This window comes from Bradyrhizobium tropiciagri (genome assembly GCF_001189845.1).
GTDB classification, from domain to species: domain Bacteria; phylum Pseudomonadota; class Alphaproteobacteria; order Rhizobiales; family Xanthobacteraceae; genus Bradyrhizobium; species Bradyrhizobium tropiciagri.
Genome location: NZ_LFLZ01000019.1, coordinates 1 through 57,671, shown reverse-complemented (window position 1 = coordinate 57,671; position 57,671 = coordinate 1). Strand labels below are relative to the sequence as shown.

46 protein-coding genes, 4 pseudogenes and 1 riboswitch (1 of these 51 running past the window's edge) are annotated in these 57,671 nt (G+C 65.2%); of the genes and pseudogenes, 16 read left to right on the top strand and 34 right to left on the bottom strand.

From position 1 onward, the window contains the following. The 3 genes in view from cobN to AKN84_RS17195 are tightly spaced (each overlapping or abutting the next) and all read right to left on the bottom strand, a layout consistent with a single transcriptional unit that may run on beyond the window. On the bottom strand, positions 1 to 2,809 hold the 5' portion of the coding sequence (gene cobN, locus AKN84_RS17205) for a cobaltochelatase subunit CobN (RefSeq protein WP_050421866.1). The gene continues 440 nt to the left of window position 1, outside the view; the window shows 2,809 of its 3,249 coding nt (coding positions 1–2,809); the start codon lies at positions 2,807 to 2,809; its stop codon lies off the left edge, out of view. Then, positions 2,809 to 3,843, bottom strand: a complete 1,035-nt coding sequence (gene cobW, locus AKN84_RS17200) for a cobalamin biosynthesis protein CobW (protein ID WP_050421865.1) — start codon at positions 3,841 to 3,843, stop codon at positions 2,809 to 2,811. Before cobW ends, cobN begins: the two co-directional genes overlap by 1 nt. Then, positions 3,840 to 4,214: a DUF1636 family protein gene (locus AKN84_RS17195; RefSeq protein ID WP_050421864.1), complete on the bottom strand. Its 375-nt coding sequence runs from the start codon at positions 4,212 to 4,214 to the stop codon at positions 3,840 to 3,842. Before AKN84_RS17195 ends, cobW begins: the two co-directional genes overlap by 4 nt. 93 nt (positions 4,215 to 4,307) lie before the next feature. Beyond that, a riboswitch (cobalamin riboswitch) is annotated at positions 4,308 to 4,518 on the bottom strand. Between the two features lie 36 nt (positions 4,519 to 4,554). On the opposite strand from AKN84_RS17195, the pseudogene cobO reads away from it, so the two are divergent. Together cobO and AKN84_RS17185 are read left to right on the top strand one after the other, a co-directional pair. Continuing rightward, positions 4,555 to 5,207 (top strand): annotated as a pseudogene (gene cobO, locus AKN84_RS17190) (cob(I)yrinic acid a,c-diamide adenosyltransferase). Positions 5,208 to 5,218: 11 nt separating this feature from the next. Beyond that, a complete protein-coding gene (locus tag AKN84_RS17185) occupies positions 5,219 to 6,667 on the top strand; it encodes a cobyric acid synthase (protein ID WP_050421863.1) in 1,449 nt (482 codons plus the stop codon). Positions 6,668 to 6,721: 54 nt separating this feature from the next. On the opposite strand, the gene cobD is transcribed toward AKN84_RS17185, so the two are convergent. Beyond that, the gene (cobD, locus tag AKN84_RS17180; RefSeq protein WP_050421924.1) at positions 6,722 to 7,687 is read right to left on the bottom strand and encodes a threonine-phosphate decarboxylase CobD; all 966 of its coding nucleotides are present in this window, start codon (positions 7,685 to 7,687) and stop codon (positions 6,722 to 6,724) included. 11 nt (positions 7,688 to 7,698) lie between these two features. Next, the gene (cbiB, locus tag AKN84_RS17175) at positions 7,699 to 8,640 is read right to left on the bottom strand and encodes an adenosylcobinamide-phosphate synthase CbiB (RefSeq protein WP_050421862.1); all 942 of its coding nucleotides are present in this window, start codon (positions 8,638 to 8,640) and stop codon (positions 7,699 to 7,701) included. A gap of 151 nt (positions 8,641 to 8,791) precedes the next feature. On the opposite strand from cbiB, the gene cobU reads away from it, so the two are divergent. The 6 genes from cobU (at position 8,792) to AKN84_RS17150 (ending at position 12,379) form a co-directional block, all read left to right on the top strand. Continuing rightward, positions 8,792 to 9,295, top strand: a complete 504-nt coding sequence (gene cobU / locus AKN84_RS17170; RefSeq protein ID WP_050421861.1) for a bifunctional adenosylcobinamide kinase/adenosylcobinamide-phosphate guanylyltransferase — start codon at positions 8,792 to 8,794, stop codon at positions 9,293 to 9,295. Between the two features lie 32 nt (positions 9,296 to 9,327). After that, positions 9,328 to 9,960, top strand: coding sequence for a 5,6-dimethylbenzimidazole synthase (gene bluB, locus AKN84_RS17165; RefSeq protein WP_050421923.1), 633 nt, complete (start codon positions 9,328 to 9,330; stop codon positions 9,958 to 9,960). Then, the gene (locus AKN84_RS45600) at positions 9,938 to 10,267 is read left to right on the top strand and encodes a hypothetical protein (RefSeq protein WP_128970927.1); all 330 of its coding nucleotides are present in this window, start codon (positions 9,938 to 9,940) and stop codon (positions 10,265 to 10,267) included. The genes bluB and AKN84_RS45600 overlap by 23 nt, the downstream gene beginning before the upstream one ends. Then, positions 10,264 to 10,455 (top strand): CbtB domain-containing protein, encoded by a 192-nt coding sequence (locus AKN84_RS17160; protein ID WP_021082128.1) that lies wholly within the window; start codon positions 10,264 to 10,266, stop codon positions 10,453 to 10,455. The genes AKN84_RS45600 and AKN84_RS17160 overlap by 4 nt, the downstream gene beginning before the upstream one ends. A 10-nt stretch (positions 10,456 to 10,465) precedes the next feature. After that, a complete protein-coding gene (locus tag AKN84_RS17155; RefSeq protein WP_050421860.1) occupies positions 10,466 to 11,203 on the top strand; it encodes a CbtA family protein in 738 nt (245 codons plus the stop codon). A 135-nt stretch (positions 11,204 to 11,338) separates the two neighbouring features. Next, positions 11,339 to 12,379 (top strand): LacI family DNA-binding transcriptional regulator, encoded by a 1,041-nt coding sequence (locus tag AKN84_RS17150; protein ID WP_050421859.1) that lies wholly within the window; start codon positions 11,339 to 11,341, stop codon positions 12,377 to 12,379. 6 nt (positions 12,380 to 12,385) lie between these two features. Here the strand turns inward: AKN84_RS17150 and AKN84_RS17145 are convergent, their stop codons facing one another. Then, positions 12,386 to 12,796 carry a (R)-mandelonitrile lyase gene (locus AKN84_RS17145; RefSeq protein WP_050421858.1) on the bottom strand — a complete coding sequence of 137 codons (411 nt, stop codon included), beginning with the start codon at positions 12,794 to 12,796 and terminating at the stop codon, positions 12,386 to 12,388. A 152-nt stretch (positions 12,797 to 12,948) separates the two neighbouring features. After that, positions 12,949 to 14,580, bottom strand: coding sequence for a flavin-containing monooxygenase (locus tag AKN84_RS17140; RefSeq protein WP_050421857.1), 1,632 nt, complete (start codon positions 14,578 to 14,580; stop codon positions 12,949 to 12,951). Positions 14,581 to 14,755: 175 nt separating this feature from the next. Between AKN84_RS17140 and AKN84_RS17135 the strand changes: the two genes are divergently transcribed. Then, positions 14,756 to 15,982, top strand: coding sequence for an ABC transporter substrate-binding protein (locus tag AKN84_RS17135; RefSeq protein ID WP_050421856.1), 1,227 nt, complete (start codon positions 14,756 to 14,758; stop codon positions 15,980 to 15,982). 327 nt (positions 15,983 to 16,309) lie between these two features. Here the strand turns inward: AKN84_RS17135 and AKN84_RS17130 are convergent, their stop codons facing one another. The 12 genes and pseudogenes from AKN84_RS17130 to AKN84_RS17075 form a co-directional block, all read right to left on the bottom strand. Beyond that, positions 16,310 to 17,143, bottom strand: a complete 834-nt coding sequence (locus AKN84_RS17130; protein WP_050421855.1) for an inositol monophosphatase family protein — start codon at positions 17,141 to 17,143, stop codon at positions 16,310 to 16,312. Positions 17,144 to 17,200: 57 nt separating this feature from the next. Next, a complete protein-coding gene (gene mmsB / locus AKN84_RS17125) occupies positions 17,201 to 18,391 on the bottom strand; it encodes a multiple monosaccharide ABC transporter permease (RefSeq protein WP_050421854.1) in 1,191 nt (396 codons plus the stop codon). Further along, positions 18,388 to 19,968, bottom strand: coding sequence for a multiple monosaccharide ABC transporter ATP-binding protein (mmsA, locus tag AKN84_RS17120; protein ID WP_050421853.1), 1,581 nt, complete (start codon positions 19,966 to 19,968; stop codon positions 18,388 to 18,390). Before mmsA ends, mmsB begins: the two co-directional genes overlap by 4 nt. 57 nt (positions 19,969 to 20,025) lie before the next feature. Further along, entirely contained in the window at positions 20,026 to 21,093 is a 1,068-nt protein-coding gene (chvE, locus tag AKN84_RS17115) for a multiple monosaccharide ABC transporter substrate-binding protein (RefSeq protein ID WP_050421852.1), read from the bottom strand. Between the two features lie 607 nt (positions 21,094 to 21,700). Then, complete coding sequence (locus AKN84_RS17110; protein ID WP_050421851.1) at positions 21,701 to 22,417, bottom strand: HAD family hydrolase; 717 nt, start codon at positions 22,415 to 22,417, stop codon at positions 21,701 to 21,703. Next, entirely contained in the window at positions 22,414 to 23,358 is a 945-nt protein-coding gene (cbbX, locus tag AKN84_RS17105; protein WP_430649912.1) for a CbbX protein, read from the bottom strand. Before cbbX ends, AKN84_RS17110 begins: the two co-directional genes overlap by 4 nt. Before the next feature lie 108 nt (positions 23,359 to 23,466). Then, a complete protein-coding gene (locus AKN84_RS17100; protein WP_050421850.1) occupies positions 23,467 to 23,892 on the bottom strand; it encodes a ribulose bisphosphate carboxylase small subunit in 426 nt (141 codons plus the stop codon). Between the two features lie 12 nt (positions 23,893 to 23,904). After that, a complete protein-coding gene (locus AKN84_RS17095; protein ID WP_050421921.1) occupies positions 23,905 to 25,368 on the bottom strand; it encodes a form I ribulose bisphosphate carboxylase large subunit in 1,464 nt (487 codons plus the stop codon). Positions 25,369 to 25,399: 31 nt separating this feature from the next. Next, complete coding sequence (gene fba, locus AKN84_RS17090; RefSeq protein WP_050421849.1) at positions 25,400 to 26,482, bottom strand: class II fructose-bisphosphate aldolase; 1,083 nt, start codon at positions 26,480 to 26,482, stop codon at positions 25,400 to 25,402. A gap of 15 nt (positions 26,483 to 26,497) precedes the next feature. Further along, on the bottom strand, positions 26,498 to 28,519 hold the full coding sequence (gene tkt / locus AKN84_RS17085; RefSeq protein WP_050421848.1) for a transketolase: 2,022 nt from the start codon (positions 28,517 to 28,519) through the stop codon (positions 26,498 to 26,500). After that, complete coding sequence (locus tag AKN84_RS17080; RefSeq protein ID WP_050421847.1) at positions 28,516 to 29,391, bottom strand: phosphoribulokinase; 876 nt, start codon at positions 29,389 to 29,391, stop codon at positions 28,516 to 28,518. Before AKN84_RS17080 ends, tkt begins: the two co-directional genes overlap by 4 nt. A gap of 11 nt (positions 29,392 to 29,402) precedes the next feature. Next, positions 29,403 to 30,421, bottom strand: a pseudogene (locus tag AKN84_RS17075) (class 1 fructose-bisphosphatase). Between the two features lie 167 nt (positions 30,422 to 30,588). Between AKN84_RS17075 and AKN84_RS17070 the strand changes: the two are divergent. Beyond that, positions 30,589 to 31,515 carry a LysR family transcriptional regulator gene (locus tag AKN84_RS17070; protein ID WP_050421920.1) on the top strand — a complete coding sequence of 309 codons (927 nt, stop codon included), beginning with the start codon at positions 30,589 to 30,591 and terminating at the stop codon, positions 31,513 to 31,515. A gap of 147 nt (positions 31,516 to 31,662) precedes the next feature. Next, a complete protein-coding gene (locus AKN84_RS17065) occupies positions 31,663 to 33,360 on the top strand; it encodes an ATP-binding protein (RefSeq protein ID WP_128970925.1) in 1,698 nt (565 codons plus the stop codon). Between the two features lie 242 nt (positions 33,361 to 33,602). Here the strand turns inward: AKN84_RS17065 and AKN84_RS17060 are convergent, their stop codons facing one another. Further along, on the bottom strand, positions 33,603 to 34,025 hold the full coding sequence (locus AKN84_RS17060) for a DUF6841 family protein (protein WP_128970924.1): 423 nt from the start codon (positions 34,023 to 34,025) through the stop codon (positions 33,603 to 33,605). Next, positions 34,025 to 34,735, bottom strand: coding sequence for a TetR/AcrR family transcriptional regulator (locus AKN84_RS17055; protein ID WP_050421845.1), 711 nt, complete (start codon positions 34,733 to 34,735; stop codon positions 34,025 to 34,027). The genes AKN84_RS17060 and AKN84_RS17055 overlap by 1 nt, the downstream gene beginning before the upstream one ends. 158 nt (positions 34,736 to 34,893) lie before the next feature. On the opposite strand from AKN84_RS17055, the gene AKN84_RS17050 reads away from it, so the two are divergent. Both AKN84_RS17050 and AKN84_RS17045 read left to right on the top strand, forming a co-directional pair. Next, entirely contained in the window at positions 34,894 to 36,084 is a 1,191-nt protein-coding gene (locus AKN84_RS17050; protein WP_050421844.1) for an HlyD family secretion protein, read from the top strand. Positions 36,085 to 36,167: 83 nt separating this feature from the next. After that, positions 36,168 to 37,703, top strand: a complete 1,536-nt coding sequence (locus AKN84_RS17045) for an MDR family MFS transporter (RefSeq protein WP_162240887.1) — start codon at positions 36,168 to 36,170, stop codon at positions 37,701 to 37,703. 56 nt (positions 37,704 to 37,759) lie between these two features. On the opposite strand, the pseudogene AKN84_RS17040 reads toward AKN84_RS17045, so the two are convergent. The 3 genes and pseudogenes from AKN84_RS17040 to AKN84_RS17030 all read right to left on the bottom strand — a co-directional run bounded on the left by AKN84_RS17040 (position 37,760) and on the right by AKN84_RS17030 (position 40,877). Further along, a pseudogene (locus AKN84_RS17040) lies at positions 37,760 to 39,402 on the bottom strand (benzoate-CoA ligase family protein). Positions 39,403 to 39,563: 161 nt separating this feature from the next. Beyond that, entirely contained in the window at positions 39,564 to 40,379 is an 816-nt protein-coding gene (locus AKN84_RS17035) for an alpha/beta hydrolase (RefSeq protein WP_050421842.1), read from the bottom strand. A 3-nt stretch (positions 40,380 to 40,382) separates the two neighbouring features. Then, entirely contained in the window at positions 40,383 to 40,877 is a 495-nt protein-coding gene (locus tag AKN84_RS17030) for a MarR family winged helix-turn-helix transcriptional regulator (protein WP_050421841.1), read from the bottom strand. A gap of 297 nt (positions 40,878 to 41,174) precedes the next feature. Here AKN84_RS17030 and AKN84_RS17025 point away from each other — a divergent pair, with 297 nt between their 5' ends. Together AKN84_RS17025 and AKN84_RS17020 are read left to right on the top strand one after the other, a co-directional pair. Beyond that, positions 41,175 to 42,341 carry an ABC transporter substrate-binding protein gene (locus tag AKN84_RS17025; RefSeq protein ID WP_050421840.1) on the top strand — a complete coding sequence of 389 codons (1,167 nt, stop codon included), beginning with the start codon at positions 41,175 to 41,177 and terminating at the stop codon, positions 42,339 to 42,341. Positions 42,342 to 42,421: 80 nt separating this feature from the next. Then, positions 42,422 to 42,874, top strand: a complete 453-nt coding sequence (locus AKN84_RS17020) for a cupin domain-containing protein (RefSeq protein ID WP_050421918.1) — start codon at positions 42,422 to 42,424, stop codon at positions 42,872 to 42,874. A gap of 158 nt (positions 42,875 to 43,032) precedes the next feature. Here the strand turns inward: AKN84_RS17020 and AKN84_RS17015 are convergent, their stop codons facing one another. The 10 genes and pseudogenes from AKN84_RS17015 to AKN84_RS16970 form a co-directional block, all read right to left on the bottom strand. Continuing rightward, a complete protein-coding gene (locus AKN84_RS17015; protein ID WP_050421839.1) occupies positions 43,033 to 44,274 on the bottom strand; it encodes a flavin-dependent oxidoreductase in 1,242 nt (413 codons plus the stop codon). Positions 44,275 to 44,556: 282 nt separating this feature from the next. Continuing rightward, positions 44,557 to 44,951: pseudogene (locus tag AKN84_RS17010) on the bottom strand (RidA family protein). Position 44,952: 1 nt separating this feature from the next. After that, a complete protein-coding gene (locus tag AKN84_RS17005) occupies positions 44,953 to 45,792 on the bottom strand; it encodes an enoyl-CoA hydratase family protein (RefSeq protein ID WP_050421917.1) in 840 nt (279 codons plus the stop codon). Positions 45,793 to 45,803: 11 nt separating this feature from the next. Further along, the gene (locus AKN84_RS17000; protein ID WP_050421838.1) at positions 45,804 to 46,583 is read right to left on the bottom strand and encodes an SDR family NAD(P)-dependent oxidoreductase; all 780 of its coding nucleotides are present in this window, start codon (positions 46,581 to 46,583) and stop codon (positions 45,804 to 45,806) included. Beyond that, positions 46,580 to 48,895, bottom strand: a complete 2,316-nt coding sequence (locus tag AKN84_RS16995; RefSeq protein ID WP_050421916.1) for a bifunctional salicylyl-CoA 5-hydroxylase/oxidoreductase — start codon at positions 48,893 to 48,895, stop codon at positions 46,580 to 46,582. The genes AKN84_RS17000 and AKN84_RS16995 overlap by 4 nt, the downstream gene beginning before the upstream one ends. 422 nt (positions 48,896 to 49,317) lie before the next feature. Next, entirely contained in the window at positions 49,318 to 50,856 is a 1,539-nt protein-coding gene (locus AKN84_RS16990; RefSeq protein ID WP_244485223.1) for a sugar ABC transporter ATP-binding protein, read from the bottom strand. Then, positions 50,853 to 51,974 (bottom strand): SMP-30/gluconolactonase/LRE family protein, encoded by a 1,122-nt coding sequence (locus AKN84_RS16985; protein ID WP_050421837.1) that lies wholly within the window; start codon positions 51,972 to 51,974, stop codon positions 50,853 to 50,855. The genes AKN84_RS16990 and AKN84_RS16985 overlap by 4 nt, the downstream gene beginning before the upstream one ends. After that, positions 51,974 to 54,112 (bottom strand): ABC transporter permease, encoded by a 2,139-nt coding sequence (locus AKN84_RS16980; protein WP_050421836.1) that lies wholly within the window; start codon positions 54,110 to 54,112, stop codon positions 51,974 to 51,976. The genes AKN84_RS16985 and AKN84_RS16980 overlap by 1 nt, the downstream gene beginning before the upstream one ends. A 160-nt stretch (positions 54,113 to 54,272) precedes the next feature. Next, positions 54,273 to 55,298 carry a sugar ABC transporter substrate-binding protein gene (locus tag AKN84_RS16975; RefSeq protein WP_157863313.1) on the bottom strand — a complete coding sequence of 342 codons (1,026 nt, stop codon included), beginning with the start codon at positions 55,296 to 55,298 and terminating at the stop codon, positions 54,273 to 54,275. An 88-nt stretch (positions 55,299 to 55,386) separates the two neighbouring features. Then, positions 55,387 to 56,412, bottom strand: a complete 1,026-nt coding sequence (locus tag AKN84_RS16970; protein WP_244485221.1) for an ABC transporter permease — start codon at positions 56,410 to 56,412, stop codon at positions 55,387 to 55,389. Between the two features lie 91 nt (positions 56,413 to 56,503). Here AKN84_RS16970 and AKN84_RS16965 point away from each other — a divergent pair, with 91 nt between their 5' ends. Then, positions 56,504 to 57,496: a LysR family transcriptional regulator gene (locus AKN84_RS16965; protein WP_050421833.1), complete on the top strand. Its 993-nt coding sequence runs from the start codon at positions 56,504 to 56,506 to the stop codon at positions 57,494 to 57,496. The last annotated feature ends 175 nt before the right edge of the window (positions 57,497 to 57,671 follow it).

Here is a 57,671-nt window from a genome sequence, read left to right as displayed (position 1 = left end):
CGGCGTAGTCCGCCGCCAGTAGCAGATCAGTCTCCGGTAAATCCTGGGTATGAACAAAACTGTCGGCCGAGGCGAGCCTGGCTTCGATACCGGCGCGATCGGACCGGATCTCGCCGTCGGACGCAATCGCCCAGGATGACGCCGACAGCCAGGCTTCGCCCGCCGCCTCGCGCGCCTCCGCCGTGAAGACATCCGGAATCGACGCGATGCCGGCGCCATAATGCCCGGGGCGCGGACCGAACACGCGCGCGATGCGCTGCCGATAGGGATTCTCGTCCGCCTCGTCGCTGCGTTCGGACAACGTCTCCGTCGCAGCTTCGAACAATTGAGCAAGTCCCGAAAAGACGTCGCGGAACAACCCCGACACGCGCAGCGTGACGTCGATGCGGTGACGGCCGAGTTCTGCCGGCGCGATGATGTCGTAGCCCGACACCCGGCCCGATCCATGATCCCAGCGCGGCGCGATGCCGGCAAGATGCAGGGCCATCGCAAAGTCCTCGCCGGCGGTGCGCATCGTCGAGGATCCCCAGAGGTCCACGACCAGCCCTTTCGGCCAGTCGCCGTGATCCTGCAGATGACGGCGCAGCAGCTCTTCGGCGAGCTTCACGCCCTGCGCATGCGCCGACGGCGTCGGCACCGCGCGCGGGTCGACCGCAAACAGATTGCGCCCGGTCGGCAGCACGTCGCTGCGCCCGCGATAGGGCGAGCCCGACGGCCCCGGCGCCACGCGCCGGCCGGCGAGTGCGTCCCGCAAGGCTGCCTTCTCCGCATCGCCGCAAGCGCCCTGCCCGAACACATGCAGGCCATCGCCGAACTGGCTTTCCTTGAGATCGCAGACGAAACGGTCGATCTGCGGAATGGCCTCCGCCGCCGAGACCGACGCCGCGAGACCGAGATCGTCCTCCAGCCCGGCAATGCGCGCTTCCTCACGGATCGCGGCAATCAGCCGCCGCCGCCGCGCCGGATCAAGACCATCCGCGGTCGAATATTCATCGAGCAAACGCTCGAGCGGGCGCAACCGCTCCGGCACCGCAGACTGCGCCAGCGGCGGCGGCAGATGGCCGATCGTCACGGCACCGATCCGGCGCTTGGCCTGCGCCGCCTCGCCGGGGTCGTTGACGATGAAGGGATAGACAACAGGCAGATCGCCGATCAGCGCTTCCGGCCAGCACGCCGATGACAGCGCAACCGACTTGCCGGGCAACCATTCCAGCGTGCCATGCGCGCCCATATGGACGACGGCGTCGACGCCCTGCTGCCGGAGCCACAGGTAGAACGCGACATAGGCATGGCGCGGCGTGCGCGACAGATCGTGATAATCGGCGTCGCGATGACCGGCCTCACCGCGCTCGGGCTGAACGGCGATCACCGACTTGCCGCATTGGATCGCCGCGAAATGAAATGCACCGTCGCGGCAATCTGGATCATGCTCTGGGCCGCCCCAGGTGCGCACGAGCTCGTCCTGCAGCTGCTGCGGAAGGCTCGACATTGCCGCGCGATATTCTGCGATGCTCCATGCCAACTTCCGGTGCAAGAGCACATCGCCAAGCGACTTCACCGGCTCGATATCAAATCCGGCATCCGCGAGGTCAGCCAGCAACGCCTCGACCGAGGCAAGTGCATCGAGGCCGACGGCATGCGCGATTTGATGCGGGCGGCCCGGATAGTTCGAGAGCACGAGCGCAAGCTGCTTGTCTTGCGCCGGCTTGTCGGCAAGCCGCTGCCAGGCTGCGACGCGCGCGGCAATCGCCGCGACGCGCTCGGCGTCCGGCCGATGCGCAAGGTGCGCGAACTGCAGGTCGGGATCGCGTTCGCCGGCCGACTTGAAGCTCACGACGCCAGTGAACAGACGGCCGTCGACTTCCGGCAGCACCACATGCATCGCGAGGTCGCCGGGCGACAGGCCGCGCAGCGACTCTACCCAATCCTCGCGCCGCGCCGTGGACAGCGCGACCTGGAAAACCGGACACGACACGGCATCGAACGGCGTCGTGCCGTCGTCGCTGGCCGCCGAGAACGCGGTCGCGTTGACGATGGCGGCCGGCTGGCATTGCTCGAACTGAACGCGCAACCAGTCGGCAACGCCCGCCGCCTTCAGCGAGGTGACGAAGACACCGTGGGCATCAAAGCCCTTCGCGCGCAACGCATCGATCAATGCATCGACCGGTGCGGTGTCGCCGGCTGCGAGATAGGAGCGATAGAACGTCACCAGCGCCCGCGGCCGGCCATCCGGCGCCGGCGGCGATGCGACGGCGCCGCGACGGGAATCGTAGGCGCCGATCTCGGGCAGATCGATCTCACCGACCACAGGCCCGGCATAGAGTCCGGACGCCAGCGCCAGTTGCGCGATCACGGCCTGCGCGGCAACGGGGCCGCCCTTGTCGCACAACACTTTCAGACGGCGCAGCGTCGAGACCGGCAAGGTCGAGAATTCATCCAGCCGCAGATCGTCGCGGCCATCCGCCGGCAGCACCACCAGGGCGATGCCGCGCTCCTTCGCCAGCCGATGCACCGCTGACAGCCCGTAGGACCAATAGGGTTCGCCGCCGATCAGCCGCACCAAAATGCCGCGCGCGTGCGACAGCGTCCGCTCGATATAGGTATCGACCGACAGCGGATGGCGCAGCTCTGCGAGATTGGCGAGCCGCAGCGACGGCAATGCGGCACGGCCGCGCCGCCAGCCGGCCGCGAAGGCCGCAAGATCGCTGTCGGAAAACGACAACACCACGAGATCGGCCGGATCCTGGCCGAGGTCTCTTGGTGCCGCGGTCTCCTCAAGACCGCGGCTCTCGCGGAAGATGACGTGCATCAGACACCAAGCCGTGCCCTGATGGCGGCTTCATCGATGTCGCCATGTTCGCCGATCACGACGAGCTTCGACTGCCGCGGCCGCACGCCCCAGGGCATGTCGAACTGATGCCGCACCCGTTCGCCGACCGATTGCACCAGCAGGCGCATCGGCTTGCCTTCGACCGCAATATAGCCCTTGGCGCGCAGCACGTTCTGCTCGCGCGCCAGGCCCTTGATCGAGGCGACCAGCGCATCGATGTCGACAATCTCGGGAAGATCGATCACCACCGAATTGAAATCGTCGTGCTCGTGCTCTTCTTCGCCGTCGTGATGCGACGGCCGCGACGCGAGGTCATCCTCTGCCGCGGCGCCGAGGCCCAGGATCACGCGCGCGTCGATGGTGCCGTCGACGATGGGCAACATCGGCACCTCACGCGGCATTTCGGCCGCGATCACCTCCTTGGCCGCCTTGATCCCTTCCGCGCCGGCGAGATCGGCCTTGGTCAGCAGCACGATGTCGGCGCAGGCGATCTGGTCCTCGAACACTTCGGACAGCGGCGTCTCGTGATCGAGATTGTCGTCCGCGGCGCGCTGCGCGTCGACCGCGACCGGATCGGGCGCGAAGCGCCCGGCAGCGACGGCTTCCGCATCGGCCAGCGCGATCACGCCGTCGACGGTGATCCGCGAGCGAATCTCCGGCCAGTCGAACGCCTTGAGCAGCGGCTTCGGCAAAGCGAGGCCGGAGGTCTCGATCACGATGTGATCGGGCTTCACCGGGCGCGCGAGCAACTGCTCCATCGCCGGGATGAAATCGTCGGCGACGGTGCAGCAGATGCAGCCATTGGCGAGCTCGACGATGTTCTCGGTCGGGCAATTGGCGTCGGCGCAGGATTTCAGGATGTCGCCGTCGACACCTTCGCTGCCGAATTCGTTCACCAGCACCGCGAGCTTCTTGCCGTTGGCATTGCGGATCAGGTGCTGAATCAGCGTCGTCTTGCCGGACCCGAGAAAGCCGGTCACGACGGTAACCGGAACCTTGGCGAGTGTGGTCATTCTGCGGCCTCCGGCACGACGGGAAGAGGTGGGATGCGGGCAAGCGATTGCTTGCGGAAGATTTCGGGACGGCTGCGCCACGGCACGATGCCGTCAGGTGCCGCCGCATAAGCGGAGGCGCCGGCGATCACATCCCCGGCATTGGCTTCGGACAGGCGCCCATAGACATAGGACCACCGGCCGGGCGCGCTGAGCGCGACCGAGCAGCCCTGGCTGCAAGCCGACAGGCATTCGACAGGAACCAGATTGACATCGTCGGGCACGCCGGCCTCGACAAGCGCGGCATGCAGGCGCGCACCGGGCGCGGTCTCGCCTTCGCCCAGCGTCTGGCCGGCACGGCAAGTGATACAGACATGAAGTGTAACGCTCATCGTCCTTCCTGGATTAACAGCGGGAAGCGATGAGGCACACGAGCCTGATGTGGACAGGCTCGTTCCCCGTCGCGGAACACCCCGTCCGCCGGTCTCAACTTTGCTGCGTTGGCAGGTCTCCCGGCTTGCGGAGCAGGATTTCTCCCTTCGATCCCCGCCTTCCCGATCCCCTTGGGGAATCAGTGGCTTTGGGCATCTCTCCGGTCACGGTCGCGGGGGCGGCTGCTTTTCAGGCCCAACTTGAGCCCTATCGCATTCCCTCTTCGCCTGTCATAGGACAGGAACCAACGCGGGCCCACCATTCGTCCGCGGCTCGAACTTGTCAAGCCGAAGGAACGTGATGATTTCTGATGGAAACGAGGCCGACGACGAGGTCGTCAGCAGCGAGGCTTCGCTGGATGCGCGCCACGCGACCAAGATGGCGAAAAAGAAGGTCGCCCGCGACAAGATCATGGCGACCAAGAGCGGCGAAAAGGGTCTGGTCATCGTTCATACCGGCGCCGGCAAGGGAAAATCCTCCTCCGCCTTCGGCATGATCGTCCGCTGCGTGGCGCACGGCTTTCCCTGCGCGTGGTGCAGTTCATCAAGGGCGCCTGGGATACCGGCGAACGCCGCCTGCTCACCGGGCATTTCGGCGATCTCTGCCAATTCCACGCGATGGGCGAAGGCTTTACCTGGGAGACCCAGGACCGCGCCCGCGATATCGCGGCAGCGCAAGCCGGCTGGGAAAAGGCCAAGCAGCTGATATCAGACCCGAGCCTGCGCATGGTGGTGCTCGACGAGATCAACATCGCGCTGCGCTACGACTATCTCGCGGTCGCCGATGTCGTCGACTTCCTGACGACGTCGAAGCCGCCGATGACGCACGTCGTGCTCACCGGTCGCAACGCCAAGGAGGAGCTGATCGAGATCGCCGATCTCGTCACCGAAATGACATTGGTGAAGCATCCGTTCCGCTCCGGCATCAAGGCCCAGCCGGGCGTCGAATTCTGACAGACATCGCCATGGCGCGCGCATTGATGATCCAGGGTGCAGGCTCGGACGTGGGCAAGTCGCTCATCGTCGCGGGGCTTGCGCGCGCCGCCAGGCGACGCGGCCTGCGCGTGCTGCCGTTCAAGCCGCAGAACATGTCGAACAATGCGGCCGTGACCGTCGATGACGGCGAGATCGGGCGCGCGCAGGCGTTGCAGGCGCTCGCCGCCGGCGTCGAGCCGCACACCGACATGAACCCGGTGCTGCTGAAACCCGAAACCGATGTCGGCGCCCAGATCATCGTGCACGGCAAGCGGATCGCGACCGCCCGCGCGCGAGAATATGCCACCATGAAGCCACAGCTGATGGGCGCGGTGCTGGAGAGTTTTGGGCGGCTGAAAGAGCGCGCCGACCTGGTGTTGGTTGAAGGCGCCGGCAGCCCTGCCGAAGTCAACCTGCGCAAGGCCGATATCGCCAATATGGGCTTTGCGCGCCGGGCCGACGTGCCCGTGGTGCTGGTCGGCGACATCGACCGCGGCGGCGTGATCGCACAGCTCGTCGGCATCAAGACCGTGATCGATCCCGACGATGCCGCGATGATCCAGGGTTTTGTCATCAACAAATTCCGCGGTGATCCCTCGCTGTTCGATGATGGCTACAGGTTGATCGAAGACCGCACCGCCTGGCGCGGCTTTGGCGTGCTGCCCTGGTTCGCTCGCGCCGGCGAGTTACCTGCCGAAGACGCGCTCGGGGTCGGCGAGGCGCGCAAGCCCGGCCAATGCAAGATCGCGTTTCTGGCGCTGTCGCGGATCGCCAATTTCGACGATCTCGATCCGCTCAAACTCGAACCCGGCGTCGATCTGGTGATGGTGCGTCCGGGCGAAGCCATCCCCGGTGATGCCAGGCTCGTCATCCTGCCCGGCTCGAAATCGACCCGCGGCGATCTCGCCTTCCTGCGCGCGCAAGGCTGGGACATCGATCTGCTGGCGCATCATCGCCGCGGCGGCCATGTCCTCGGCCTGTGCGGCGGATACCAGATGCTCGGCGAGAGCGTGGCGGATCCCGATGGGATCGAGGGCCCCGCGGGCGAAACGCGCGGCCTCGGACTGCTCGATGTCACCACCACCATGACCGAGCAGAAGACGCTGACCCGCGTTAGCGCGATTCATGCCGCGACCCATCAGCCAATCAGCGCCTACGAAATCCATATCGGGCGCACCGACGGCCCGGATCGCGCCCGGCCGTTTTCAATGCTTGACGGCTTGCCGGAAGGTGCCATGTCGCGCGACGGGCATGTCCACGGCAGCTATCTGCACGGCCTGTTCAGCTCGGATGATTTCCGCAAGGCCTTCCTTGCGCAGCTCGATATCCCTGCGGCGGATCAGCCTTACGGCGCCAGGGTCGAGAGCGCGCTCGACGCACTTGCCGAGCACATCGAAGCCCATCTCGATGTCGACGGCCTGCTCGCGCTGGCGCGCTAAAGCGTTTTCGAGTGGAGTGGACACCGGTTCGCGTGAAGAAAATGCGTCAAAAAATCAACGCGACAACGCGGCGGAAAGGCGGGACCATTCGGCCTCTTTGCCCGGCAGACCGAGGCGCAGCCATCCCGGTTTTTGCTGGAAGACGCGCGACCAGATCCGTCCGCCGGCAAGCGTCTCCTGCGCGGCGAGCGCATCGCCGGTCTCGTAGAGCCGGAACAGCGGCGTGCCACCGACCAGCGTCCAGCCGCGCGATTGCGCCGCGACGTCGAGCTTGACGCAGTCGTCCGCCAACCGTGCGGTCGTTGCCCTCGCCCAATCGCGATCGAGCAAGGCCCGTCGCCCGATCGCGATCGCGGCCCCCGAAACCGGCCACGGGCCTACCGTCGCCGCAAGCGCGGCGATATCAGCTTCGCTGCCAATAGCGAAGCCGAGCCGCAAGCCGGCAAGCCCGTAAAACTTGCCGAATGAGCGCAGGATCACGAGCCCCGCGCGTCCTGCGTCTGCTGCAAGCGAGATGCCGGGTACGGCGTCCGCAAAACTCTCGTCGATGACGAGCCGGCCAACGCGCGGCAACAGCGCCAGCAGCTCGTCCCGATCATGGCGTCTTCCGTCGGGGTTGTTCGGATTGACGACGACGGCAACATCAGCTCCCGCAAGCGCCGCAAGCTCGGACACCTCGGCAACGTCCCAGCCCGCAGCCGACAACACGCCGGCATACTCATTATATGTGGGCGCCAGGATGCGCGCCTGCCCGCGCGACGCCAGACCAGGCAGCAACTGAATGGCGGTCTGCGCACCGCCCATCGCCACGATCGGCGCACTGGTAGCGTAAGCTCGCCGCGCCGCGTCGTGCAGGGATTCGATTTCGGATCGCGACGGCAACGCGCTCCATTGCCGCGGCTCCACGGCGACATCAGGATAGGGCACGCGATTGATCCCGGTCGACAGGTCGATCCAATCTTCCGCAGTGCCGCCGAAGCGTTGCTGGGCGACATCGAGATTCCCGCCGTGCTCACGCATCCGCCGCTCCTTCACACCAGCGCCAGGGCCACGAAGGCGGCGGCCAGCAGGATCATGGCGTAACGATAGAGTTTCAGCCCGATGAGGACGTCAGCGGCGGCCGGATCGCGCGCGCCCTCGTTCAGCCAGGGCTCGTCCGCGATGCTTCCGTGATAGAAGCGCGGCCCGCTGAGCCGGACGCCAAGCGCGCCGGCCATCGCCGCTTCCGGCCATCCGGCATTGGGCGAGCGATGCCGTCGCGCATCGCGCAGCATGCATGACCATGCCTGCGAGTGGTTTGGCGCGAGCAGCACGAACAAGACACCGGTCAGCCGCGCCGGAATGAGATTGGCAACATCGTCGATCCGCGCCGCGGCCCAGCCAAAGGCTTCGTGCCGCTCGGTGCGATGGCCGATCATGGAGTCCAGCGTATTGACCGCCTTGTAGCCGAGGATTCCCGGCAGCCCGAACAGCGCACCCCAGAACACCGGCGCCACGATGCCGTCGGATGCATTCTCGGCAAGGCTCTCGATGGTTGCGCGCGCGATGCCGGCGTCGTCGAGCGTGGCCGGATCGCGTCCGACAATCTGCGCGACCGCCGATCGCGCGGCCGCGATGTCGCCGGATACGAGCGGATGGGCCACCGCGGCGACATGGTCATGCAGCGACCGCAGCGCCACCAGCGGCCACGCCAGGACACCTACAACAACGACATGCAGCCATCCGGGTGCGAGCGCGGACTGAACGCCCCACCCCAGCGCCGTCGCCAGCGCGATCACCAGCACGGCCGCCGCAACACCCGCGGCGCGACGCAGCGCCGGCGGATCGGAGGCCCGGTTCCAGCCGGTATCGAGCAGATGGATCAAGCGGCCGAGCCAGGTCACGGGATGGCCGATGCGGGCAAACAGCCACGCCGGCCAGCCGATCAAGGCATCCACAGCCATCGCCACCGCCATCGCTCCCGCAAAGCCCACTTAACCCTCTCCTCGCCGCGATCCCCCTGATGCGCAAGACATCGAGCGAGCGCAAGCCCTCCGCGGGCGGATTTCGGCTTTGTGTTTTACCGCGATTGGTGGTTAGAGCGTTTTCGAGCGAAGCGGGTCCCACTTCGCCGCAGGAGACCATATGACCGTCATTCTGATCACCGGCGGAGCCCGGTCCGGAAAGAGCCGGCGCGCCGAACTTCGCGCGCGCAGCTTTCCAGGTCAGCCGGTCTATGTTGCGACCGCCGAAGCGCTCGATGCTGAAATGGACGAACGCATCGCCAGGCATCGCGCACGGCGCGGCGGCGACTGGATCGAGCGCGAGGTGCCGCTCGATCTGGTTGACGTGCTGTCCGAGACCGATCGCGGCGGCGCACGGCTGGTCGATTGCCTAACGCTGTGGCTGTCCAACCTGCTGCATGCGGAGCGCGACTGGTCGCAGGAGGTGACGCGCCTTGCAGAGGCGCTGCCGCGCCAGCACAGCCCGGTCATCCTGGTCACCAACGAGGTCGGCCTCGGCATCGTGCCCGACAATGCACTGGCGCGGACCTTCCGCGACGCCGCAGGTCTGATGAACCAGACCATCGCCGCAGCAGCAGACGAGGTCGAGTTCGTCGTTGCAGGCCTGCCGATGAAGCTTAAATGAACTCCGAGATCGATCCTGCCCAGGGCTCCGCGATGATCTCATTCGACGATGCGTTTCGCCGGCAACTGCACGAGCTGTTCGTGTGGCGGCGCGACGTGCGGCGCTTCCGGACCGATCCGCTGCCGGACGGGTCAATCGAGCGGCTGATCGAGATCGCCTGCCTGTCGCCTTCGGTGGGCCTAAGCCAGCCCTGGCGGTTCGTCATTGTCGACGATGCGGCCCGGCGCCGCGCCGTGATCGACGACTTCAAGGCCTGCAACGCCGATGCGCTGCGCTCCTATTCGGGCGAACGTGCCGCAAAATATGCCGCGTTGAAATTATCGGGCCTCGAGGAGGCGCCGGGCCACCTCGCCGTATTCGCCGAGAAGAGCGACCAGATCGGCTCCGGTCTCGGCCGCGCGACGATGCCGGAGACGTCTGAATATTCCGTGGTGGCCGCGATCTGTTCGATGTGGCTTGCCGCGCGGGCCGAAGGCATTGGGCTCGGCTGGGTATCGATCCTCAATCCGGGCCGCGTTCACGAGATCCTGGAAATACCGGACGGCTGGAAATTTATCGGCTACCTCTGCATCGGTTACCCCCAGGCAGAATGCGACCGTCCCGAGCTCGAGCAGGCCAAGTGGGAATCGCGGCGAGGTCCCGGTGAATTCACCATCCGGCGTTGATGGCACGCCCGCAGACGGCGCCGCCCACTGGCGTGCCGACATCGCCTCCCTGGCGTTTCCCGTCCCGGAGCACGGTGCGATCTGCGCGGTGCATCGGGGCGCGTTTCGGACTCTGCTTGGCACGGAGCCGGTACCGGAGGCCTGCATCGGCTATTACGAGCGCCATACAGACGCATTCAGGGCGGCGGCCCACGCCAAGATCCTGCGCAAGCGCATCCCCCCTGGCACAAATCTGCATCTTACCAGTCGCGACATCGCCCGAAAGCTGCTAGAAGCCGACCAAATCGAACGTGGAGAACGACCATGAGCCAGTCCCAGACCGCGCAAGCCCAGCATCTGCCGGTTGCCACCCGACAGGTCGGCCGGCTGGCCCAGTCCCTGATGGCGATGACGCTCGGCCTGTTCATCGTCGGCGTGGTCGGCTTCTCGCACATCGACGTGATTCACAATGCCGCGCACGATGTGCGCCACTCCAACGCATTCCCCTGCCACTAACCTCGTCGGCATGAATACGTTTCGCTCGATCGTCTTCTCGTCGGTCATCGCCGGTTTCATCGTCGGACTGATCGTCACGGCGGTCCAGCAGTTCGGCACCGTTCCCCTGATCCTCAGGGCCGAGGTCTATGAGAAGGCGGCCGAGCACAAGCACGAAGCCTCAGCGCAGCCGCAGGCCATCCTCGTCCACGATCACGCGGATCATGATCATGGCGCCGAGGCCTGGGAGCCGAAAGACGGGCTGGAGCGCAATCTCTATACGGCGGGCGCGAACATCCTGACCGCGATCGGCTTTGCGCTTCTGCTCTGCGGCTTCCTCGCGGTCCGCAGCGGAGCGACCGGCGAGCCGATCTCGTGGCACGAGGGCCTGATGTGGGGCCTCGCAGGCTTTGCCGTCTTCACCATCGCTCCCGGCCTTGGGCTGCCGCCTGAATTGCCGGGCGTGCCCACCGCCCCACTGCTCTCGCGTCAGATCTGGTGGACGATCGCGGTGCTGGCGACAGCAGCCGGCCTCGGGCTGATCGTGTTCCGGCGCTCGGCACCGGCCGCGATCGCCGGGGTGGTCCTGATCATGCTGCCGCATCTGATCGGCGCGCCGGAGCTCGAGCATGTCGAGACCAACGTGCCGTCGTCATTGTCGCATCAGTTCGTGGTCGCCGTCACGCTGACCAGCCTGGTGTTCTGGTCGCTGCTGGGCAGCCTGACCAGCGCGGCGTTCGCCTATTTCGACCGGCCCGCGTCAGCGTAGCGCCACCGGCCGCAGCGACAGGAATCATTTGAGATTCGTGACGGAGCCTGATTAGATTCGGTCATGCCGTCCGCTCCGCGCCGCAAGAGGCGCACCTGACGACGGCAACGCCGAACCGACAGGACCCGACCACGCATGGCAAAGGCGCGACGGACACGACCGACGATTCGTGACGTCGCGGCCGAAGCCGGCGTGTCCGTCTCGAGCGTCAGCCGCACGCTCAACGGCGGCAACTATACCAGCGCGGAACTGCATGCCCGCATCATGCGCGCGGTGAAGCGGCTCGGCTTCGAGCCGGACCAGGCGGCGCAGGCGCTGCGCTCGCGGGCCTCCAACACGATCGGCTGCATGGTCGCCGATTTCTCCAATCCGCACTACACCGGCATGGTGAGCGCGGCGGAGGAGGAATTCCAGCGCGCCGGCTTCCTGTTGATGCTGGCCGCGACCAAGCATGAGGAGGCGCGCGAGGCCGCATTCCTGTCGGCGGTACGGCGGCGCCAGATGGATGGCTTGCTGCTGTTCGCCGGCGACAATTCCCACAAGGATTTCATGAAGGGGCTCGCGACGCTCGACCTGCCCTGCGTCACCGTCGACCGCGACGTGCCTGATAGCATCCCGGTTCGCGTCGATCACCGCGGCGGCGCGCTGGAGGCGACGCGCTATCTGATCGGCCTCGGTCACCGCCGCATCGCGCTGCTCACCGGAAGCGCCGCGGTGCTGCCGAGCTCGGAGCGGCTCGCGGGCTATCGGCAGGCGCATCAGGAGGCCAAGATCGAGGTCGATCCCGGCCTGATCCGCCCGCATATGCAGGGCGCCAACACCGCGTTCAGCTCGGTGTGCCAGCTCTTGCAAATGGCAAAACCGCCGACCGCGATCATCTCGCTCGGCACCAGCATGCTGGCCGAGGTGCTGCAGGCGATCACCAGCAACGGCCTGCGCTATCCGCAGGACGTCTCGATCGTGTGCAGCGGCGACACCGACCTCGCCCGCCATGCGACGCCCGCGATCTCGGCCTTGAGCTGGGACATGAACGAGGTCGGCCGCACCGCCGCGCGGCTGCTGCTGGAGCGGATCCGCGACAGCGACAAGGCCGGCAGCAGCCCGCCGGTGTTCCTGCCGACGCGCCTCATCCTGCGTCACTCCTGCGCCGCGCCGGCGACGCGCGGGCGGAAGTAACGCCGGTCAATCGGCCTGCGGCGCCGCCGCATATTGCGCGTCGGAAACGTGCTCCATCCAGGTCGCGTAGTCGCCATCGAGCGCTTCGTGGATTGCGATGTGGCTCATGCCGGTGGTTGGCGCGGCACCGTGCCAATGTTTCTCGCCCGGCGGAATCCACACCACATCGCCCGGACGGATCACGCGGATCGGGCCGTCCCAGCTCTGCACATATCCCGCGCCGGCAGTGACGTAGAGCGTCTGGCCGAGCGGATGGGTGTGCCAGGCCGTGCGCGCCCCCGGTTCGAACGTGACCCGGGCGGCCTGCACCCGCGCCGGCGCGGGTGCGTTGACGATCGAGTCAGCCCATACGGTGCCGCTGAACCATTCGGCGTTGCCGCGCCGGCTCGGGACCGTTCCTGATCGCTTGATTTCCATCGTCTGTCCTCCAACTCTTCTCAAATCTGGAAACGGTTCCAACCTTATCGTCATTGCGAGCGAAGCGAAGCAATCCATCCCTCCGCCCACGCGGAGCGATGGATTGCTTCGTCGCTTCGCTCCTCGCAATGACGGAGAGCAAAGCGCCTGCCTCAGCGCAACTCAAACCCCTCATAACCACGTTGCGCGATCTGCGCGATGCGGTGGCGATAGCCCTGGCCGACATAGGGCATGAACACCCGCGGCTTGCCCGCGATGTTGGCTCCCTGGTACCAGGAATTGGCCTTCGGATAGAGCGTGCGGCTGGCAGCATCCGCGACATGCGCCATCCAGGCCCGCTCGGCATCGCGATCCGGCTCGATCCGCGTCTGCCCCTTGGCGCGCATGCTGTCGAGGCACGCCGCGATCCACTCGACATGGTTCTCGCAGGCGTGGATCACGTTGCCGATGACGGACGGGCTCCCCGGCCCGGTCACGACGAACAGGTTCGGGAAGCCTGACACCATCAGGCCGAGATAGGCGCTGGGTCCGTCGGCCCAGGCCTCGTTCAAGGTCGCACCGTCGCGGCCGCGGATCTGCATCGCGGCGAGCGCGCCGGTCATCGCGTCATAGCCGGTCGCCAGCACCAGCGCATCGAGCACGAACGAGCGCGTCGCCGTCTCGAGGCCGGTCGCGGTGACCGCCGTCAGCGGCTCCGCGCGCAGATCGACCAGCTCGACATGCGGCAGATTGTAGGTCGCAAAATAACCGGTATCGATGCAGATGCGCTTGACGCCGAGCGGATAATCCTTCGGCGACAGCGCCTCTGCCGTCGCCGCGTCGTTGACGATGCCGCGGATCTTGTCCCGCACGAAGTCGCAGGCGACGTCGTTGACGGCCTCATCGGTCAGGATGTTAGGGAACGCGGTCAGGATGCCGCCGCCGCCCTGCTCCCACAGTTGTTCATAGCGCGCCCATTGCACGTCGCGGTCGGGCACCGCAGCGTCGAATGCGTTCGCGGGCACCCGCCCGAATTCCGGCGTCTCGAGGCTTTCGCGATATTTCGCGATCAACGGCTCGGCGGCCGCGATATCGGTGTCGGACAGCGGCGCGTTGCGTGCCGGCACCGAGTAGTTCGGCGTGCGCTGGAAGACGGTCAGGCGGCTTGCCGCCTTTGCGACCATCGGGATCGTCTGCACGCCCGACGAGCCGGTGCCGATCACCGCGACACGCAAGCCGGAAAAGTCGACCTGCTCATGCGGCCACTGCCCGGTGTGATAGACCCGCCCGCCGAAGCGCTCCAGCCCCGGCAGCTTCGGCTTGTTTGGCACCGAGAGATTGCCCGTCGCCATCACGCAAGTCGATGCGACGATGCAATCGCCGCGATCGGTGCGCACCGTCCAGCTCTCGCCGGCCTCGTCCCAGTCGGCGCTGGTCACGCGGGTATCGAAGCGGATCAAAGAGCGCAGATCGAACCGGTCGACGACATGCTGCGCATAGCGCAGGATCTCCGGCTGCGCGGCGTATTTCTCGCTCCAGCGCCATTCCTGCCGCAGCTCCTCCGACCAGGTGTAGGAATAGAACAGGCTCGGTATGTCGCAGCGCGCGCCGGGATAGCGATTCCAGTACCAGGTGCCACCGACATCGGACCCCGCTTCGATGCCGATCACCTTCAGCCCGAGCTCGCGCAGCCGGTAGATCGCATACAGCCCGCCGAACCCGGCCCCCACCACGACGGCATCGCATTCGGCGACCAGCGGCGGCCTCGCGCCATGATCCGGGCTGGTCTGCTCCAGTCTGCTCATTTGTCACATCTCTCCGGCCGCAGGGAATATTGCCATCGGTGGGAACACGCGCTAGTCTGGAAACGTTTCCAGACCGGAAGCGCATACGATAATTGTTGCCGGGCGTCAACGCGTAGGCCCTCGGGCCGGCATACGTCACAAGGCGATCGATGGATCATCAGGGAGTGAACGAGGGATGTTGGACGGATTTTGTCTTCGCGCGTGGCTTGCGGTCGCGGCAACGATCGGTGCGCTGTCGCCGGCGCTCGCGCAGAAGAACTACGGCCCGGGGGTCTCGGACACCGAGATCAAGATCGGCAATATAATGCCCTATAGTGGCCCCGCTTCCGCGTACGGCGCGATCGGCCGCACCGAAGCGGCCTATTTCAGGATGATCAACGACCAGGGCGGCATCAACGGGCGCAAGGTCAACTTCATCAGCTACGACGACGGCTTCTCGCCGCCGAAGTCGGTCGAACAGGCGCGCAAGCTGGTCGAGGGCGACGAGGTGCTGCTGGTGTTCCAGCCGCTCGGCACCGCGCCCAATGTCGCGATCCAGAAATATCTGAACGGCAAGAGGGTCCCTCACCTCTTCATAGCATCGGGCGCGACGCGCTTCGGCGATCCCCAGGGCTTTCCGTGGACGATGGGCTGGCAGCCGAACTACCAGAGCGAAGGGCGAATCTACGCCAAGTACATCCTCGACAAGTTTCCGAACGGCAAGATCGCGGTGCTCTGGCAGAACGACGATGCCGGCAAGGATGCGCTCAAGGGCCTGCGCGACGGGCTCGGCGACAAGGCCGGCAGCATGATCGTCGCCGACAAATCCTACGAGCTGACCGATCCGACGCTGGATTCACAGATCGTGGCGCTGCGCGCCTCGGGCGCCGACATCCTGTTCACCTGGGCAGCCCCGAAGGGCGCGGCGCAGACCATCAAGAAGGTCGCCGAGCTCGGCTGGAAGCCGACCTTCTTCCTGACCTCGACGGCGACCTCGGTCGCCTCGGTGATGCGCGCCGCCGGCATCGAGCATTCGCAAGGCATCATCTCGGTCGCCTACCTCAAGGATCCGACCGACAAGATCTGGGCCGACGACGCCGAGACCAACGAGTGGCGGACGTTCATGGACAAGTACATGCCCGACGGCGACAAGACCAACGGCAATCACGTCTATGGCTACGCCGCCGCGCAAACGCTCGCGCAAGTGCTCAAGCAGTGCGGCGACGACCTGACGCGTGAAAACGTGATGAAGCAGGCCGCCAGCCTGAAGGACTTTGCGCCGAAGATGATCCTGCCCGGGATCAGGATCAACACCGGCGCGACTGACTTCCGTCCGATCGAGCAGTCGCAGCTGATGCGGTTCGAGGGCGAGAGCTGGACGCTGTTCGGCAAAGTCATCACCGGCGAGGTCGGCAGCGAATGATAGCGCCGTGATATTGCCTCACCTTGTCATGCCCGGACTTGTTCTGGGCATGACGGGAAGCAATCGTCATGCAGTCAACAAGGCGAACGCACGGCGCAGGAATGCCGGCGCTGTGACTCACCGACCGCGCAACACATTTCGATGTCGTCCCTGCGAAAGCAGGGACCCATTACCCCAGTTGCCGATTGTTGCACGACGCTGGGGCGACGATCTCCCTCACAACCTGCTTCGGTGGTTATGGGTCCTGGCTTTCGCCAGGACGACGCGTGGAAAGCGTCGTTTCGCGGGTGATGACATCGAGCAAGCCGTTTGACAGTTGCGACAGAACTACTCGGTCCGCGTCAGGATCGCCTGCTGCGCCGCATGCCAGCTCGCCTCATCGGGCGCGCAGAGCAGGCCGCCGGTCAGATTGACCGGCTTGTAGGGCGATCCGTCGAAATGCGCGCTGTAGCCGCCGGCCTCGCGATGCAGCAGCCAGCCCGCGGCATGATCCCACGGCATCAGCTTGTTGTAGAACAGGAGATGGCAATGGCCGGACGCCGCCATGCGATACTCGTGCGCGGCGCATCGGAGCCAGGCACTGACGCCAAGCTTGGACAGGTTACCGGCGACGATTGGGCGCAGCGCCTCAGGCAGGAAGTTGACGCCGATCACCGCGTCCATCTGCTTGACCGGCACGGCCGCTGCCACCTTCAGATCATGCCGCTTGCCATCGGGCCGTTCGAGCCAGGCGCCCTCACCGCGCAGCGCGAACGCGGTGTCATTGCAGACGGGATCATGGATCGCGCCGAACACGATCTCGCCGCGCATCGTGGCAGCCACCATGGTGCCGAACAGCGGCAGGCTTGAGGTGAAATTCCGGGTGCCGTCGATCGGATCGATGATGAAGGCGAGTTCCGCGGTTCCGACCTGATCGAGCGCGGCCGGATCGCGCGATGTCGCTTCCTCGCCGATGATGGCCGCATTCGGAAACGCCCGGAGCAGCGCCGCTGAGATCGCCTGCTCGGCCAGCTCATCAGCTTCGGTGACGACGTCGAACGCCGACGTCTTGGTGCGGACCTCGATTTCGCGGACGCGGCGATACCGCGGCATGATCTCGGCGCGGCCGACCTCAGCAAGGATGTTCCCGATGGTCAGCGCATCGGCATGGGACAGTTTCACGCGGCATTCTCCTGCGTTGCGCAGGCATCATATCGCGGAATCATCACCGCGCGGCAATCACCGGCGCTGGTTGTAGACATCGATGCAGACGGCGCCGAGCAGGACGAGGCCCTTGATCACCTGCTGATAATCGATGCCGATGCCGAGGATCGACATGCCGTTGTTCATCACGCCCATGATCATGGCGCCGACCACCGCACCCCCGACCCGGCCGACACCGCCATAGGCCGAGGCGCCGCCGATGAAGCAGGCGGCGATCACGTCGAGCTCGAAGCCGAGGCCGGCCTTCGGCGTTGCGGTGTTGAGCCGCGCCGCGAACACCAGTCCGGCGAGCGCGGCCAACACGCCCATATTGACGAAGGTGAAGAAGGTCAGCCGCTCGGTCTTGACGCCCGACAGCTTCGCGGCCTTGGCATTGCCGCCCACCGCATAGATCTGCCGGCCGATCACGGTCCGCCGTGTGACAAAGCCATAGGCCGCGATCAGCACCGTCATGATGACCAGCACGTTCGGCAGGCCGCGATGCGAGGCGATCAGATAGGTGAAATAGAGCACGGCGCCCGCTAGCGCGATGCTCTTGGCGATGAAGAACGCGTAGGGCTCGACCTCGATGCCGTGCGACTGCTCACGCGCCCGGCTCTTGGCGCTCGCCAGCACCAGCGCGAACGCCAGCACGACACCGATCAGCAGCGAGGTCGGATACAGCGTGCCGGCGCTCGGGAACAGTTCGGGGATGAAGCCCGACGACAGCTTCTGGAAGGTCGGCGGAAACGGCCCGACCGACCGGCCCTGCAGCACCGCGAGCGCAAGGCCCTTGAACACCAGCATGCCCGCCAAAGTCACGATGAAGGATGGAATCTTGAAATAGGCGACCCAGTAGCCCTGCGCCGCACCGATCGCGGCACCGATCAACAGACAGGCGATGAAGGCGATCGGGTAGTCGACATGGTAGGTCACCATCAGCACCGCCGCGACCGCGCCGACGAACCCCGCGACCGAGCCGACCGACAGGTCGATATGCCCGGTGACGATCACCAGCAGCATGCCGAGCGCCATGATCACGATGTAGCTGTTCTGCAGCACGAGGTTGGTGAGATTGACCGGCTGCAACAGCGTGCCGTCGGTCACGATCTCGAAGAACAGCATGATCGCGAGCAGCGACAGCAGCATGCCGTAGTTGCGCAGATTGTTCTTGATGAAGCCGGAATGCTTGGGGGCCTCGGGAAGTGACACCGTCTTGTCGGTCATTGTGCTCCGCCTACCGCTCGCGCCTCGCTGGCAGGGGCGCCGCTTCCGGACATCCTGACATTGCGCATGATGGCGCGCATGATCTTCTCCTGCGTCGCGTCGTCCTTGGCGAACTCGCCGACGAAGGCGCCGTCATTCATCACGCAGATCCGGTCGCAGATGCCGAGCAATTCGGGCATCTCCGACGAGATCACCACGACACCCTTGCCGGCCGCCGCGAGCTCGTTGATGATACAATAAATCTCGTATTTTGCCCCGACGTCGATGCCTCGGGTCGGTTCATCCAGCAGCAGCACCTGCGGATCGGTCATCAGCCATTTCGACAGCACCACCTTCTGCTGGTTGCCGCCCGAGAGCTGACCGGCCTCCTGATAGACATCGGAACAGCGGATCCGCATTCGGTTGCGGTAGTCGCTCGCCGCCTTCAGCTCGACGACATCGTCGATCACGCCGCGATCGGCGACCTGGCGAAGGCTCGCCAGCGTCACGTTCTTGCGAACGTCGTCGGCGAGGATCAATCCGAGCTGCTTGCGGTCCTCGGTGACATAGGCGAGGCCGGCGTGGATCGCGGCCGGCACGCTGGCGAAGCTCGCCTCGCGTCCGTCAAGGCTGATCCTGCCGGTGATGTTGTAGCCCCAGGCCCTGCCGAACAGGCTCATGGCGAACTCGGTGCGGCCGGCGCCCATCAGGCCGGCGATGCCGACCACCTCGCCGCGCCGCACCTTGAAGTCGACGTTCTTGATCACCTGCCGGGCGGTGTGCAGCGGGTGATACACCGACCAGTTCTCCACATTCATCACGGGATCGCCGATCGCGACGTTTCGCTCCGGGAAACGATGCGCGAGATCGCGGTTGACCATGCTGCGAATGATCCGGTCCTCGTCGACCGCTTCGGAGCGGCAATCGATGCTGTCGACGGTGCGGCCGTCGCGCAGCACCGTGATGCGGTCGGCGACGCGTGCGACTTCGTTCAGCTTGTGCGAGATCAGGATCGAGGCGATGCCCTGCTCGCGGAAGGCCAGCAGCCGGTCGAGCAGCGCGGCGCTGTCGGCCTCGTTGAGGCTCGCGGTCGGCTCGTCGAGGATCAGAAGGCGCACCTGCTTCGACAGCGCCTTTGCGATCTCGACCAGCTGCTGCTTGCCGACACCGAGGTCGGTGACCAGGGTGTCCGGCGATTCCCGCAGACCGACTTGCGCCAGCAGCTCCGCGGTCCGCCGGTACACCGAGTTGCGGTCGATCACCCCGTAGCGCGATGGTGCGCGCGAGAGAAAAATATTCTCGGCGATCGACATCAACGGGATCAGCGCCAGCTCCTGGTGGATGATGATGATCCCCAGCGCTTCGGAATCGTTGATGTCGCGGAACCGGCGCTCCGCGCCGTCGAACAGGATCGACCCCTCATAGCTGCCGGCGGGGTAGACCCCGCTCAGCACCTTCATCAGGGTCGACTTGCCGGCGCCGTTCTCGCCGACCAGAGCATGGATCTGGCCGGCTTCCACGGTGAAGCTGACGTCGCGCAACGCCTGCACGCCGGCAAAGCTCTTGCTGACGCCGCGCATCTCAAGCATTGCCGTCATCGGATCATGTCTCGCAGCGTCGATCGGCCTCGGCGGGGTGCGTCCAGCTCACCTGCCCTAATCGAATTGCGAGCGCTTATAGTAGCCGCTGTCAATCAGGACTTTCTCCCAATTGGTCTTGTCCACCACGACCGGCTTGAGCAGATAGGACGGAACCACCTTGACCCCGTTGTTGTAGGTCTTGGTGTCGTTGACACTGACCTCCTTCTTGCTCAGCACGGCATCGACCATGTCGGCCGTGACCTTGGCGAGATCGCGGGTGTCCTTGAAGATGGTGGAGTATTGCTCGCCGCGCAGCATTGCCTTGATCGACGGCACCTCGGCGTCCTGGCCGCTAATATACGGCATCGGCTGGTCCTTGCTGCCGTAGCCGACCCCCTTCAGGGACGAGATGATGCCGATCGACAGGCCGTCATAGGGCGACAGCACCGCATCGACCCGCTTCTTTCCGTAGAAGGCGCTGAGCAGATTGTCCATCCGCGCCTGCGCGGTGGCGCCGTCCCAGCGCAGGGTCGCGACCTTGTCCATGCCCATCTGGCCGCTGGCGACCACCAGCTTGCCGCTGTCGATGTACGGCTTCAGCACCGACATCGCGCCGTCGTAGAAGAAATAGGCGTTGTTGTCGTCGGGCGAGCCGCCGAACAGCTCGATGTTGAAGGGACCCTTGCCGTCCTTCAGCCCGAGCGCATTCACGATCGAGCTCGCCTGCAGCACGCCGACCTGGAAATTGTCGAAGGTCGCATAATAGTCCACGTTCGGCGTGTCACGGATCAGGCGGTCATAGGCGATGACCGTGATGCCCTGGGCCTTGGCCTGCTTCAGCGCGTCGGACAGCGTGGTGCCGTCGATCGCCGCGATCACCAGCACCTTGGCGCCCTTGGTCACCATGTTCTCGACCTGGGAGAGCTGGTTCGGAATGTCGTCATCGGCATATTGCAGGTCGGTGCCGTAGCCGCGCTCCTTCAGCACCTTGACCATGTTGTTGCCGTCGTCGATCCAGCGTGCCGAGGATTTGGTCGGCATCGCGATGCCAATGGTCGCCTTGCTCTGCGCGAACGCATCCGAGGCGGCCACGGACAGACCGGCCAACGCCAGTGCGAACAACGAAACCTTCAATTTGAACATGCGTCACTCCCTTGGCTTTCCCTTGGCTTTTTTGAATTTAGGTACCGTTGCCTTAGACGGCGTCAATCGACGGCCATCATTCGTTGGCTGATTGCAGATCTGCGCGACGTCGGATCGGCGCCGCAGCCGTCACGAACCGAAATCGCGAATTGTCGATTGAACCCAACAGCGCCATGGTCACTCCGCACGATCAGCCAAATCGATCCTACAATGCCGGGGTCACCCGCGAGTCATGCCGTAGGGCCGCGGGAATGACGTGGGAGATCATAAGGCGCTGTCTCCCGGAATTGTTGGCAAGCGCCGTCGCCTCCAGAACCTCTGGTGGTTTGGCATTGCTTCTGGCAACCTTTGGTGGATGGTGCCCCTCCCCTCGCATGGATGCAAGCATCATTTATTCAATCACCAGAATAAATTGATCCGGAGACACGGAGGGTCACGAGGCGCTATCTCCCGAAATTTTTGGCAGCCGTCATCACCAGTCAGAATTTCTGGCGGTCCGGCGCTGCATCTGGCCGAAGATGCCCCTACTGGGCTATGGAAGCAAGCGCGATTTATTTAATCTACCGAAGAAATTATTCGGAACGGCCGCCGGCGGCGACAACGCCCTCTAATCCTCGATCTCGGAGAGATCATCGACGACCAGAAGTGCCTCGGCGAAATCATCATCGCTGAAATAGGTGCTGCGGGTGATGACGACGGGGATGCCGGCCCGCGCCGCGGCGGCGAGGCCGTTACCGGAATCCTCCACCGCGATGCAATCGACCGGCCCGAGCCCGAGCCGCGCCAGGACCTCGAGATAGACGTCCGGGGCCGGCTTCTTCCGTGGCACGTCGTCGCCGGCGACGATCGCCTCGAACAGATCGGCCCAGCCCAGCCCCAGCGCAACCGACAGCAGCGCATCGATATTGCCATGCGAGGTCGTGGTGGCGATCGCCAGCCGCTGACCGCGGCGGTGTGCACCGGCGAGCCAGGCCCGCACGCCCGGCCGCAACGGACAGCCGCCCGCCGCGATCAGCGCCGCGTAGTGCGTGGTCTTGATCGCATGCAGGTCGGCGATATCTGCGAATGTCAGCATAGGCACCGCGTTGCGCTCATCGAAGGCGCGGATGCGCTCCTTGCCACCGGCGACCCGAAGCAGCCGCCCGTAGGTGACCTGGTCCCAGAACCAGTCGAGGCCGGCTTCGGCGAACGCCTCGTTGAAGGCGCGGCGATGCACCTCCTCGGTCTCGGCGAGCGTACCGTCGACATCGAAGATCAAGGCGCGCGCCCCCGCAATGATGTCGCGCATCCCGGCGGTCCGGATCGCTGCGAGCGCCTGGTTCATCGCCCCTCGCCTGCAGCGCCGGTGCCCTTCGCGAACACGCGGCTCGCCAGCACGTCGCCGGCCTCGATCGACATCACGTCGTCGGCCGTGAGCGTGCGGTCGAGCTTCGCCACGATGCGATTGGCCTGGCGCAGCCGGGTGCGATCGAGCGCGTTGCGGATCGAGCGCGCATTGGAGAACAGCGGCTGTTCCTTGCGAATGCCGATGTACCGGGTGAAGGCCTCGCGTGCTTCCGGGGAGAAACGATAATTCTGCTGCTGCAACATCAACTCGGCGATCCAGAGCAGCTCCGCGTCCGAATAATCCGGGAAGTCGATGTGATGCGCGATGCGGGAGCGGAAGCCCGGATTGCTCTGGAAGAACTTCTCCATCCGGTCGCCATAGCCGGCCAGGATCACCACGAGATCCTCACGCTGCTGTTCCATGATCTGCAGCAGGATCTCGATCGCTTCCTGCCCGTAGTCGCGCTCGTTCTCGGGACGATAAAGGTAATAGGCCTCGTCGATGAACAAGACGCCACCCATCGCCTTCTTCAATATCTCTTTCGTCTTCGGCGCGGTGTGGCCGATATATTGCCCGACCAGATCATCGCGCGTGACGCTGACGACGTGGCCGCGGCGGACGAAGCCGAGTTTGTGCAGGATGCCGGCCATCCGCAGCGCGACCGTGGTCTTGCCGGTGCCGGGATTGCCGGTGAACGACATGTGCAGGGTCGGAAATGTCGTCGCCAGCGCCATCTTCTGCCTGATGCGTTCGACCAGCAGGAGCGAAGCGATCTCGCGGATGCGGGTCTTCACCGGCTTCAGGCCGATCAATTCGGAATCGAGCTGGTCGAGCACGTCGCCGATGCCGAGGTCGGCGAATTCATGCCGAAGGTCGATGGTCTCGAGCGGCCTCTCGCGGATCTGTTGGCTGACTTGTTCTTGCGATTGCGTCATCATCCTCTCGCTTCGAAAAAAGCTCCGTCGCCGCGGCGGGCGACGACGGAGAAGTGCATCCGGACCAGGCGGTCGAGGGAGCAACCCGCCTGGCTTGCCAACCGGACGCGGTCACTGATCTGCGTAGCGTTCGCCCTCGGGGCGAACAGCCGCATAAGAATACGTCGCGTAGCGGACGTTGCGGCCGGCGGCTTCCTGACGGTCGAGCCGGAAGCCGGGCTCCTCGCGCGGCCGGTTGACGATGAAGGAGATCCGAACCGACTCCCAGCCGTGGCTGGAATCGAAGCCGGAGATTCGGATGTAGCGGTCGCCATAGACCCGCCGGCAGTCCGCGAGTTCCTTCATGATGCCGGCTGCATCGCGCAGGTCGAACATCGGCAGGCCCCACATGTCCCAATAGGTGTTGCGGGGGTGCGGATCGTCGGTGAACTCGATGTTCACCGCCCAGCCCTTGTCGAGGCAGTATTGCACCTGCGCGGCGATCTGTTCGTCGGTGAGATCGGGCAGGAACGAGAAGCAGCCTTGGGTCACGCGCATGAGAAACTCCTGTCAGACCGCCATGCTCGGCGTGGGAACGAAATCGGGGGCATCCGTCGATTCGTAGTTGAAGGTGACGTCCTTCCAGACATCGAGCGCCTCGCGCAGCGGCGTGCAGGTCTGCGCCGCCTTGGCCAGGATCTCCGGGCCTTCATGGACGTAGTCACGCCCCTCGTTGCGGGCGAGGATCATGGCTTCCAGCGCGACGCGGTTAGCGGTGGCGCCGGCCTGGATGCCGCGGGGATGGCCGATGGTGCCGCCGCCGAACTGCAACACGACGTCCTCGCCGAGCAGGTCGAGCAGCTGGTGCATCTGGCCGGCATGAATGCCGCCCGAGGCCACCGGCATCAGCTTGTTGAGGCTCGCCCAGTTCTGGTTGAAGAACACGCCGTGCTCGAGCTGCATCGGATTGAAGTCCTCGCGGCAGATGTCGTAGTAGCCGCGCGTAGTATTCGGATCGCCCTCGAGCTTGCCGACCACAGTGCCGGCATGGATGTGATCGACGCCGGCGAGCCGCATCCATTTCGCGATCACGCGGAACGAGACGCCGTGGTTGCGCTGCCGCGTGTAGGTCGAGTGGCCGGCGCGGTGCAGATGCAGGATCATGTTGTTCCGGCGCGCCCACTTCGCCATCGACTGGATCGCCGTGTAGCCGATCACGAGATCGATCATGACGATGTTGGAGCCGAGCTCATGGGCGAATTCGGCGCGCTCGTACATGTCCTCCATGGTCGCCGCGGTGACGTTGAGATAGGTGCCCTTGATCTCGCCGGTCGCGGCCTGCGCGCGGTTGACCGCTTCCATGCAGTAGAGGAAGCGCTCGCGCCAGTGCATGAAGGGCTGCGAATTGATGTTCTCGTCGTCCTTGGTGAAGTCGAGGCCGCCCTTGAGCGCCTCGTAAACGACGCGGCCGTAGTTGCGGCCGGACAGGCCGAGCTTCGGCTTCACGGTGGCGCCGAGCAAGGGACGGCCGAACTTGTCGAGCCGTTCGCGCTCCACCACGATCCCGGTGGCCGGGCCCTGGAAGGTTTTCACATAGGCGGTCGGCAGCCGCATGTCCTCGAGGCGCAACGCCTTCAGCGGCTTGAAACCGAACACGTTGCCGATGATCGAGGCGGTCAGGTTCGAGATCGATCCCGCCTCGAACAAATCGAGGTCATAGGCGATATAGGCGAAGTAGCTGCCCGGCGAGTTCGGCACCGGATCGACGCGATAGCACTTCGCCCGATACTTCTCCGCAGCGGTCAGCCGATCGGTCCACACCACGGTCCAGGTCGCGGTCGAGGATTCGCCCGCCACCGCCGCGCAGGCTTCGGTCGGATCGACGCCGTCCTGCGGGGTGACGCGGAACAAGGCGATGACGTCGGTGTCCTTGGGCTCATAGTCCGGCTCCCAATAGCCCATCCGCTTGTATTCCATCACGCCGGACTTGTAGCGATCCTTGCCGCGCACGGTGATCGACTGCTGGACGTTCATCAGACTCTCCTGTGTTTCGCTGGCCATTTGCTCAGGCGGCCTGGGTCATTTTTCCAATCTGCGGATCGAGCGCACCGGCACGATAGCGGCGGGCCATCTCCGGCAGCGCGACCACCTTGATCCTCGCGGCATTGCCGGCGGTGCCGAACTGCTCGAAGCGGTCGCGGCAGAGTTCGCGCAGCGCATCCATCGCAGGCTTCAGGAACTTGCGCGGATCGAATTCGCTCTTCGACTGCGTGGCGACCTTGCGGAAGGCTGCCGCCATCGCGAGGCGGCAATCGGTGTCGATATTGACCTTGCGCACGCCATGCTTGATGCCGCGGACGATCTCCTCGACCGGTACGCCCCAGGTCTGCGGCATCTCGCCGCCGAACTGGTTGAACACGTCCTGCAGCGCCTGCGGCACCGAGGACGAGCCGTGCATCACCAGATGCGTGTTGGGCAGGCGCGTGTGGATCTCCTCGACCACGCGCATCGCCAGGATCTCGCCGTCGGGCTTGCGGGTGAACTTGTAGGCACCATGCGAGGTACCCATCGCGATCGCTAGCGCATCGACCTTGGTGGCGCGGACGAAATCGACCGCCTGGTCCGGGTCGGTGAGCAGCTGGTCGTGGCTGATCTTGCCTTCAACCCCGTGACCGTCCTCCTGCTCGCCGCCGCCATGCTCGAGCGAACCGAGCACGCCGAGCTCGCCTTCGACCGACACGCCGACCCAGTGCGCCATCTCGACGACCCGGCGGGTGATGTCGACATTGTAATCGTAATCGGCCGCGGTCTTGGCGTCCGCCTTGAGCGAACCGTCCATCATCACGGAGGTGAAGCCGTAGCGGATCGCGGTGGCGCAGGTCGCCTCCTCGTTGCCGTGGTCGAGATGCAGGCAGAGCGGGATCTGCGGGTGCATCTCCTCCAGCGCATCGATCATCTTCGCGAGCATGATGTCGTTGGCATAGGACCGCGCGCCGCGCGACGCCTGGATGATGACCGGCGCGTCGCAGGATGCCGCCGCCTCCATGATGGCGAGACCCTGCTCCATATTGTTGATGTTGAAGGCCGGCACGCCGTAGCCGCGTTCGGCGGCGTGGTCCAGCAATTGCCTCAGTGTGATCCGCGCCATCGTGGCGTCCTCCTTTCAATTCGCTCGTTGCATGAGCTGTTTTGCCGCCGCGGCGATTGCCGCAGGCGTGATGCCGAACTCGCGGTACAGCACGTCGGCCGGCGCCGACGCGCCGAAGCCGGTCATGCCGACGAAGGCTCCGTCGTCACCGAGCCAGCGCGCCCAGTCGCCTTCGACGGCGGCTTCGACGCCGACGCGCGGCGCGCTGCCCAGAACTTTTGCGCGATAGTCGCTCGGCTGCTGGCGGAACAGGTCGAAGCACGGGGCCGAGACGACCGCGGCCTGCACCCCTGCTTCCGCCAGCAGCTTTGCGGCTTCGAGCGCGATCGCCACCTCCGAACCCGTTGCAATCAGGGTGACGTCACGCGCGAAGGCCGGCTCTACGAGAACGTAGGCGCCGAGCGCGACCTGGTTGTCCTTGCTGCCGTCGCGCACCGTCGGCAGCGCCTGCCGCGACAGGCAGAGGATCGACGGCGAGGTCTCTGCCTTCAGCGCGCAGTCCCAGGCTTCCGCGGTCTCGACCGCATCGGCCGGACGGAACACCAGCACGTTCGGGATCGCCCGCAGCGCCGCCAGATGCTCGACCGGCTGATGTGTCGGCCCGTCCTCGCCAAGTCCGATCGAGTCATGGGTCATCACGTGGATGACGCGGATCCCCATCAGCGCCGCGAGACGGATCGCCGGGCGGCTGTAATCCGCAAAGCTGAGGAAGGCGCCGCCATAGGGAATGAAGCCGCCATGCAAGGCGATGCCGTTCATCGCTGCCGCCATGCCATGCTCACGGATGCCGTAGTGGATATAGCTGCCGTGCAGCATTTCCGGCCGCACCGAAACCTGCGACTTCGCCTGCGTCAGGTTGGAGTGCGTCAGGTCGGCCGAGCCGCCGAGCAGATTGGGCAAGGCCTGCGCGATCACGTCGATGACCTGCTGCGAGGCCTGCCGCGTGGCGAGCTTCGGCCGCTCGGTCGCAAAGCGCGCGATGAGCGCCGCCATCGCCTTGGTGTAGGCACAGGGCAGTTTCCGGTTCAGCGCGTCGTGGAACGGCGACCGTTCGCCCTTGTCCGCCTTGCACGCGGCACGCGACCGCTCGATCCAGGCGCGCCGCGCATCGCGGCCGCGGCCGCCGAGCTCGCGCCATTCGGCCAGCACCGCGTCGGGGACTTCGAAGGCCGGATACGGCCAGCGCAGCGCGCTACGGGTCTTCGCCACCTCGTCGGTGCCGAGCGGCGCGCCATGCACCTTCTCGCTGCCCTGCCGGTTCGGCGCACCGAACCCGATCACGGTGCGGCAGGCGATCAGCGACGGCCGATCGCTCGCGCGCGCCTGCCTGATCGCCGCCGTGATCGCCTGCGGATCGTGGCCGTCGATGCGGCAGACGTTCCAGCCGCTGGCCGCAAACCGCGCCGTCTGGTCGTCCGAGCATGACAGCGAGGTCGCACCATCGATCGATATCTGGTTGTCGTCGAACAGCACGATCAGCCGGTTCAGCCGCAAATGGCCGGCGAGCGAGATCGCCTCATGGCTGAGGCCCTCCATCAGGCAGCCATCGCCGGCGATCACATAGGTGTAGTGGTCGACCAGGTCGTCGCCGAAGCGCGCGTTCATCAAGCGCTCGGCGAGCGCCATGCCGACCGCGGTCGCGATCCCCTGCCCGAGCGGCCCGGTCGTGGTCTCGACACCGGGCGTGTGGCCATATTCGGGATGCCCCGGGGTCTGCGATCCCCACTGCCGGAACGCCTTGAGCTGATCGAGCGTCATGCTCTCGTAGCCGGTCAGGTAGAGCAGTGCGTAGAGCAGCATCGACCCGTGCCCCGCCGACAGCACGAAGCGGTCGCGGTCGGGCCAGGCCGGATCGGCGGGATCGAACTTCAGGAAGTCGGTGAACAGCACGGTCGCGACGTCGGCCATGCCCATCGGCATGCCGGGATGGCCGGACTTCGCCTGCTCCACCGCGTCGACGGCGAGGAAGCGGATGGCGTTCGCCATCTCGTCGTGGCTGATGTCGGGGCGGCTGGCAACGGACGCAAGTGCGGTCATATCGTTCGCCTCTTTCGTTCGATCAATTGCAGGATCAGCGGGGTCAGGATGAGCTGCATCGCGAGGTCGAGCTTGGCGCCGTGCACCACGATCGAATTGGCGCGCGACATGAAGCTGTTCGGGATCATCGAGAGCAGGTAGGGAAAATCGATGCCGCGCGGGTTCTTCAGCCGGATCACGACCATCGATTCGTCAGGGGTCGGGATCCAGCGCGCGATGAACGGGTTCGACGTATCGACCGTCGGCACGCGCTGGAAGTTGATGTCGGTCTCGGTGAATTGCGGGCAGATGTAGTTCACGTAATCCGGCATGCGGCGCAGGATGGTGTCGGTCACCGCCTCGGTCGAGTAGCCGCGATGACTGCGGTCACGGTGCAGCTTCTGGATCCATTCGAGGTTGATGACCGGCACGACTCCGATCTTGAGATCGGCGTGCTGCGCGACGTTCACCTTGTCGGTGACCACGGCGCCATGCAGGCCCTCATAGAACAAGAGGTCGGAATTCTCCGGCAGCGCCTCCCATGCGGTGAAGGTGCCGGGCTTGGCGCCATAGACCCGCGATTCCTCCTCGTCGTGCACATAGTGCCGCGTCGTTCCGGTACCGGTCTCGGCATAGTCGCGGAACAGCTTTTCCAGCTCCTCGAACAGATTGGTCTCGGGGCTGAAATGGCTGAAGTGCTTGTTGCCGCGCTCGGCCCGCTCCGCCATCAGGCTGCGCATCTCGGCGCGGTCGTAGCGGTGGAAGGCGTCGCCCTCGATATAGGCCGCAACCACGTTCTCGCGGCGGAAGATGTTCTCGAATGTCTTCTTCACCGAAGTGGTGCCGGCGCCGGACGAGCCGGTGATCGAGATGATGGGATACCTGCGAGACATGCGCTCCCCCTTCAGCGGAACAGGCCGCGCCGCGCGAACAGCGGGGCATCGCTGCTCTCGAACAACGGCTCGACGGTCAGGTGGATCGCATCGACGTCGCGCACGGCGCGCGCCGATCCCATGATCAGCGGCACGCGCTGATGCGGCGTGCGTGCCGAGAGTTCGAGAATGCGCGACCGGCCGCTGGATGCGGCGCCACCGGCCCATTCCATGATCAGCGCGATCGGGTGCGCTTCATACAGCAGCCGCAGCCGGCCTTCGCGATAGCCCTGGCGCGCATCCGCCGGATACAGGAACACGCCGCCGCGCATCAGGATGCGGTAGCTTCCGCCACCAGCGAGCCGATCCAGCGCATGTTGAAGTCTTGCCCGCGCTCGCCGTTCACGCCGGCCAGGCACTCGTCGATATAGTTGCGCACCTGGCCGCTCCAGTGCCGACGGTTCGAAGCATTGATGGCGAATTCCGGCGTATCCTGCGGCACCCGCAGGTCGCGCGCAGTCAGCACGAACTCGCCGGTTTGCGGATCCAGCGTGAAGCAGTCGACGCGCCGGTCGAGCGCCAGCACCAGCACGGTCTGCGGACCGTAGATGAAGCAGCCTGCGGCACTTTGCGCCGTGCCGGGCTCGAAGAAGGTCGAGATGATGTCGTTGCCCTTCGGCCGGATCGAGAAGATCGTGCCGATCGAGATGTTGTTTTCGAGATTGGCGGATCCATCGAGCGGATCGATCGCGACACAGAGCGGCGCGTCCGGATCGAGCGTCTCGGGCAGTTCGACCTCCTCGGAGACAACGGCGGCGACCGGCGCGGCACGTAGCGCGTCGCGCATCAGGCGGTCGGCGACGATGTCGATGGTCTTCTGACGATCGCCGTCGGGATTGACACCACCGCTCTCGCCGACGATGCCGGCGAGCGGTCCGGCGGCAATGATGCGCGACAGCTCGATCGCGGCACCGGCCAGCGCTTCGATCACCGCAACGGTCGCGGCGCGCAACGGGCTATGCTGCGTCGGCCACTCCAGATCGGCATGCAATGCAGGACGAATCTCCACCGGCCTCTCCCTTTGATCGCGCCCTCTGTCCCGAGGTGTCGAGAGGCGACCGCAGGGGAGTCGCCCTCGCCGTATCAACGCGCGAATTGCCCAATTAGGGAAATTTTATTATCTTTGGTCCGGGCAAAGTATTTCTTATGGAGCTGGGCATGGCCGGCAACTTCACGCGGGACCTCACCATTCGCCAGTTGCGCGCACTCTCCACCCTGCACGAGGCCGGCTCGATCACGTCGGCAGCCAACCGGTTGAACCTGACGCAACCCGCGGTGACACTGCAGCTCCGCAACCTGCAAACGCTCGCGGGACTGCCGTTAATCCAGCGCACCGGCGACGGCATGGCGCTGACGGATGCCGGCGCGCATGTGCTGACGCTGGTCGAGCGGATCGAGGCGGCGCTGAAGGATTGCGAGCAGTCGCTCGACATGATCGCGGGCCGCAGCGGCGGCCGCGTTGCGATGGGCGCGGTCTCGACCGCGAAATACTTCGTGCCGTTCGCGATCGCGGCGTTCTCGCGCCGTTTTCCCAAGATCGAGGTGACGCTACAGATCGGCAACCGCGAGGAAATCCGCGACGCGCTGCGCGGCTACGATCTCGACATCGCGGTCATGGGCCGGCCGCCGGCCGATGTCGAGGTCGAGATGAAGCCGCTCGGCCGTCATCCGCACTTCATCATCGCCGCGCCCGATCATCGGCTGGCGCGGCGGCGGCACGTCTCCCCGCCTGAACTCGGCAATGAAACCTTCATTACCCGTGAGCAGGGATCAGGCACGCGAATGCTGATGCAGCAATATTTCGAGCGCGTCGGCCTTGAGCCGAAGCTCGGCATGGCGATGGACAGCAACGAGACCATCAAGCAGGCGGTCATGGCCGGGCTCGGCATCGCCTTCATTTCCCAGCACACCGTGTTCCACGAGCTGGAGGACGGCCGGCTGGTGGTGCTCAAGGTGAAGGGCCTGCCGATCGTCCGGCAGTGGCACGCAATCAGGCGGGCCGACAAGATCCTGCTGCCGCCCGCGCAGGCGATGCTGGACTTCCTCGGCAAGGAGGGCTGGCGCTACCTGCCGAATTCGCACTAGTCGCAACGCGTGCGCGATCGAGAAAATCGAGCCGGTACCGTATGTTAACCATTGAAGTTCCAGCAACCGCGTGCCACATCTTGAGTGCGGTCAGTGGCGGACCGTATCCCTGCGAGGGAGGATGAACTGCAAAATCAGTCCCCGCCGATGCCTGACTTCAAGGCGTTATTCGAGGCGGCGCCCGGCCTCTATCTGGTGCTGACCCAGCCCGACTTCCGTATCGTGGCAGCAAGCGACGCCTATCTGCGCGCCACCAAGACCGAGCGCGCCGCGATCCTTGGGCGCGTGCTATTCGAGATCTTTCCCGATAATCCGGATGATCCTGCCGCTGACGGCGTGCGGAACCTGCGCGCCTCGCTCGAGCGCGTGGTCCAATTCCGCCGCCCCGACACCATGTCGGTGCAGAAATACGACATCCGCAAGCCCGAGTCGGAAGGCGGCGGATTCGAGGAAAAGTACTGGAGCCCGCGCAACACGCCAGTGTTCGGCCCGAGCGGGCAGTTCATCTACATCATCCATCGGGTCGAAGACGTCACCGGCTTCATCCAACTGAAGCAGCGCGGCGCCGAGCAGGACAAGCTCACGGACCGGCTGCGCGAGCGCACCGAGCAGATGGAAGCCGAGATCTTCATGCGCGCGCGCGAGGTCGAGGCCGCCCGCGAGCAGCTCGAAACCGAGCAAAAGCTGCGCCAGGTGCAGAAAATGGAGGCCGTCGGACATCTCTCCGGCGGAATCGCGCACGACTTCAACAACATCCTGACCGTCATCACCGGCCTGATCGACATCCTCGCGGAAGCCGTTGAACATGATCCCGCGCTGTCGTCTGTCGCCAAGATGATCACCGACGCCGCATTTCGCGGTGCCGAGGTGACCAAGCACCTGTTGGCGTTCTCGCGGCTGCAGCCGCTGCAACCACGCGAAGCCAATCTCAACACGCTGGTGCAGGACACCGCGCGGCTGCTGCGCCCCTCGCTCGGCGAGCAAATCGAAATCGACACCGCGCTCGAGCCCGACGCCTGGACGGCCTTCATCGATCCCAATCACATGGCGACGGCGCTGCTCAATCTCGCCGTCAATGCCCGTGATGCGATGCCCGACGGCGGCAAGCTGATGCTGGAGACCAGCAACGTCATCCTCGACGAGGTCTATGCGGCCGCCAACCCCGATGTGCGGGCCGGTGAATATGTGATGGTCGCTGTCAGCGACACCGGCGAAGGAATCCCCGCGGCCATTCGCGACAAGGTGTTCGAACCGTTCTTCACCACCAAGGACACCGGCAAGGGCACCGGCCTTGGGCTGAGCATGGTCTACGGCTTCATCAAGCAGTCCGACGGCCACCTCAAGATCTATTCCGAGGAAGGCCACGGCACGTCGATCAAGCTCTATCTGCCGCGCAGCATGGGCGACATGGTCGATGTCGAGCCGCCTGCCCCGGTCGACACGCGCGGCGGCCATGAATCCATCCTGGTCGTCGAGGACGATCCGCTGGTGCGCAACTACGTCAGCGCCCAGCTCGAGCAGCTTGGCTACCGAACGATGGTCACCGCCAACGGCCCGGAGGCACTGGCTGCCGTCGACAACGGGTTCGTCTGCGACGTGCTGTTCACCGACGTCATCATGTCCGGCGGCATGAACGGCCGGCAGGTCGCCGATGCCGTGACCGCCAGGCTGCCCTCGGTGCGCGTGCTGTTCACCTCCGGCTATACCGAGGACGCGATCATCCACCACGGCCGCCTCGACCCCGACGTGACGCTGTTGCCGAAGCCCTATCGCAAGGCCGATCTCGCCCGGATGATCCGTCAGGTGCTGACGCAGCCTCCCGCATCGGCGGTGGCGGCCAAGTAGCGCCTGAAGCGCGATAAGTTTTGGTTGAATCGGCTTGGCGCGGTCTCGCTTCACCTCTCCCCGTTGGGGAGAGGTCGGATTGCGCCTGGCGATGCGAAGCATCGTCCAGTGCAATCCGGGTGAGGGCTCTTCCTCTCTCGATAGACCGTACCCCCTCGCCCGATTTGCTGCGCAAATCGACCTCTCCCAAGGGAGAGGTGAACTATCGACGCTGTTCCAGCTCAGCGTAATCTCGTCAGGCTCTAGGGACCAAAGCTCGAGCGGCTCTGGATTTTCCAAGCGCCGCCGAGCAGGCTCAGCACGTAGAGCGAATCGTAGGTCCCGATAACCGATCCATCCTCGCGGTAGCGCGTGTAACGGACGGCGTAATGCGCCTTCGCAGGAGAGGACTGGACGAGCCTGGTCTCGTTCCAGGTGCTGTGGTGCCAGCCGTCCTGTTTCCGCAGCCGCTCGAACAGGTCCATCGGATTGTTGCCGCTCTGCTGATAGACGGTGACCACCCCGCCTGCGATCCGCACGTGCGGGAAGTGCATCAGCGCATCCATGGCCGCGGCATCGTAGTGATTGAGCGCTGCCATCCAGCGCGTCAGCACATCCTGGCATCTCACCTCATCGTCGCGCGAGATCTGCGCTTCGACGGTGTAGGTCGCGGCCGGCTCCACCATCATGCCTCTCCGCCCTGCTTTCCGATCTGGTCGGCCGGCACCGCACAGCCGGACAGGAACAGCGCCGCGCACGCCTTGGCGCGCGCTTCGATCTCGCTGTGCGTCAGCACCGGCTTGTGCCCGAACATCACGTCGCGTTGCGGCTTGAACACGAGCATGCCGAGCAGCATGCCGGCGGCCACTTCGGCATCATCGAGCACGATCCGCCTTCGCCGCTGCTGCACGCCGAGCCAGCTCGCCAACGCGGCGATGGTCCGCTGCATGGCCCTTTCGTAGAACGTCTCGGCAATGTCGGGGAACTTGTCGCTCTCGGCCAGGATGATCCGCTGCAGGGCGATCACCTCGGCGTCGAGGATGAGCTCGGCGCACGTCTGCAACGCAGCCTCCAGCGCCGCCGCAACATTGCGGCCGTCGCAGGCGCCGAGATTCACGATGGACACGAAGCGGTCGACCCGGTCGGTCACCATGCCTTCGAACAGCGCCAGCTTGGTCGGGACCAGCCGGTACAGAGTCTTGGTGGAGACGCCGGCGCGGCAGGCCACGTCGGCGATGTTCGCCGCAGCGAATCCGCGCTCGGCGAACTCGCGCCGCGCGGCGTCATAGATCAGCGCGCGCGTCTCGTCGTCGGAGCGCAGCTGCGGCCGGCCGCGGCCGCGCCGCTCCGGCACCGCCGGGGCTTGCTCCGTCTGGGATTTGTCATTCCGGTTCATCGGCGAGCCATGCTTTTAGATGATGACTGTCATTCTATTGACAGTCCAAATATGGGCTCTATTTTGGAAAACATCAAGTTTCCTAATTATCCCGGGCAACCGATACCAGAATTCACAAGGTTTACCAGAGGGATAGAGAGCTTCCAGGAGCGACTGCCATGAGCCAGCATGAAACCTCTTTCAAGGCCGAGAGCCAGGTTCCGGCCGAAACCGCCAAGCAATTGATCGCCAATTCGGAGGCCGCCACGCCGGCCCCGGCCGCTGCGAAGGGCAAGCTCCGCCGCCTGCTTCTCGCCACCGCCGCCGTCGCCGTCCTCGCGGGCGGCGCCTGGTACGGCTGGGACTACTGGACGGTCGGCCGTTTTCAGATCTCGACCGACGACGCCTATGTAAAGGCCGACAACACGACAATCGCGCCGAAGGTCTCCGGCTATCTGAGCGCAGTGCTGGTGGGCGACAACGAGCATGTGCGCGCCGGCCAGGTGCTGGCGCGGATCGACGAGCGCGATTTCAAGGTCGCGCTTGATCAGTCGAAGGCTGACGTCGCCGCCGCCGAAGCCGCGATCACCAGCAAGCGCGCGCAACTCGACGTGCAGCACTCGGTAATCGAGGCGGCGCGCGCGACGCTCGCGGTAGATACTGCGACGCAGACCTTCGCCGAGCAAGAGAACAAGCGCTACACCGACCTCGCCGGCACCGGCTACGGCAGCGTGCAGAACGCGCAGCAGGCGCAGTCGCGCTACGCCAGCGCGCAGGCCGCCATCGCCCGCGACACTGCAAACCTCGCTTCCGCCGAGCGGCAGGTGGAACTGCTCAAGGCCGAGATCGCTCAAGCGGTTGCGGCATTGGGACGAGCCACTGCCCTGCAAAACCAGGCCGAGCTCAATCTCGGCTACACCACGATCACCGCGCCGATCGACGGCGTCGTCGGCAACCGCACGCTGCGCACCGGCCAGTACGTCCAGGCCGGCACACAGTTGATGTCGCTGGTGCCGGCCGCCGGCGCCTATGTGATCGCGAATTACAAGGAGACTCAGCTCACCAATGTCCGCAAGGGCCAGCCGGTCGAGATCGAGGTCGACATGTTCCCCGGCCAGGTCGTACGCGGCCATGTCGACAGCCTGGCGCCGGCGAGCGGCCAGGAGTTCGCGCTGCTGCCGCCGGACAACGCCACCGGCAATTTCACCAAGGTCGTGCAGCGCATCCCGGTGAAGATCGTGCTCGACGCGACTTCCGTCGAGCTGCGACCCGGCATGTCCGTGATCCCGTCCATCGCGACCACTTCGCAAACCGCTGAGGCCGCGCGCTCCAGCGCCTCTCCCAAGCTCGCTGTCGCCTCTTTCAAATAGGTGATGTCATGTCCGACCTCGCGCTCTCCTCCCCCGCTGCCGCGCCCCGCGCGGCAGCGGCGGCCGGCCCAAACCGGGCCAGCATGGCCGTCTGGATCTCCATCGTCGCCGCGATGATCGGCGCCTTCATGGCGATCCTCAACATCCAGATCACCAACGCCTCGCTGCTCAACATCGAAGGCGGCATCGGGACCGGTGTCGACAACGGCTCCTGGATCTCGACGTCCTATCTGATCGGCGAGATCGTGGTGATCCCGCTGACCGACTATCTCAGCCGGGTGTTCTCGTTCCGCAAGATCATCATCTCCTTCGCCACATTGTTCGCGATCTTCTCGGTCGCCTGTGCCTTCACCCACGACCTGCCGTCGATGATCGCGATGCGCGGCCTGCAAGGCTTCTTCGGCGGCGTGCTGATCCCGATGGCGTTCACGCTCGTCTTCACCAAGCTGCCGAAGGCGCAGCAGCCGATCGGACTTGCGATGTTCGCGCTTGCCGTGACGTTTGCGCCCGCGATCGGCCCGACCATCGGCGGCTACCTGACCGAGAATTACGGCTGGCAGACCATCTTCTTCGTCAACGTAGTCCCGACCGTGGTGATGGTCGGCACCCTGTATCTCACGCTTGAACGGCAGCCGATGCAGTTGCATCTGCTCCGCGAGGGCGACTGGCTCGGCATCGTCACGATGGCGATCGGCCTGTCGGCGCTGCAGGCCGTGCTCGAGGAAGGTAACAAGGACGACTGGTTCGGCTCGCCCTTCATCGTCAAGCTCGCGGTGATCGCAGCGGTCAGCCTCACTTTGTTCGTCTGGATCGAGCTGGTCGTCGAGAAGCCGCTGCTCCGGCTGCGGCTCCTGACCCAGCGCAGCTTCGGCTTCGGCACCATCTCGTCGGTGTTCGTCGGCTTCGCGCTGTTCGGCTCGGTGTACCTGCTGCCGGCCTATCTCGGCCAGGTGCAGCGCTACAATGCCGAGCAGATCGGCCAGGTGCTGGCCTGGACCGGCCTGCCGCAGCTGATCCTGATCCCGCTGGTGCCGTTGCTGATGCAGCGCTTCGATGCCCGCTACATCGCGTTCACCGGCATGGCGCTGTTCGCAGTCTCCTCCTTCATGAACATCCAGATGTCGCTCGACTATTCCGGCGATCAGTTCTTCTATCCAAACATTGTTCGCGCCGTCGGTCAGGCGATCACGCTGGCACCGCTGTCCGCCATCAGCCTCGGCAGCGTCGCACCGCAGGACGCGCCGGCAGCGTCCGGCATCTCCAACATGATGCGCAACCTCGGCGGCGCGATCGGAACGGCGCTGCTGTCGACCATCGTCACCAAGCGGGAGCAGTTCCATTCCAACATCATCGGCCAGTCGGTCCACCTCGGCCGTGAAGAAGTGCGCACGCGGATCGCCGAGGTCACCAACTACTTCCTGAGCCACGGCATCTCCGACCCGGCCACCGCGCACAATCAGGCGATCGTGGCAATCGGCAACATCGTGAAGCGCCAGGCGCTGGTGCTGGGCTTCAGCGACGCCTTCGCCGTCATCGGCATGGTGCTGGTGCTCGCTGCAATTGCGATCGTGCTAACCGGCAAGCCGAAGAACACCGCCGGCGGCAGCGCGGCGCATTGATCTCTCGTTGACCGGTTGTTGATTTCGGGCGGCGGCTTCAGGCCGTCGCCCGATTCTTAGCTAGCCTCGCGCAGCTTGAAGCGCTGGATCTTCCCGGTCTGGGTTTTCGGCAGCGCCTCGACGAAGGCGATCGCGCGAGGATATTTGTAGGGCGCGATCGTCGCCTTGACGTGATCCTGCAGCAGCTTGACCTCGACATCGTCGCTGCGCGCGCCCTGCTTCAGCACGATGAACGCCGAGACGATCTGTCCCCGCTCTTCGTCAGGTGCGCCGATCACCGCGCATTCCGCGACATCGGGATGTCCGAGCAGCGCGGCCTCGACCTCGGGACCGGCGATGTTGTAGCCCGCCGAGATGATCATGTCGTCGCGCGCGCCACGAAGGATAGCCGGCCATTCTCGTCGGCGACGAAGGCATCGCCGGTGATGTTCCAGCCGTCGCGGACATACTTAGTCTGCCTGGAGTCCGCGAGATATCGGCAGCCGGTCGGGCCGCGCACCGCGAGCTTGCCGACCTGGCCCGGCGGCAGCTCGTTCATGTCCTCGTCGACGATCTTTGCCTGGTAGCCGGTGACAGGCGTGCCGGTGGTGCCGGCAACGGCGCTGCCGGTGCGGTTGGTGATGAAGATGTGCAGCAGCTCCGTGCTGCCGATGCCGTCGAGGATCGGCTTGCCGGTCTTCTTGGTCCAGCTCTCGAACACCGGCGCCGGCAATGTCTCGCCGGCCGAGACCGCGAGCCGCAAGGACGACAGATCGGCGCCCTTGTCCATCGCGGCCATCATCGCCCGGTAGGCCGTCGGCGCGGTGAAGCAGATCGTCGCCTTGTAGGTCTCGATGATCCGGATCATCTCGCTCGGCGCCGCGTTCTCCAGCAGCGTCGCGGTGGCGCCGAAGCGCAGCGGGAAGATCGCGAGCCCACCGAGGCCGAATGTAAACGCGAGTGGCGGCGAACCGACGAACACATCGTCCGGCGTCACCTTGAGCACTTCCCTGGCATAGCCATCCGCGACGATCAGGAGATCGCGGTGGAAATGCATGGTCGCCTTGGGTTCGCCCGTGGTGCCCGACGTGAAGCCGAGCAACGCGACGTCGTCACGGCCGGTCTTCACCGCATCGAACTTGACCGGCTTGTTGAGCGCGATCCGGTCGAGTTCGGCATCGTGGTTCTGGGTGCCGTCGAAATTGACCACCTGCTTGAGGAATTTGCTGGTCTTGGCGCAGGCCACCAGCTCGTCGGCGATGCGGCTGTCGGTCAGCGCCAGCGCGATCTCGGCCTTGTCGACGATCTTGGCCAGTTCGCCGGCGCGCAGCATCGGCATGGTGTTGACCACGACGGCACCGGCCTTGGTCGCCGCGAGCCAGGCCGCGACCAGCGCCGGATTGTTGCCCGAGCGGATCAGGACGCGATTGCCGGGCTTGACGCCGTAGTTCTCCACCAGCGCATGCGCCAGGCGGTTCGACCAGTCGGTCAATTCCTTGTAGGTGCGCTGGCGGCCGTTGCCGATCAGCGCGATGCGATCCCCCATCCCCTGCTCGACGATGCGATCGGTCAGTTCGACCGCGGCGTTGAGATAGTCGGGATAGCGAAATTCCGGCCGGTCGAGCAACAGCTGCGGCCATTGTGCTGATGGCGGCAGGTTGCGCCGCGCGAAATCGTCGACATGCCCGGATGGGCCGAGCCCGGGAAATTCACCTGACATTCGATTGCCCCTCGCTTTCCATTCAGAAAGGCCAAAGACCAACGTCGAGACGACTGATATCGGGGACGCCCGGCAGCGTTCCAATCACCAATCATTTTATACTTAAAATAATTTGGCGCAAGGGTGGAAATCACCGGGCCGTCGCCGGCGCCCCTCCGAACTCAGATCTGTGTGAGCTGCTTCAGCCGCGCGACCATCGCCGAGCCCGGGTCGGCGAGCGGTGCGATCGCGGTGAAATGATTGGCGTCGGCCACGGTGCCGAAGCGCGTTGCAACGCCAGCCTTGCCCCAGACATCGGCGATGGTCCGGCTCTGCCGGTGATATTCGGCGCTTTCGGCACCGCCGACGACGGCATCGAGCGTCGCGCCCGCGGGCGCTTTCCAGAGCAGCGGGCTTGCCGCCCGTGCTGCGTCGCGGTCGAGACCAAGCGCCTTGTTGATGGTGGTGCCGACCAGCGGCTCGAGCTCGAACAGGCCGGAGATCGCGTAAGCAGCCCTGACCAGATTGTTAGGCAGCGACGCATCATAGGTCGGCCAATCGGTCGCCAGCATGCATGCGGCAAGATGCCCGCCGGCCGAGTGCCCCGACACGACCAGCGGCCGGCCGAGCTTCACCAGCTCGCGGCACGCCGCGCGCATCTCGGCGATGATGTCAGCGACCGAAACATTGGGGCAGAGATCGTAGCTCGGCACCGCGACGCTGATGCCGTGGCCATTGAGGCCGCGCGCGCAGTGGCTCGATGACGAGCCGTCAAGCGCCTGCCAATAACCGCCATGGATGAAGACCACGAGCGGCCCGTCGCTGTTTCCCTCGAACAGGTCGATGACGTTGCGGCTGCCGGGGCCATAGCTCAGGCGCCGCGGCGGGTGCTGCTCGCGATAGGCCGCGGAGTCCCGCGCCCAGCCGGCCATCAGCGCCGGGTTTTCCGGCACCCGCGCCCGGTTGTTGTACTCGACCTCGTAATCGATCCCGCTCACGGCTTAAGCGTTCCGCGCCTTGGCGGAGCGCTGGGCCGAGCCCTTCGCCTTGGCAAGCAACCGCATCAGTTCGCGGATATCCTTCGGCGACAGGTCGCCGAACACATCGGCGATCCATTTCTCGTGCTCGGCCGCCATCTTGCGGAACTCGGCGCGGCCGGTCTTGGTCAGCCGGATGAATTGCACGCGGCGGTCGGTTTCCGAGGTACGGCGATCGAGATGGCCTGATTCAACCAGGCGCTCGACCAGCCCGGTGACATTGCCGTTCGACACCATCATCCGCTTCGACAGGTCCGACAGCGTCATGCCGTCGGACACCTTGTCGAGCTGGGCCATCAGGTCGAAGCGCGGCAGCGTGACGTCGAATTTCTCGCGCAGCCGGCTGCGGACCTCGCCCTCGATCAGCGTGGTGCAGGTCAACAGCCGCAGCCACAGCCTGAGCTCGGTGCCGTGATCGTCGGGCAGTTCGACGGCTTTGGTTTCGGAATCGAGGATCATGCGGCGATCGTGCCTCCGCGGCGGGTTTCGGTCGGACCGATTGCTTTGAGCTTCAAGCAATTCGTGGCGCCCCGCAAGGACAATTGCGAATCTTGCGGGGAATGCCTGCGCGATACTGCAATTTCTTTAAACTTCAAGCAATTGGCGCGGCGTTTGCATAGCGCGCGACGGCGCTTGCGAATTGCGCAACCGGCGGCCTGACGCAATGCCACATCGCTTGCGGCGGTCGCGCGCGTCAGACTAAGCTGCGGCCAAACAAGCAGGGGCAAGCATCCAGCCTGTGATCGGGGGAGTGACATGAAGCAACTGACAAAACTCATGGGATTGGCGGCGCTGCTGGGGATCGCGGCGACCCCGGCGGCCGCGCAGGAGAAGATCAAGATCGGCGTGCTGGTGACGACCTCGGGACCTGCCGCGGCGCTGGGCCAGCAGGTCCGCGACGGCTTTGCGCTCGCGGTCAAGGACCTCGGCGGCAAGATGGCCGGCCGCGACGTCGAGATCGTCAACGCCGACGACGAGCTGAAGCCCGACGGCGCCGTGGTCAAGGTGCGCGGCCTGCTCGAGCGCGACAAGGTCGATTTCGTGGTCGGTCCGATCTTCTCCAACATCCTGCTGGCGATCCATCGCCCGGTCACCGACAGCAAGACCTTCCTGATCAGCCCGAATGCCGGCCCTTCCAGCTACGCCGGCAAGGAGTGTAACCCGTTCTTCTATGTGACGTCGTACCAGAACGACCAGGTGCACGAGATCCTCGGCAAGGTGGCGCAGGACCGCGGCTACAAGCGCGTCTACCTCCTGGTCCCGAACTATCAGGCCGGCCGCGATTCCGTCGCCGGCTTCAAGCTCGACTACAAGGGCGAGATAACGGAGGAATCCTACACACCGCTGAACACGCTGGATTTCCAGCCCGAGCTGTCCAAGATCGCCGCGCAGAAGCCGGACGCGCTGTTCACCTTCATGCCCGGCGGCATGGGTGTGAACCTCGTCAAGCAGTACAAGCAGGCCGGCGCCACCGTGCCTGTGCTTTCCGCCTTCACCGTCGACGAATCCACCCTCCCCGCGCAGCAGGATGCCGCGGTCGGCATGTTCGGCGGGGCGAACTGGGCGCCCAACCTCGACAACCCCCAGAGCAAGAAGTTCGTCGCGGCCTATGAGGCGGCCTATAACGGCGTGCCCGGCACCTATGCCATGCAGGCCTATGACGCGGCGCTGTTGATCGACAGCGCGGTGAAGGCGGTGAAGGGCGACCTCTCCAACAAGGACGCGGTGGCGGCGGCGCTGAAGAAGGCCGACTTCACCTCGCTGCGCGGTAACTTCAAGTTCAACAACAACGGCTATCCGATCCAGGATTTCTACCTCACCAAGGTCGCAAAGCGGCCGGACGGCAAGTTCCAGACCGAGATCGTCGAAAAGGTGTTCTCGAATTACGGCGACCGCTACGCCAAGGACTGCGCCGCCAAGTAAGTCACAAAGCGTTTTCAAGCGAAGTGGACACCGGTTCGCGTGAAGAAAACGCGTCAAACAAAAGAGAGGGAAACATGACGATGAAAGACGAGATCGCCGGCATCACCCGCGCCAATGAAGGCATCCAGGGCATTTCCTGGGGCATCCTCGGTCAGACCTACGTGCCGAAGAGCCGCACCGAACACTCGTTCTCCTGGCACGCCACGTTCCCGCCCGGCACCTTCGTGCCGCCGCACATCCATCCCGACCAGGACGAGTATCTCTATATCCTCGAAGGCAAGCTCGACTTCATGCTCGACGGTGCCGACGAATCCGCGACGCCCGGCGACCTGGTGCGCCTGCCGATGGGCAAGCCGCACGGCATCTTCAACAAGTCGCAGCAGACGGCGAAGACGCTGTTCTGGGTGTCGCCGACCCGCCGGCTCTACGACCTGTTCTGGGCGATCCACAACATGAAGGAGCAGAACCCGGACGACGTGGTGCGGCTCGCCGCCGAGCACAACATCCACTTCCTGCCGCCGCCTCCGGCGTAGCATGCTCCGTCATCCTGAGGAGCCGCGAAGCGGCGTCTCGAAGGATGCACGGCCCCGCTGGTGGCCGTCGACCCTTCGAGACGGCCGCGTTGCGGCCTCCTCAGGGTGACGGTCGGAAATTGCTGCCTCACCAAGAGAAGAAATCGTCTCGGCTCGACCTACTGCCGCGCCACCACGCGCGCGGCGAAGCCGGCCTTGGCGGCATAGCCGCGCACGATCGCCTCGCGCGCCTCGTAATTGAGAATGGTGTCGACGTCGGTAAAGCCTTGCGGCGCGAGCTGCTCGACGGCGTCGATCACGCCCTCCGGCCCGCCGCGGCGGTTGGAGGCGACGATGTCGGCGGTCATCGGCAGCCGCTGCCGCTCATAGGCCGCCAGCGCCTGGCGCGGATGCTCCGATCGCGCCAGCATGTCGGCGAGGCAGCGCGCATCGAGGATCGCCTGCGACGCGCCGTTCGAGCCGACCGGGTACATCGGATGCGCGGCATCACCAAGCAGTGTGACGCGGCCGCTCGACCAATACGGCAAGGGATCGCGATCGCAGCACGGATACTCCCAGAATTCCGGCGTCGCATTGATCAGGCCGGTGAAGTCGACCTGCGGGATCGTGAAGCTCGTGACATACGGCATCATCTCGTCGCGCCGGCCGAGATTGGACCAGCCCTCGCGGCGCGGCGGCGGCGAGGAGCCGTCACCGATCCGCACCAGCACCGCCCAATTGGTGAGACGGCTCGCCGGGCTCGAGCCCGGCGCGATCGGATAGATCACGGCCTTGGCGTTCAGCCCGCCGGCGATGATCATCGAGCGTCCGGTCAGGAAGGCCGGCCAATCGGTGGCACCGCGCCAAAGCATCAGCCCGTTCCAGCACGGCCCGCCCTCGCCTGGGAACAGCGTCTCGCGCACCTTGGAGTGGATGCCGTCGGCGCCGATCAGGATGTCGCCGCGGGCGGTGTGCACGTGGGCGCCGCTGCGATCGAAGAAATAGGCCGAGACGCCGCCCTCGTCCTGCGTGAACGAGCCGAGCCGGCAGCCGGTGCGGATCGCATCGGCGCCGAGCCGGTCGATCACGGCCTGATGGATCACGCTTTGCAGGCGGCCGCGATGGATCGAGAATTGCGGCACGTCATGGCCGGCGTCGAGCCCGCGCTTCTCGTGCCAGACCTGCTGGCCATGCCGCGTCAGATAGAACAGCTCATAGGTGCGGATCGCGACGTCGTCGAGCTTGTCGAGCAGGCCGAGCCCCGCCAGCTCGCGGATCGCATGCGGCAACGTATTGATGCCGACGCCGAGCTCGCGGATCGTCTCCGACTGCTCGTACAGCTCGCAAGCGATGCCGCGCGAGCGCAGCATCAGCGCAGTGGTGAGGCCTCCGATTCCGCCTCCGACGATAATCGCCTTCATCGTCCCTTACTCCACTCACAACAGGACGTTTTACGCTTTGGCCTAAGGTCGCATGCCCGCTTGTCTCGCCGCAAGCGGGTTTGTCGTCCGGGCTTGGACCGGCCTGCCTTGCTTTGGCTTAGGATTAACGTTCTCACAGCGCCTTCCCCTCCATCTCCGTCACCCTGAGGAGCCGCGAAGCGGCGTCTCGAAGGGTCGACGGGCACCGACCGGGCCGTTCACCCTTCGAGGCTCGCTCCGCTCGCACCTCAGGATGACGGGACCAACAGGATTGCGCCTCCGCTAATCTGGCACCACCGCAATGGCCTGGATTTCCACTTTCGCGCGGTCCTCGATCAGGCCGGCAACCTGGATCGCGGTCATCGCCGGAAAGCGCCGGCCGATCACGTCGCGATAGACGGCGCCGATCTCCTTCAGCCGCGCGGAATACTCCTTGCGATCCAGCAGGAACCAGGTCATCGACACGATGTGCTCAGGCCCGGCGCCGCCGGCGGCGGCAACCGCGACGATGTTGCGCAGGGTCTGGCCGATCTGCGCCACGAGATCGTCGGTCTCGAACACGCATTGTCCATTCCAGCCGATCTGGCCCGCGATGAATATCTGTTTGCCGCGCGCGGCCATGCCGTTGGCGTAGCCGATCGCTTCGCCCATCCTTCCGGTTGCAGGATCTCGATCATCTCAATTGCCCTCGAACGCGGGTTTCTGCTTGGCGGCGAAGGCCTCGAAGGCGCGGCGGAAATCGCCGGTCACCATGCAGATCGCCTGCGCCTGCGCTTCGGACTCGATCATCTCGTCGACGCCCATCGCCCATTCCTGGTTGAACATCGTCTTGGTCACGCCATGCGCGAACCACGGCCCGTCCGCGAGCGAGCGCGCCAGTTCGTGCGCGGCTGCGGCGAGCTCGGCCGGGGAGACCAGACGGTTGTGGAAGCCCCATGCAAAACCTTCGTCGGCGCTCATCGCGCGCCCCGTATAGAGCAGATCGGCGGCATGGCCCTGCCCGATCACGCGCGGCAGCAATCCGCATGCGCCCATGTCGGCGCCGGCAAGGCCGACCCGGGTAAACAGGAATGCCGTCTTGGCCTGCGGCGTCGCCAGCCGCAGGTCAGACGCCAGCGCCAGCATCGCGCCTGCCCCGGCGCAGATGCCGTCGATCGCGGCGACGATGATCTGCGGGCATTTGCGCATCGCGCGCACCACCTCGCCGGTCATTCGGGTGAAGGCGAGCAGGTCCGGCATCGCCATCCGCGTCAATGGCTCGATGATCTCGAACACGTCGCCGCCGGAGCAGAAATTGCCCTCGGCACCGGTCAGCACGATGGCGCGGACGTCGGAGGCATATTTGAGATTGGTGAAGAGGTCGCGTAGCTCCTCGTAGGACTCGAAGGTCAGCGGGTTCTTCTTGTCCGGCCGGTTCAGCGTAATGGTCGCAACGCGGTCGCTCGCGTCAGTCGACCAGCGGAAGTGCTTTGCGGGATAATCCTTGAACGGCCGGAGCTTTGCTTTCATCTCGGACATGAGTTGTTCCTTCACCCGGTAAAGACTTCGCCGCCGGCAATCGCGACGGCTTGTCCGTTGATTGACGATGCGCCCTCGGAGGCGAGCCAGAGGATGCTGTCGGCGACCTCCTCCGGCGTGACCAGCCGCTGCATCGGATTGACTTTTGCCAGTGCGGCGCGCGCTTCCTGTTCGCTGCGTCCGGTCTTGGCGACGATGTTGGCGGCGGCATCCGCCACCAGCGGCGTATCGGTGTAGCCGGGGCAGACCGCATTCACGGTGACGCCGCGCCGGGCATATTCCAGTGCCAGCGAGCGCGTCAGGCCGATGACGCCGTGCTTGGCGGCGACATAGGCCGAGACATAGGCGTAGCCCGTGAGGCCGGCGGTGGAGGCGACGTTGATCACGCGCCCGCGGCCGCGCTGCGCCATCCCAGGCAGCACAGCCTGCGTCACCAGAAACACGCTGGAGAGGTTGCTCGCCAGCATATCGGCCCACAGCGCCGTATTCGTCTTGTCGAACGGCGCGCTGCCGGCCTTGCCGGCATTGTTGACGAGAATATCGATCGGTCCCGCCTCGGCCTCGATCTCAGCGACACCTTTGGTCACCGCGGCTTCGTCTGTCACGTCGATCGACACGACGGTACCAGCCCGTTGGCCGAGCGACGCCGCGGTCGCTTTCAGCGCATCGATCCGGCGCCCGGCGATGCTGACGCGCACACCGGCCGCTGCGAGTGCGATCGCCGTCGCGGCGCCGATGCCGGAACCGGCGCCGGTCACCAGCGCATGGGCGTCGGGCCAGAAGCGTGTCATGCCTTCCCTCCCGCCGCGGCGCGCTCGAGATTGGCCTCATATTGCGACTTGCCTGACAGATATTGCTTCGGCCAGGCGATCCGCTTGACGCCGATCTTCGCCGCCTCGTGCAGCGTCCAGGCCGGATCGGCGAGATGCGGCCGCGCGATGGCGCAGAGATCGGCGCGACCGGCGGCGATGATCGAATTGGCGTGATCGGCTTCCGAGATCGCGCCGACCGCGACGGTGGCGATGCCGACCTCGTTGCGGATCTTGTCGGCGAACGGCGTCTGGTAGAGCCGGCCATAGATCGGATGGTCGTCGGCCCAGACCTGGCCGGACGAGCAGTCGATCAGGTCCGCACCCGCTGCCTTGAACAGCTTTGCGAAGGCCAGCGCATCCTCGGGCGTGTTGCCGCCTTCGGCCCAGTCGTGACAGGACAGGCGGACCGACATCGGCTTGTCCTCCGGCCACACCGCGCGGACGGCGCGGAACACTTCCAGCGGATAGCGCGCGCGGTTCTCGATCGATCCGCCGTAGTCGTCGGTGCGGCGGTTGGTCAGCGGCGAGAGGAAGCTCGACAGCAGATAGCCGTGGGCGCAATGCAGCTCGAGAATATCGAAGCCCGCGGCGGCGCCGCGCCGGGCCGCGGCAACGAACTGGTCGCGCACCTCGTCCATCTCGGCGCGGCTCATCGGCTCCGGCACCTGGCCGTCGGGCAGATAAGGCACAGGCGAGGCCGACACCAGCGGCCAGTTATGATCCGGCAGCGGCTCGTCCATGCCCTCCCAAGCGACGCGGGTCGAGCCCTTGCGGCCGGCATGGCCGAGTTGGATGCCGATCTTCGCTTCCGAATTGCGATGCACGAAGTCGACGATGCGCTTGTAGGCCGCCGCCTGCGCGTCGTTCCACAGACCGCAGCAGCCGGGCGTGATCCTCGCTTCCGGCGAGACGCAGGTCATCTCGGTGAACAACAGGCCGGCGCCACCGAGCGCGCGGGAGCCGAAATGCACGAGGTGGAAGTCGTTGGGCACACCCTCCTCGGCCGAATACATCGCCATCGGAGACACGATGATCCGGTTATGCAGCGACAGGCCACGGATGTGGAACGGCGTCAGCATCGGCGGCGTGACACGGTCGTTGGTAGCGGGCACGCCGTTGCGCTCCGCGAACCAGCGCTCATAGCCCTCAAGCCATGTCTTGTCGCGCAGCCTTAAGTTCTCGTGGCTGATGCGCTGCGAGCGGGTCAGCAGCGAATACATGAACTGCTCGGGCTCAAGCGTGTCGGCATAGCGCGAGCCGACCACCTCGAACCATTCCATCGCGTTGCGCGCGGCATTCTGGATCCGCGCCACATCGACGCGGCGCAGCTCCTCGTAAGCCCTGAGCACGGCGGGAATGCTGTCCTTGGCCGCGCCGTGGATCTTGAACTGGTTGGTGAGCTCGATCGCATCTTCCAGCGCCAGCTTGGTGCCCGAGCCGATCGCGAAATGCGCGGTGTGGGCGGCATCGCCCATCAGCACGACATGGCTGTTGCCGTTGAACGTGGTCCACTTGCCGCAGATCAACCGCGGAAACGACAGCCACGCCGAGCCGCGCAGATGCCGCGCGTTGGAGACCAGATGATGGCCCTCGAGGATCTCACTGAAGACGTTCTCGCAGAACGCGATGGAGTCGCCCTGCTCCATCTTGTCGAGGCCGTGGGCGAGATAGGCCTCCTCGGTGGTCTCGACGATGAAGGTCGCCGCGCCTTCCTCGAACTTGTAGATATGCGCCTGGAACCAGCCGTGCTCGGTCTTGCGGAAGTCGAAGGTGAAAGCGTCGAAAGGACGGTTGGTACCCAGCCAGATGTAGCGGTTCGGCCGCATCAGCATGTCGGGCTGGAACGCCTCGGTGTATTTGGCGCGGATCTTCGAATTCACGCCGTCGCACGCCACGATCAGGTCCGCATCGGGGAATTCGAGATCGGAATTCACCTCGCGCTCGAAGATCAGTTCGACGCCGAGTTCCTCGGCGCGCGCCTGCAGGATGTTGAGCAGCCGCTTGCGGCCGATGCCGACGAAGCCGTGCCCGGTGGTGCGCATGCGGCGGCCCTTGATCAAGACCTCGATGTCGTCCCAGTGGTTGAAGGCCTGCTCGATCGTGTCTGCGGTGACCGGGTCCCATTTGCGCATGTTGTCCATGGTCGCATCCGAGAACACCACGCCGAAGCCGAAGGTGTCATACGGCCGGTTGCGTTCGACCACGGAGATCACGTGCGTGGGATCCAGCATCTTCATCAGGATGCCGAAGTAGAGCCCGGCCGGCCCGCCTCCAATGCATACGATGCGCATGGCGTTCTCGCCTTTCGGTTTGAGCATGATCTTCTCGAAAAACCGGTTGCCACTTTTTCGGATCATGCTCTGGCTTCGGCGGCCGGGGGCGTCTTCTCCAGCGGAGCCGATCAGTGGATAATATTTTATACTTAAAATAATTGTCAAGGGCAGGATCGGCCCGATCCACTCCGTCATCGTCCGGCACTCGACCGGGCGATCCAGTATTCCAGAGACGGCCGTGATCACACTGATAGGCCGCGGCGTACTGGATCGCCCGCTTTCGCGGGCGATGACAGTGTGGAATGCGGCTTGTTCCTGGCATTCCGGGGCGGCGCGAAGCGTCGAGCCCGGAATCCATTCAACCACCGAAGCTGCGGTTCAATGGATTCCGGGCTCGTGCTTCGCACGCCCCGGAATGACGATGGGGAAAGTCGCGGCCCTCAATGCACCGCGGCGTAAAGGATCTTGTCCTGGGTCGCATCCGCCGCGTCGAACTCGGCGACGATGCGGCCGGTGCGGGCGACCAGGATGCGGTCGGAGACGGCGAGGATCTCCGGCAGATAGGACGAGATCACCACCACCGCCTTGCCCTCGTCGGCGAGCCGGCGGATTTCGCCATGGATATGCGGGATGGTGCCGACATCGACGCCGCGGGTCGGCTCGTCGAAGAATATGATCGAGGGCTCCTGCACCAAGGTTTTGGCCAGCACCACCTTCTGCTGGTTGCCGCCGGACAGTTCGATGATCCGCGCCTTGCGCTGCAAGGCGCTGATCTTGAGCCGATCGACCCAGTAGTTGGCGAGCTTGCTGCGCTTCGCGCGCGACAACAGGAAGCTCCAGCCCTTCCTTGTGGCAAGGCTGCCGATATAGACGTTGTCGTCGACCACCATGGTCTCGAAGAAGCCGTTCGCCTTGCGATCCTCGGTGATGTAGGCGATGCCGTCATTGATCGCCTGTCGCGGCACGCGGTAGCGGATCGGTTTTCCGCGCAGCCGGATGGTGCCGCCGTTGACCAGGTTGCGCTTCAGCGCGCCGTAGATGATCTTGGCGATCTCGGTGCGGCCGGAGCCGATCAGGCCGGCGATGCCGACCACCTCGCCGGCATAGACCGAGAACGACATGTTCTTGACCGCCATGCCCATGGTGACGTTCTCGACCGTCAGCACCTTCTCGCGGCGCTGATGGGTCTTGGCCTTGCCGCCATAGACCGCCTGCGCCACCTCGCGGCCGACCATGTGCTGCACCAGCGCATCGCGGCTCAGCTGCTTGGCGGGCGCCGTGATCACCAGCTTGCCGTCGCGCAGCACGGTGATGCGGTCGGCGATCTGCAGCGATTCCTCCAGCGCGTGCGAGATGTAGATGATCGAGACGCCGCGGGCGCGCAGGTCGCGCACCAGATGGAAGAAGTGGACGATCTCCTCCGGCGTCAGCGACGCGGTCGGCTCGTCGAAGATGATGATGCGCGCCTTGTTGTAGATCGCACGCGCGATCTCCACCATCTGCTTCTTGGCGGTGCCGAGCAGCGCCACCGGCGTTGCCGGGTCGACATGGAAATTCAGCGATTGCAACAGTTGCTGGGCCTGGATGTTCAGCGTGCGGAAGCGCGTCAGCAGCTTCTCGTTGCCGAGCTCGATGTTCTGCGCCGCGGTCATGGTCGGCACCAGGCTGGTCTCCTGATAGACCATGCAGATACCGGCATCGAGCGCGTCGCGCGGCTGCTCGAAATTGGCAGGCTTGCCGTCGAGCAGGTAGTCGCCTGAGGTGAGGTTGATCGCACCCGCGATCGCCTTGCACAGCGTCGACTTGCCGGCGCCGTTTTCGCCGACCAGCGCGTGCACCTCGCCGGGATAGAGGTCGAAATTGACGCCCTCGATAGCGTGGACGCCGCCATAGATCTTGGAGCCGTTGCTGATCCGCAGCACCGGTTCGCGGGCTGCCGACTGGGTCGCGGTCGCCGCCTGCATCACGCCGTCATTCATCGCAGGTCTCCCGTGTAGCGCAGCAGCCGTCCGGCGCCGCGCGCCGCGATGACGATCCCCGATGGCGTTGCGCAAGCGGCGGTGATGCCGTGAAAGCGGCCGCCGGCGCGGCTGTGCAGGCTGTCGGTCGCATCGCCCTCGGCATCGAGATGCACGAGCAGGCCATAGGAGCGCGGCGGCGCCCAGGGCTTCTGGATACCGAGCGCCTTGACGCTGCCGATCTGCATCGGCTCCAGGCAATCGCTGCCGCCGACCAGCGCCGGCGCCACCCAGTATTCGGGCGGCATCGTCGCCATCATCTCCTCGCGGAAATCGTCTTCCTTGAGCACGAACTCGATCAGATGGGTGCGGCGCGCGAACATGCCGAGCAGCAGCCCGCCACGGCCATCCGGATGCAGCCGCGCCGGATAGCCCGGCATATTGGCGGCGACGGTCTCCCGCGAGCCAAGCCCGTTGGCTGTGAGAGCGAACCGGCTCAGGCGATGCGCCCAGCTCTCGGTGAGCCACAGGCTGTTGCCGTCGGCCGAGACCAGCACGCCGTAGGGATATGGCAGGTCACGCAGCAGCACCTGCGGATTGTCGAGGCCGGCCCCGCAGCAGATCAGGCGGCCATTGGCGCGCTTCTCCATCAAATCGTGCCGCCACTCGCCGGGTCGGCGGCCGATGCTGCCTTCGACGGCATAGATGCGGCCATCGGGCGCTGCCGTCACCGACAACAGCCCGGTGAGCGCGCTGCCGCCGACTGCATCCAGCCAGCGCGGCACGGGCTTGGCGGGATCGATCGCGGCGAGCCCCCTCCCCGCGACGCAGACCAGGAGGCGGCCGTCCGGATGCAGCGCGAGTCCGCCGGCGTCGTCCTCGAACTCGGCGATGACGGTGCGGGTCGAGAAATCCGCACCGCTGAGCTTCAGCACCTGACGGCCGGCGGAGACATAGATCCCGCCGTCGCCGGCGGCGATGACGTCGTCGACACCGGGCAGCGGCTCGCCGATCGGCACGGCGGTGTCGAGCCGGTCGTTCGGGCTGAGTGCGCCGTCGAGCGGCGGGATCGCGTTCTGGCCGCCATCGCGGTCGACGACGCTGCGGATGTCGCGCAGCAGATGATCGAAGAATCCCATTACGTCGTCACCCTGCTTTTGGCACCCCAGTACGCGTCGTAGCCGGTCCAGCTGTCGTCGACGCCGTCGAGCTTGATGCGGCCGATCCGGTTGTTCTCGAGCCCGCCGAGATAGAGATAGCCCTGGTGCTCGCGCATCGAGGTCAGGGTCGAATGCGAGATGCCGGTCGGATCCCACCACGACTCCAGCGCCTCGCCCTTCTCGTTGAACTTCAGCACGCAGCCATGGTTGAGCGCGGGCGCCAGCCATTCGTCGGTCGGCACCTGCTTGACCATGCGCAGGCGGAAGCCGGGCTTTCGCGCGGCAAGGTCGAAGGTCGGGGTGCGGATGCCGACCAGCGCCAGCCAGTAGGTGCCGTCGGAGGCGCGGTTGATGTTGTCGGGGTTGCCCGGCAGCTCGTCCATCAGCACTTCGGTCTTGCCCTTGTTCGGTCCCGCGATCCAGTGCCGGAACACCTTGCACAGCGACGTCGACGCAATCAGGATCGACTTGCCGTCATGGGAGACGCAGATCCCGTTCGGGAAATAGAAGTGGTTGATCACGGTGCGCGTGGTCTTGGTCGCCGGATCGTAGCAGACCACGCGGCCGTTCGGCCGGCCCTCGAGGATGTCGAGGGTGTTGGTGGTCATCTCGTAACGCGTGGTGCAGTCACTGAAATAGATCTTGCCGTCGGGCGCGATGTCGAGATCGTCGGCCATGCGCAGGCGGCTGTCGTCGTTCAGCTTGTACCAGGTGCGGTTGGTCTCATCGGTGACCTTGAAGATGCGGCCGTCGGGCGCGACGCCATAGACGCCCATGCCGGCCACCGCGACGATCAGATTCTCGTCGCGATCGAACTGCATGCCGAGCGGCCGCCCGCCGATATGGGCGAACACCTCGCGGGTCTCGAAGTTCGGCCCGGAGAAGCGGATCACATTGCCGTCGCGGGTCGAGCCGTAGAGCCGGCCCTGGCGGTCGAGGATCACGTCCTCGGGCCCCTCGACCTGATCGACGCCGATCGCCTGCGCCTTGATCAGCCGGTCGTTCTGCGCATAGGGCGAGGCCGCGCCGGGCTGCACCGCGGGCGCCGAGGCGAGCGGCACGAAGGCCGGATTGACGTAGATCTTCTGGATCGCCTTGCCGCGGTTCTTCGACCATTTGACGTCGATGCCGACGGCGGCGAGCAGGATCATGCCCGTCACTGCCGAGGTCACGTAGCCCGGGATGCCCATCCGCACGAGGCCGTTGATCAAGAGGAAGATGATCAGCGCGCCGATCATCGCCCGCCACACCGTGCCCTTGCCGCCGGCCAGCGACACGCCGCCGAGCACCACCGCGGTCAGCGCCTGGAATTCCCAGCCCACACCGGTTGTGGAATCCGTCGAGGCCTGCCGCGCGGCGTAGAAAATGCCGCTCGCCGCGCACAGCGTGCCGGACAGCACATAGGTCATGAACAGCATCAGGCGGACGCGGATGCCGGCATGGCGCGCCGCCTTGCGGCTGGCGCCGATCGCGGTGAGATGCCAGCCATAGCGCGAGCGCGACAGGAAGATGTGGCAGACCAGCAGCACCACAAACAGCGTCGCCGCATTGACGGGAATGCCGAGCACGCTGCCGCCGCCGATGAAATCCCAGGCGTCGCTGTCGATCGAGTTGGTCGCGAACACCTGGGCATAGCTGGTGTTGAGCAAATTGACCGAGGCGCGCAGGATGATCAGCGTCACCAGCGTGGTCAGGAACGGCCGCGTCTTCAGGAAGCCGATCAAAAAGCCGTTGATACTGCCGAGCAGCGCGCCGACCAGCAGCGTCGCCGGCACCGCGAGGCCGACCGGCCACTCGCGCACCAGCAGGAAATACAGCGCGGCGAAATTGCACAGCGCGAAGATCGCGCCGACCGAAAGATCGATGCCGCCGGTGACGAGGCAGAAGCCCATCGCGAGCGCAACAAAGCCGAATTCGGCGAACAGCCGCAGCAGCGACACGGAGTTCTGCACCGAGGCGTAGTCGGGAATGGTGAGTGCGAAATAGGCCCACAGCCCGATCATCACGGTGAACGGAACGACCGGCTCGAACCACTGTTTCAGCAACAGCTCCGACAGCAGGAGCCGGGGTGAGAACCGCCGCACCGATGCGGCAAAGGAATCAACGGCCATCGACATCGTCAAAGCACTCCTCGATCATGATGCGAGACATCACACCGTGATCTCGTCTCTCTTTTGAGCATGATCTGTTCGGAAAACCGGCTTCCACTTTTCCGGATCATGCTCGTGATACAGCCGGCGCGGGAATGCCCCCCGCGCCGGCTGTCCCCGCGCCTTGTTAATTTTTCTTGGGTAGCGCGAAACAGGTGCCGCCGAGCGAGGCGTTCGACTTATCGATCCAGATCGGCCGCGTGTAATAGGACAGGTTCTTCGTGCCGGGCTTGTCGCCGGACATCAGCAGCGTCTCGGCCGCGAACATCAGATCGTGGCCCTGCTCGGTCGCCTTGTAGCTGAGGAACTTGCTGAAATTGCCCGATGTGACCTGGTCGCAATCGAGCTGCGAGCCCTCGCCCGAGGCGAACACCTTGACGTCGTCGATCTTGCCGGCGTTGCGGATCGCTTGCGCGGCGCCCGACTCCATGATGCCCCAGAAGCCGATCGAGGCGCAGAGGTCGGGATGCTGCTGGATCACGGTCGCAGTGATGTTGAGCGCGGTGTTGGCGTCCCAGTTCGCCGCCTGGTTCGACACCACCTTGATGTTGGGATCCTTGTTCAGGACTTCCATGATCGCGCCGACCTGGTCGACGCTGGCGGCCGCGGTCAATTCGCCCTGCACGATCTGCACCTTGCCCGACTTGCCGGAGCCGGTACCACACGCCTTGACGGCCTCGTTCGCGAGCAACCTGCCGATCTCGCGCCAGTCGACGCCGACGAAGGCGCCGGACTTGTAGTTCGAGGCCATGTTGACCTGGATCACATGCGTGCCCTGGGCCTCGGCGCGCTTGAGGTCCTTCATCAGCAGCGTCACGCTCGGGTTCTGCACGATCAGCACATCGGGCTTCTGGTCGACCAGCGCGGTCAGCGCCTGCTGCATGGCGGATGGATTGTTGTTGGGATCGCGCACGACGTATTTCATGCCGCGCCACTCGGCCTCTTCCTGCACCACGCGGCCCCATTCATCGGACAACGGCACGCCGAGCGCGATCGGCAGATAGGCGACGGTCTTGCCCTGCAGCGACTTGTCGTAGGCGGCGCGCAACTCGCGCCCGGCCTTGGTGCCTTCCTCCTGCGCCGACGCCGCGAACGGCATTGCGGCAAGCGCCACGCCGGCGAGCAGGATCGTCCAGAACTTCGTCGTCTTCATCGTCTCCTCCACAAGAAATTCTTTTGATTGATTTGGAATTGTTATGATTGATTTTGGCGCGGGGGACACTCGCATCAGTCGCCTTGCTTCAGTCCCCTTGCCGCGCGGTCTCCTCGTCGCGGGGGTGCAGCCAGTTATCGAGCACGATCGCCGCCAGCAGCACCACGCCCTTGATGATGTTCTGCACCTCGCTGTTGACGTCCATGATGGTGAAGGCGTTGAGCAACGTGCCGATCAGGATGCAGCCGACCACGACGCTGAACACGCTGCCGCGGCCGCCGATCAGGCTGATGCCGCCGATCACGACGACCAGCACGACGTCGAAGATCATGGTGCCCTGCGTGATCGCCATCTGCATGCTGCCCGTGGTGCCGACCCAGACCAGGCCTGCAATCCAGGCGAGCAGCGCAACCAGCACGTGCTCGAGCACGATCAGCGGCCGCAGCGGAATGCCGGTCAGCCGCGCGGCCTCCGGATTGTCGCCTTGGGCATAGATGAAGCGGCCGATCGAGGTGCGCGACAGGAACAGATGCATCGCGATCGCACAGGCCGCGAACACCAGGATCGGAACCGGGACGCCGAACAGCCGTCCGGCGCCGAGATACATCAGGCCCGGCGCATCCTTCGGCGCGTAGACCACCCAGGCCGGCGCGATCCAGAACGCGAGACCATAGATCACGAAGCCGGCGGCCAGCGTCACGAACAGCGCCGGCGCCTCGACGAAGGCGACCATCACGCCGTTGACGACGCCGATCAGCACCGCAATTGCCAGCGCCAGCAGCACTGCCGTGAAAACGGGCATGCCATTTTGCATATAGATCAGCGCGATGGCCCAGGAACCCGCCATGATCGCGACCTCGGAGAGGTCGATGCCGCGACTGATCACGATCAGCCCCATGCCGAGGCCGAGCACGCCGAGGATGGAAATACTGCGCAACAGATTGAGCAGGTTGGAGACGGTGGCAAAGCCGTTCAGCGTCAGGCCGAACACCACCAGAAGCGCGATCGTGATCAGGAGCACGATCTGCTCCTGGCTCGGCTTTGCGAACATTGAGCCCGAGCGAGATGATGCCGCAGGGACAGCAACGCCGCGCGATGGCGATTGCACGCTCATCGTTTCCTCCAGGTATTATTTTGCTTGAGACTTTAAGAGTGGCAACTCATATTCGTCAAATGCATTCGACGGATACGGATTGATTATTTCCATGCATGTGCGCGATATCGATCTGAACCTGTTCGTCGTGTTCGACGCGATTTATTCCGAGGGCGGCGTCAGCCGCGCCTGCTTCCGTCTCAACCTGACGCAGCCCGCGGTGAGCCATGCGCTGAGCCGGCTGCGCACAATGTTCAACGATCCCTTGTTCGTGCGCCGCCATCACGTGATGACGCCGACCCCGCTGGCGCGCCAGATCATCACGACGGTGCGCCAGGCGCTCAACGGCCTCGAGACGACGCTGACCCACACCAACCGCTTCGATCCGGCGAGGACGCCGAAGCGCTTCGTGATCGGGCTGCGCAACAATCTCGAAGCGCCGATGCTGAGCGCGCTGATCAACCGCATCAGCGCGGTCGCGCCGCTGGTCGAGATCGCCACCGTGCGCAGCGAGCGCAACAATCTGGAGCGCGAGCTGGCCGCCGGCACGCTCGACGTCGCGATCGATACGCTGTTGCCGCTCTCGACCGAGGTGCGGCGCGAGCAGATCCTGACCGAGCATATCGCGGTGTTTGCCCGGCGCGGCCATCCCGAGCTCGGCGCGCGGCTCGACAAGAAGGCCTACCTGCGCATGGAGCATGTCTGCGTGACGTCGCGGCGCAGCGGCGTGTCGTTCGAGGATTTTCAGTTGCAGCGCCTCGGCCTGACGCGCACCGTCCGCCTGACCTGCCAGAATTTTGCGACCGCCTGCCATGTCGTGAGCCGCAGCAACATGCTGCTGACGGCCTCGGAAAGCGCCGCCTCGGTGCTGGAGGATCCCGGGTTGTTGCAGTGCTTCCCCTGCCCGTTCCCGATCAGCCCGCACGTCAATTATCTCTACTGGCATGCCACCGCCGAGGGCGACACCACCAATCAATGGCTGCGCGAGCAGCTGCGCGCCGCCGCCGCGCTGCTGGCCGGCAGCCGCTTCAGCAAGAAGAGCCGTGCGGCGAAGGCGCGGCCCAAGGTCGGCATCCCGGTGCCGACCAGCATTGCGGCCGAATAGCGGCACGCTGAAGAGCCACGAAGACGGTGCGCTCCCTCGCCCCGTTCTTACGGGGAGAGGGTTGGGGTGAGGGGCTGTCTCCCCACACGCGGTGACAGCTGCGTTTGCGGAAACTCCCCCTCACCCGGACGCATTCCGCTTCGCTGCATGCGATCCGACCTCTCCCCGCACGCGG

What these genes read in the sequence shown, in the direction of transcription:
- cobW (WP_050421865.1), bottom strand. Translation starts at nt 3,843, where the DNA reads ATGACCACACTCGCCAAGGTTCCGGTTACCGTCGTGACCGGCTTTCTC.
- AKN84_RS17195 (WP_050421864.1), bottom strand. Translation starts at nt 4,214, where the DNA reads ATGAGCGTTACACTTCATGTCTGTATCACTTGCCGTGCCGGCCAGACG.
- AKN84_RS17185 (WP_050421863.1), top strand. Translation starts at nt 5,219, where the DNA reads ATGGCGCGCGCATTGATGATCCAGGGTGCAGGCTCGGACGTGGGCAAG.
- cobD (WP_050421924.1), bottom strand. Translation starts at nt 7,687, where the DNA reads ATGCGTGAGCACGGCGGGAATCTCGATGTCGCCCAGCAACGCTTCGGC.
- cobU (WP_050421861.1), top strand. Translation starts at nt 8,792, where the DNA reads ATGACCGTCATTCTGATCACCGGCGGAGCCCGGTCCGGAAAGAGCCGG.
- bluB (WP_050421923.1), top strand. Translation starts at nt 9,328, where the DNA reads ATGATCTCATTCGACGATGCGTTTCGCCGGCAACTGCACGAGCTGTTC.
- AKN84_RS17160 (WP_021082128.1), top strand. Translation starts at nt 10,264, where the DNA reads ATGAGCCAGTCCCAGACCGCGCAAGCCCAGCATCTGCCGGTTGCCACC.
- AKN84_RS17155 (WP_050421860.1), top strand. Translation starts at nt 10,466, where the DNA reads ATGAATACGTTTCGCTCGATCGTCTTCTCGTCGGTCATCGCCGGTTTC.
- AKN84_RS17150 (WP_050421859.1), top strand. Translation starts at nt 11,339, where the DNA reads ATGGCAAAGGCGCGACGGACACGACCGACGATTCGTGACGTCGCGGCC.
- AKN84_RS17145 (WP_050421858.1), bottom strand. Translation starts at nt 12,796, where the DNA reads ATGGAAATCAAGCGATCAGGAACGGTCCCGAGCCGGCGCGGCAACGCC.
- AKN84_RS17140 (WP_050421857.1), bottom strand. Translation starts at nt 14,580, where the DNA reads ATGAGCAGACTGGAGCAGACCAGCCCGGATCATGGCGCGAGGCCGCCG.
- AKN84_RS17135 (WP_050421856.1), top strand. Translation starts at nt 14,756, where the DNA reads ATGTTGGACGGATTTTGTCTTCGCGCGTGGCTTGCGGTCGCGGCAACG.
- mmsB (WP_050421854.1), bottom strand. Translation starts at nt 18,391, where the DNA reads ATGACCGACAAGACGGTGTCACTTCCCGAGGCCCCCAAGCATTCCGGC.
- mmsA (WP_050421853.1), bottom strand. Translation starts at nt 19,968, where the DNA reads ATGACGGCAATGCTTGAGATGCGCGGCGTCAGCAAGAGCTTTGCCGGC.
- chvE (WP_050421852.1), bottom strand. Translation starts at nt 21,093, where the DNA reads ATGTTCAAATTGAAGGTTTCGTTGTTCGCACTGGCGTTGGCCGGTCTG.
- AKN84_RS17110 (WP_050421851.1), bottom strand. Translation starts at nt 22,417, where the DNA reads ATGAACCAGGCGCTCGCAGCGATCCGGACCGCCGGGATGCGCGACATC.
- cbbX (WP_430649912.1), bottom strand. Translation starts at nt 23,358, where the DNA reads ATGATGACGCAATCGCAAGAACAAGTCAGCCAACAGATCCGCGAGAGG.
- AKN84_RS17100 (WP_050421850.1), bottom strand. Translation starts at nt 23,892, where the DNA reads ATGCGCGTGACCCAAGGCTGCTTCTCGTTCCTGCCCGATCTCACCGAC.
- AKN84_RS17095 (WP_050421921.1), bottom strand. Translation starts at nt 25,368, where the DNA reads ATGAACGTCCAGCAGTCGATCACCGTGCGCGGCAAGGATCGCTACAAG.
- fba (WP_050421849.1), bottom strand. Translation starts at nt 26,482, where the DNA reads ATGGCGCGGATCACACTGAGGCAATTGCTGGACCACGCCGCCGAACGC.
- tkt (WP_050421848.1), bottom strand. Translation starts at nt 28,519, where the DNA reads ATGACCGCACTTGCGTCCGTTGCCAGCCGCCCCGACATCAGCCACGAC.
- AKN84_RS17080 (WP_050421847.1), bottom strand. Translation starts at nt 29,391, where the DNA reads ATGTCTCGCAGGTATCCCATCATCTCGATCACCGGCTCGTCCGGCGCC.
- AKN84_RS17070 (WP_050421920.1), top strand. Translation starts at nt 30,589, where the DNA reads ATGGCCGGCAACTTCACGCGGGACCTCACCATTCGCCAGTTGCGCGCA.
- AKN84_RS17065 (WP_128970925.1), top strand. Translation starts at nt 31,663, where the DNA reads ATGCCTGACTTCAAGGCGTTATTCGAGGCGGCGCCCGGCCTCTATCTG.
- AKN84_RS17060 (WP_128970924.1), bottom strand. Translation starts at nt 34,025, where the DNA reads ATGGTGGAGCCGGCCGCGACCTACACCGTCGAAGCGCAGATCTCGCGC.
- AKN84_RS17055 (WP_050421845.1), bottom strand. Translation starts at nt 34,735, where the DNA reads ATGAACCGGAATGACAAATCCCAGACGGAGCAAGCCCCGGCGGTGCCG.
- AKN84_RS17050 (WP_050421844.1), top strand. Translation starts at nt 34,894, where the DNA reads ATGAGCCAGCATGAAACCTCTTTCAAGGCCGAGAGCCAGGTTCCGGCC.
- AKN84_RS17045 (WP_162240887.1), top strand. Translation starts at nt 36,168, where the DNA reads ATGGCCGTCTGGATCTCCATCGTCGCCGCGATGATCGGCGCCTTCATG.
- AKN84_RS17030 (WP_050421841.1), bottom strand. Translation starts at nt 40,877, where the DNA reads ATGATCCTCGATTCCGAAACCAAAGCCGTCGAACTGCCCGACGATCAC.
- AKN84_RS17025 (WP_050421840.1), top strand. Translation starts at nt 41,175, where the DNA reads ATGAAGCAACTGACAAAACTCATGGGATTGGCGGCGCTGCTGGGGATC.
- AKN84_RS17020 (WP_050421918.1), top strand. Translation starts at nt 42,422, where the DNA reads ATGAAAGACGAGATCGCCGGCATCACCCGCGCCAATGAAGGCATCCAG.
- AKN84_RS17015 (WP_050421839.1), bottom strand. Translation starts at nt 44,274, where the DNA reads ATGAAGGCGATTATCGTCGGAGGCGGAATCGGAGGCCTCACCACTGCG.
- AKN84_RS17005 (WP_050421917.1), bottom strand. Translation starts at nt 45,792, where the DNA reads ATGTCCGAGATGAAAGCAAAGCTCCGGCCGTTCAAGGATTATCCCGCA.
- AKN84_RS17000 (WP_050421838.1), bottom strand. Translation starts at nt 46,583, where the DNA reads ATGACACGCTTCTGGCCCGACGCCCATGCGCTGGTGACCGGCGCCGGT.
- AKN84_RS16995 (WP_050421916.1), bottom strand. Translation starts at nt 48,895, where the DNA reads ATGCGCATCGTATGCATTGGAGGCGGGCCGGCCGGGCTCTACTTCGGC.
- AKN84_RS16990 (WP_244485223.1), bottom strand. Translation starts at nt 50,856, where the DNA reads ATGAATGACGGCGTGATGCAGGCGGCGACCGCGACCCAGTCGGCAGCC.
- AKN84_RS16985 (WP_050421837.1), bottom strand. Translation starts at nt 51,974, where the DNA reads ATGGGATTCTTCGATCATCTGCTGCGCGACATCCGCAGCGTCGTCGAC.
- AKN84_RS16980 (WP_050421836.1), bottom strand. Translation starts at nt 54,112, where the DNA reads ATGTCGATGGCCGTTGATTCCTTTGCCGCATCGGTGCGGCGGTTCTCA.
- AKN84_RS16975 (WP_157863313.1), bottom strand. Translation starts at nt 55,298, where the DNA reads ATGAAGACGACGAAGTTCTGGACGATCCTGCTCGCCGGCGTGGCGCTT.
- AKN84_RS16970 (WP_244485221.1), bottom strand. Translation starts at nt 56,412, where the DNA reads ATGAGCGTGCAATCGCCATCGCGCGGCGTTGCTGTCCCTGCGGCATCA.
- AKN84_RS16965 (WP_050421833.1), top strand. Translation starts at nt 56,504, where the DNA reads ATGCATGTGCGCGATATCGATCTGAACCTGTTCGTCGTGTTCGACGCG.